The sequence below is a fragment of the Pontibacter deserti genome, from assembly GCF_023630255.1.
Lineage (GTDB): Bacteria > Bacteroidota > Bacteroidia > Cytophagales > Hymenobacteraceae > Pontibacter > Pontibacter deserti.
In genome coordinates this window covers 1-57,671 of sequence record NZ_JALPRS010000005.1, presented here as the reverse complement: position 1 = coordinate 57,671, position 57,671 = coordinate 1, and the positions used below count along the sequence as shown (strand labels likewise).

The window sequence follows — 57,671 nt, the reverse complement described above, 5'->3', positions numbered from 1 at the left end:
TTCGCCCAAGCCGCCCCAATGCCGAAAAGCTGACTACCTACGAATCTGGAGAAGAGCCTATTGGTAACTCATGGGTGCAGTTTAATCCGAGGTTTTATGTGGTGGCGCTAATCTTCATTATTTTCGATGTAGAGCTGGCTTTCCTGTTTCCGTGGGCAACGGTGTTTGGTCGTCGCGATCTGATAGAAGCGACAAATGGGGTATGGGGTTGGTTCTCGCTTATTGAGATGTTTATTTTTATTGGTATACTGGTATTAGGCTTGGCTTATGCCTGGGCAAAGGGCCACCTCGACTGGATAAAGCCTGCCCCGGTTATACCTAAGAGCCGCTCAAAAATACCCATGGAACTATACCAGCGCGTAAACGAGAAGTATAGCGATAAGACAACACAAGAAGGGCAGCAGACAAACGAACTATAGTTTACCCAAGCATTAAACATTACTTATTACTCATTACTGTGGATAAAACCGGAGAAGGTGGCATTGTAATTACCAAGCTGGACGACCTGCTGAACTGGGCACGCTTAACGTCGCTGTTCCCGATGGGTTTCGGCCTGGCTTGCTGCGCTATTGAAATGATGGGTGCCTACGCTTCGGGTTACGACCTGGACCGTTTCGGCATTATTCCGCGGGCTTCTCCAAGGCAGTCTGATGTAATGATCGTGGCTGGTACAGTTACCTTTAAAATGGCCGACCGCGTGCGCCGATTGTATGAACAGATGCCCGAGCCACGTTATGTTATATCGATGGGAAGCTGCTCTAACTGCGGCGGACCTTATTGGGAGCACGGTTACCATGTGGTAAAGGGCGTAGACAGGATTATACCTGTGGATGTGTACGTACCCGGCTGCCCGCCACGCCCCGAAGCCCTGATCGGTGGCTTCCTGAAACTACAGGAGATCATCCGGAAAGAAACCATACGCGCCCCACGAGCCGTGCAGCAGATAATGGCAAAACGTACGCAGCAAGTATAAGTATTCAGTTATTCAAAATTCACTCATTCAAAATTAAAGGATGACCTTCAGGGAATTACAGGATTTTATAGTTGTAAAGTTTGGGGCTGAGGTTATAGTTGCTGAGAAAACTGACAACCTGCAGCCTTACCTGGTGCTGCAAACAGAGCGCCTGGCCGACGTATGCCTGGAACTCCACGACAACGAACAGACTTACTTCGATTTCCTTTCCTGTGTTACAGGTATAGATAATGGTCCTGAAGCCGGTACCATGGAAGTGGCTTATAATTTATACTCCATCCCGTACGACCATCACCTGATGCTGAAGGTACAGGTATCGCGCAACGCAGAAGGCGAACCTATACCTGTTGTACCGACTGTCAGCCACATCTGGCGCACTGCCGACTGGCACGAACGTGAAGTATTTGATTTAGTAGGTATCCTGTTTAAAGATCACCCGGACATGCGCCGTATACTTTGTGCTGCCGATTGGGAAGGCCACCCGCTTCGCAGAGACTATAAACTGCAGGATTACTACCACGGCATAAAAGTACCTTACGACGACCACAACGAGAACAGCGGCTTCCGTGGCGAACCTGTAAAGCTTACACAGCAACCACCCGCTGAACAATTTCCGGATAAGCGGGAGAAACCGGAGTAGGTGTTAAAGCAACTATAAAAGTACTATTGAAATAGGGTGCGACGTTTGCCACTCCTGTATAGTAAGAACCCAATCACCAGGTAAAGTATAACTGCCATTGCAATCGGGGCCTCTTGCTCAGCATACCAGATACTGCTATTCTTAAATAACGGATTGGTAACCATACTAAACAGCAGAAACGAGCCAAAAACCAGGGCAGGGGAAAGTATGATAGCAATAACCCGAAGCAAAGCGCCACGATTTATAGTCAGGTAATACCCTATACCTGTAGAGCCTACCAAAAGTAACACGATACCAATTTTCATGAGCAGTGCCGCAGCACCGGTAGTAATAACCTGCCCATTCGTGGAAATAATAACGGCTAGCTTTATAGCCCAGGCCACAGCACCTCCTATCAGGAGCAAACCTGCTACCTGTACCCATCTTGAAAAAAGTAGTTTCAATTGCATAAATAGTTGGTTATAGTTTCCAGATAAGCGGGAGTAAGCATCAGAAAGAGGGCTACCAATTATACTTTGATAGCCTTCTTTTATACTTTATTATTCGTTACTGCACGTTTTTAAAGAAGGTTGGGGAGTTACCATAAAGCGGTGTGCTGCCATTCCATTTTTCGATAAACTGCTGTTGTATAAGCAACGGTGTAAGCGTGCGTTGGCGCAACTCGTTAGCTTTAGCTTCTGCTTCGGCTTCCACTATCTTTTTACGGGCCTGTGCTTCGGCAACTTTCAATTCATTCTCAACCTGCAGGGCCTGCTGCACGGCACGGTTCTTCAGATTTACGGCTTTCACTATTTCATCCGGGTACTGCAAGCCGCTGGTCATCTGCTCCAGGTCAAAACCTTCTTTACCCAAGGCATCTCCAAGCGCAAGTTGTACCTTATCCTCAAAGCTCTGGCGGTTAGAGATAATGCTGTCGGTGCTATACTTGTTGAATTGAATACGGAAAGCATCGCGGGTATAGTTGTAAAGTGTTGTTTCTGTGATCAGGCCTATCTCTTTGCGGTACTTACTGAAAATACGTGGGCTCTCACCGGGCATTACCCTGAACGAAATGGTAGGATCGACTGTAAAAACAGAACCATCCTTCGCATTTACCGTGAACGGAGCATAATCCACTGTCTGCACAAACGTCGGGAACTGGTATACTTCTTCGGTAAACGGGTTGTACCATACACGCCCTGTTACCAGGCTCACGTCCTGAACACCTTTGTCGGTGCCGTATAGTTTAACCAGTATGCCTTCGTGGCCGGCATCAATGCGGGTGCACGAGGTCATGGCGGTTACAGAGAATACAAGTATAAGCAGGCCTGCAATGGCCCAGGTTAGAATTTGGCGGTTCATTAAGCTTTAAATTTGGAAAGGGTAAAACGGATAACTATAAAATTAACAACTATAAGCACAGCCAGCAGCACCAACCCAACTATAACCGATACATCCGAAGGCTTCCGAATCAGTCCCACTACTTCGGTGTAAGCGAAAATATCAGCGATCAGTAAAAGGGCAAGTATAAGCAGGTATTGGGGTTTCATGGGGAGTATTTTATAAAGACAATATAGAGAAAACATTTTATTATTGCACTTCTTCCAAGTAAATCGTCGGGCAGAAAGTATGGAGATATTGCCGATTATGCACTTGACTTTGAGAACAGGCGAGCTTCTGATAAAAGCCTGAATTTGTCACCCATGTTTAATTGAACCGCTTCGGCGCGAGCTGCTTATGCAATATTCCTTTCAGCTAAATAAGGCCTGTGCGGTCGGAATTTCCCAAAAGGGCATGTACTCTGTCCAGCCGAAGAAGAATGAGAAAAAAATGTGTATGAAAGGCGCCGACAGAAAGCTTAGCAGCAAGTACAAGATCGTTTTATTCTTTTTTAGTTTCAGGACGAACGGCGGCATCAAGACTGTCATCAGCATGGGAATCGGGTAGTAGATGTACCATGGCAAACCCCAGGACGCGCCGTATTTACCAAACAACATCCCCACAACGACCACCCAGATAGAGAGCAGCACAACCGTGTATTTTTTTCGCACAAACTCCTGCCTTGGCAAGACAGCCCTTATCACGAGAAAGAAGACAAGCAAAGAGGTAAAAATCATCACCGGGAAATGCCAATCTGTATTCATACTTTGAGCAGTGTAGTACTATGAAGGATTTATGGATTTTGGTTCGTGCGCTGCTATTTGTTCTGAAGTAGATAAAGTACGAGCACGCACTAGCGAGGCTATAACCGGCTTATTTATAATTTAGTCCTTTTACCTAAATCGTCTACTTTGTATTCAATACCATTTTCAATGAATAACCCCTTGGTTCTGCCACTGTATTTATCACGACCATGTTTTACATCAATTTTGATGACTTTACCCTCGTAATCTGCGGTAATGTCGCTTACAACATTATGACCTACAACCATTTTAGAGGCATCATAGAATTTTAAGATCTGTTCAGCTTCATCTTGTGTTGTTGAGTGGTAAGAAGCATTAAAAGGATCGTGAAAGGCAAAAACTCCTGCAATAAGTATGTTCATGGCGTAGCTTCTGTCCCAGTAGGGGCTGTCGAACGAATTCAATACTAGCCTTTCTTTTTCATCCAATTTCAGTTCTTTAGTCCGAATCCCATAATACTTCCTGGCTATCGTGTTTATTTCCTGGATGGTCAGGTTCTCTTCTATAAGCTTTGATTTAATACCCGCATGCACAAAAATATAATCGCCGATCTTTTCAACTACATTTTTACTTCGCAACCATCTACCTAACTCCGACTCTGCCGAGAATAAGTATTTCCCTGCCTCTTCCCAGTTTTGCTTACCACTCATTTGCTTGGCAGCAGCAACGTATTTAGTATCTGTATCAGAGTTATCGCCATACAGATTCATTACTTCATGGTTGCCAATAATGTAGTGCACTTTTCCACCCGCTTTCTCGGCCTTCTCTTCCAGCATATAAATCAGCCAAAGTACCTGCGTTACCTCACTTCCCCGATCTACAAAATCACCATTAAGCACTAAATGACCTTTCCCAAATGTCCAATTATACTTTTCGTCCATAACTCCATTCTTAACAAGGAAACTATAGAAGGCATTAAAATTACCTTCTATATCTGAAATGGCTATAAGCTTATCTGGCATCTTATAGTTATCCGCTTCTGTATGGTAAGTACCTCTTAAAGAAAAGTGAAAGGCATCGCGGTCTTCGTTATTAACATTTACTTCTACTGGCTGACGCATGTCAAATGCCTTCTTTATTAGCTTATTGTTGGCACTGACAGTAAATGATTCAGAAGTATAAATATAAGGTCCATCTATACCATCTAATTTTACTTCAACAGGTTTATTCAGGGCAAATTCAATTTCTTCATCATTGATGAAAGCATCGATCCCTGACCAGTAAATAGGATACTCATGATCTGTTTCGTCAACATAAGCATGTCCAAATATCAAAGTAGTTAATACCCAATAGCCGCAAAGCGTAATAATGCTCCACCTAAAAACTACTTTAATAACCTTCTTATATATTTTCATGATTTATGAGAGTTGTCAATCTGCTAAGCATTATCTAGAGGTGGGGTAAACAGGTACCAATACTTTACTAATGTACAATATTCATTCAATATTATATAAGCTGAATACTATATATTTTAGATACAACCCTATTGCAACAAACCCCTGCATAATTCCTCCATTTTTCCGAACTTTGGCAATCATTAATTATTTCGCACTTGAGCCAGTCAACCATCTATAAAGAATACCTGCTGCAGTCGGAGCCGAACAAGTTTAGTTTGGATGGCCTGAAGGCGGGCGAGATGATTGTGAACATGGGGCCGCAGCACCCGAGCACGCACGGCGTTTTGCGCCTGGAGGTAATTACAGATGGCGAAGTGATACAGGAAGTGTCGCCGCACGTGGGCTACCTGCACCGCTGCTTCGAGAAGCACGCCGAACACATGGCCTATAACCAGACCATCCCCTACGTAGACCGCATGGATTATCTGGCTGCCATGAACTCGGAGCACGTCTGGTGTATGGGTGTAGAGAAACTGATGGGTATTACCGACCAGATCCCTAAAAGGGTAGAATACATACGCGTGCTGGTAACGGAGCTTAACCGCATTGCGTCGCACTTTGTAGCTATCGGTACTTACGCTATCGATATCGGGGCATTTACACCGTTCCTGTGGCTGCTCCGCGACCGCGAGCACATTCAGCGTTTGCTGGAGTGGGTTTCGGGCGCACGCATGCTGTACAATTACATTTGGGTAGGTGGTTTGTATTACGACCTACCAATCGGTTTTGAGGAGCGCTGCCGCGAGTTCATCAATTACCTGCTGCCAAAACTCGATGAGCTGGATACTATACTTTTAGAGAACAAAATCTTTATAGACCGCACTGCCAACGTAGGTATACTGCCTTTAGATGTAGCTATAAACTATGGCTGCTCCGGCCCAATGCTGCGTAGTTCCGGCTTAAAGTACGACCTGCGCCGCATAGATGGCTATAGCGTTTATCCGGAACTGGAATTTGATATTCCGATAGGCAAAGGCACCGTAGGCACCACCGGCGATTGCTGGGACCGCAACTATGTTCGTGCTTTAGAATGCCGCGAATCAGCCAAAATTATACTTCAGTGCCTCGACCGCCTGACCGGCGACTATAAACGCACCCCCGATTTTGACCCACAGGCTGCCTGCCCTAAAAAGCTGCGCATGACCGGCACACAGGAGCTATACTTCCGTGGCGAAACTCCTCGCGGCGAACTGGGATATTTTTTCCGGACTACCGACAAAAGCGACGTACCTTTCCGTTGCCACGGCCGCTCTCCGTGCTTCTCAAACCTGTCTGTACTTTCTGAAATCTCGCGTGGCTGTATGGTTGCTGACCTTATTGCAATTATGGGTTCAGTAGATATTGTACTAGGCGAGCTGGACAGATAAGAAAAGTTTTAATGCAACAGTGGCGTATTTCTTTCTCGTAAGGGGTTAGAATAAACCAGTTTAACATTAATTATACTAGCTGTGAAATTGCACAAACTTCTCTCGATACACCTGCTCTGGGTTTCCTTGCTGGCTACTCCGGTTGCAGCCCAGGTAAAACAGGCTCCCATACCTGCTGGTCCGGTTAAAACTATATCCGCAGACTCATTATCTACCTTACCTGCCGATACGGTACTGCCGGGTCAGAAGAAACCGTTTACAGAAGCCCAGGTTCGCGAAGGCAGTAACAAACGCTACCTTACACGCGCTGTGTTGCCAGCTGCTGCTTTAATTGGCGCAGGTATTTATACGATACAGGATAATGGCTTTTTCAGTAGCCATGATGCCCGTGATGCCAGGCATGAGTATACACCTAACTTCAGTACCAAAGTAGACGATTACCTGTTCTTCCTGCCGATAGCGTACATGTATGGCTTTAACGCATTCTCGTCTCAGAACCGCCACGACATTCGCCGCCAGACAGGCTTACTGATAGCTGCAGGAGCACTTACCTCGGCTATAGTCTGGCCAACCAAAAAATTGACAGATATTGACCGGCCAAACGGAGACCCGACAGCTTTCCCATCGGGACACACAGCCTATGCATTTACCATTGCCACTATCGTGGATAAGGAATTCCGCCACAAGAGCCCGTGGATAAGTGTGGGAAGTTATACTATTGCAAGTGCTACAGGTGTAATGCGCGTGCTTAATAACGAGCACTGGATGGCCGATGTATTGGCTGGTGCCGGGGTAGGTATACTTTCTGTAAACACCGTTTACTGGCTCCACGATAAGATATTTAAAGATAAAGGCTACAATACCCCTGTTATTTCTCCAACTGTGCTGCCAAACGGTAAGCCAGGTATGGGCATGTCGCTTACATTCTAGGTTTATAGTTTGCTTAAACGTTTAAAGGCGCTTTTTCCGTAGCAGGAGAAGCGCCTTTTGCCTTATCTTTACTGCATGCCACAACTACGCCTGATTCTGCTGTTTATACTTTGCTTTGCTGCGGCTCCTGTCAGGGCACAGGTATATAAAGTATATGGCACTGTGCGCGATGCCGAAACAAAAGAGAAACTACCTTTTGTAAGTATAGCCGCCAACGAAGGAGAGACCGGTACCACCACAAACCTGGAAGGACAATTCCGACTGAGCCATACTAAACCAATCACCAGTCTGCGCTTCAGTTATGTAGGCTACACTCCGCAGCTCATTCAGCCAGACTCTACAGGTTTGGTAAATGTGTACCTGCAACCATCTGCAGCCCGCTTACAGGAAGTTATAGTTCGGGCAGGAGCAAATCCGGCACACCGTATTATAGAACTGGCAACTGCAAACCGGGAACGCAATCGCCCCGAAAATATCCAAGCATATATATACCGCACCTACAATAAATTTATACTTACCGCCACCGATCCGCGCAACCTCGATCTGAGCGATACGGCACAATTAACAGCTCCTAAAGATTCTGCTTTCCTTAAAATGCGGAAGCTACTGGAAAAACAGCACCTGTTCCTGATGGAAAGTGTCACTGATTTTGCCCACCTGAAGCCTAACCGTACCAAAGAAACCATTATTGCCACGCGTGTATCGGGGTTGCAACAGCCAAGCTTTGGCCTGGTAGCCGCCGAAGCCCGCGACTTTTCTGTTTATGCCGATATGCCCATTTTCTTCGGGAAAAACTACCTTAGCCCCTTAAGCCCCGGCAGCATCCGTAAGTATGATTTTATACTTCAGGAGACCGTAGTTGCTGGTGCAGATTCCGTCTTTATTATTTCGTTTGCTCCATTGCGCGGCAAAAATTTCAATAGCCTAAAGGGGCTGCTATACATTAACAGCGATGGCTGGGCAGTACAAAATATAATAGCCGAATCAGCCAGTGACGATAAGCGGGGTATAAAGCTGCAGCAACAATTCAGTAAAGTGCAGGATCATTGGTTCCCGACTGAGCTGGATGTAGAAATAACGATACCCCAGATCGAGATGAAAGGTCATCAGCCCTATGGCCGCATCCGCACTTATATTTCCAACATAAATCTGAGCCCGGACCTGGAGAAAAGTGATTTCGGAGCTATAACCCTGCAGCAGACGCCACTGGCCAATAAACAACCTGAATACATCTGGCAGCAGCACCGCCCCGATACCTTGGATGCGTTTGAGCAGCGCACTTACACGGTAATGGACAGCGTTGGCAGAGAGCAGAAACTTGACCGCACCATCCGGTTTATGGAGTACCTGATCACTAAAAAATTACCTATCGGGCCAATTAGTTTAGATCTTAACCGGCTGCTGCACATCAGTACCTTCGAGGGGTTACGCTTAGGCATCGGCGCACATACAAATGATCAGATACTGGACTGGTTTAGTGTGGGTGGTTACTGGGGGTATGGCTTTAAAGATGAGAAGTATAAGTATGGAGCTGATGCTATACTTACGCTACATAAGTCTAGTAACCTGCAACTGCAAGCCGCTTTCTGGGAAGATGTTACAGAACCCGGAGGCCGGCGTTTGCCTTTCCGGGAGAAGAGTTTGGTAGCTGAGCTGCGCCAACCTTTGCTGCCCTTACTGGATTACACCACACATCAGCATTTGAACCTGACCGGCAGGCTTGGCCGTTTTCTGCAATTAAACACCCAACTACAACAGGAAGAACGCAGGCCAACTTTATTTACTTCAGAGGATCAGCCTCAGCCAGTTTATACTATAACCGAAGCCGCTGCAGGTATACGCTTTGCTTATGGCGAGCAACTGATGCAGCTTTTTAACCAGACAATGGCTACACCAGGCAGGTACCCGGTGCTATGGCTGCAATATACGCGAGGCATTGATGGCCTACTTGACGGTAACTATAGTTACAACAAGTATGATCTGCGCGTGGAAGCAAGCCTGCTGCACCGTACGTTTGGCAAAACAAGCATTACACTTGCCAGCGGATTAGTAAATGGCGATGTACCTTTTGTGAGTCTGTACAATGGTTATGGCAGCTATTCTGATAACTATGAAGTATATGCCGGCGAAGGCTTTGAAACCATGCCACCGTATGAATTCTTTTCAGATAAGTACACGGCGCTTTTTCTTCAGCAGGATTTAGGTAAGCGCCTGCTCCGCACTAAATACTTTAAACCTGATGTGGTGCTGGTTACCAACATTGGCTACGGAAACCTGGAAAAGCCATTATCGGATTTTATACTTCCGCAGGTCAAAACCATGAACAAAGGCTTTTTTGAGTCCGGCCTCATGCTCAACAACATTATCAGTTCTGCTTTCTCAGGAGTTGGTGTAGGTGTTTTTTACCGCTATGGGGCTTACGAATTACCAAAACGAAACGATAATCTGAAGTTTAAGCTTACAGCTACTATAGCATTTTAATGATAAACCCCACAACCACTCAGGTAGAACTGAGTAGTTGCGGGGTTTATAAAAGTACTAACCCAGTTGTTAGTTCAGTACTTTTTCCTGCTCTTCTATTATAACAGATTCCTCTTCTCGTTTTCTACCTTTCACCCATTTATATAAAGCACCGCCACCACTTACAAGTGCAAACGCAATTACTTTCCAGAATTTAAGTATAAGTGCAAAGAAGCCAAGCTTAGTAAGAATCTTTCCTGCAACTAAACTTCCTATAGTCCAGGCGGCCACTTCGTCTACCTCCGGATCAAAGTCAAAATAACTATGGCCTTGCTCAAATGTCACACTGTTAACAACTAAAGGAATATTCTGCTTTACTTCAGGCAAACTACCCATAGCAGCAATAGCATTAAGCATTAAAACTCCTTTACGGCCAAGCACACGCACATTATAGTTTAATGTATTGGTCTCTGCATTACCAAACTTTAGTTCTTTAGCCCAGTGTAGCGTCTTCTTCTCATTGTCATAGTATGGCTTCGATGCCCAGCCTATTAGCTCTATCCCATCATATCCGTTGGCAACTCTTTCTTTGCTTTCTTCCACCATGTCTTCTTTCATGGTAGTTAATAGCTCGTTATAGTCTATTTCAGATGCATCGGTATCTTTTACATATCCCATCGCTTCGTATTCGATATCAAATACCCAGGAGTCATCATCCAAAACACCTTGTCCTTCCGGTACTAACATTCCTAAAGATGTACCTGATGCCGGATTACCCCATAGTTCTGTCAGCACGTACTCGGCCTGTTCTGCATCAAGGTATTTAAATCCTTTAGGTACATTAAGTTTTGCCATACCTTCCCCTAAAGAAATTTCACCGTATTGGTACTTAAGTGATTTCTCTATTTTTTCAATTTCCAGACTTGTAGAATCTGACTGCGCAAAGGAGGAATACCCTAAGAATAGAGAGAATAATAAAATGTAAAATTGTTTCATAAGTATTGGATTAAGTTGTTTTCAGTTAAATTGATAATGCAGAAGTATAAAGATTTAAAAGGTATAATTTCTTTAGCTATAGCAACATCTAATATTTTATAAAGTAAATAAAACAGTTTCAATATTTAATACATCTAATGTTTTAAAGAAAAATTTAACCTGCTGTTCCACATGAAAATTCTTTCCGCAGCCCAGACACATGACGCCGATGCCGCAACCTTACAGTATGAAGAAATAGATTCGCTGGAGCTGATGGAACGGGCAGCCAAGGCTTTTGTATGTTGGTTCGAGAACAAGTTCATGCCACAGCAATACGTGTACATTTTCTGCGGGCCCGGCAACAACGGTGGCGATGGTTTGGCAGTGGCCCGGTTGCTTTCTCAGCGGCAACATCATGTAAAAGTATTTATAGTTGGAGATTCTGCCAATGCGTCTCCTGATCATAAAGTAAACCTGCAGCGCCTTCCCGAGGCAGTAGCACCACATTACATACATTCCTCAGCCGATCTGCCGGCACTTCATACTAAGCATTGTGTGATAGACGCGCTCTTCGGCACAGGCCTTAACCGGCCTGTCAGCGGTTTATTTGCAGAAGTTATACAACACCTGAACAACAGCGGTGCATGCATCACAGCCATCGACATACCTTCAGGGCTTTATACTGATAGCCAGACACCAGAAGAAGGAGCCATAATGCGGGCAAACTATACGATAAGTTTTGAGCTGCCTAAGCTCGCCTTTTTCCTGCCGCAGCATGAGCCTTATGTTGGGGAGTGGCATACGGTACCTATTGGACTGAGCCCAGCCTTTATTGCAGAAGCATCTGCCAACTATTACTGTATCACTTCAGACGATGTAAAGCAACTGCTTAAACCCCGGGCAAAATTCTCGCATAAAGGTTCGTATGGGCATGCACTTTTAATGTGTGGTGGCTATGGAAAAATGGGGGCAGCGGTACTGGCAGCGCGGGCTTGCCTGCGGAGCGGTGTAGGCTTACTTACTATGCATGTACCAACTTCTGGCTACTCTATACTTCAGACGGCCGTACCCGAAGCCATGACCTTAACAGATAAGCATAAACTGTTTATTTCTGAGTTGCCTGAAGACACAGAGAAATATACAGCAATAGGAATGGGGCCGGGAATGGGCAAGGAGAAAGTAACTAAAACAGCAATCGGGCAGTTACTGGCTACGTCAACTCATCCGATGGTTATTGATGCCGATGCCATTAACATTATTGCCAGCAGCGACAGGTTAAAAGCTCAGTTACCAAAAAACAAGGTAATTTTTACACCTCATCCTAAAGAATTTGAGCGGCTGGTTGGCAAGTCCAAAAATCATTATGATCGCCTGGAAGATATGCGCGAATTTTGCCGGGAATATAGTTGCTATATTGCTTTAAAAGGAGCTAACACCGCCATAGGCACCCCGGAAGGTAAGGTATACTTTAATACCACAGGTAATGCAGGCATGGCCACCGGTGGCACCGGCGATGTATTAACAGGTGTGATCTCGGCTTTGGTAGCGCAGGGTTATGCTTTGGAAGAGGCTTGTATACTTGGTGTTTTTGTGCACGGCCTTGCCGGAGATCTTGCATTACAGAAAGTAGGTGCTATCGGAATGGTAGCTTCAGACCTGGTTGATCATCTGCCACAGGCTTTTATGATGCTTGCTACTTCTTAAGTTCTGGCAAAGTATACCAATGCTGCATGTAACAGCATCGCTCCATCAGCCAGTAGTAAAAAATATATCCTCGGTTTTAATTCTGAAGAAAAGATTACGACCAGAGCCGCTGCAGCTGTAGCTAGTAGCAACGCAGTTTCTATACCTCCCCCTTCGGTTATACTTACCACTACAGCATATAACAGCAACAGCCCCAGCGAGAGCAGCTTTGTGTATCTTACCCCAATAAGCCCCGGCACCGTTAATGTATTGGTATGGCGGTCGTAGGTATAATCACGGATATCAAAAAGCAGCGCAAGGGCAAGTATAAACAGGAAACGCCGGAGGAATAACTGCAAAGCGCCCAAGTCCAGCACGTAAATATCGGCATCTATCAACGGAAACAAAGCTGTTACAACTGCCCACACATATGCTATCAGGAATACCTTTAGCAAAGGCACACGACGCAAAGGCTGCACACTTTTCTTGCGGTACATGATCGGGATGGTATACCCTATTGAAATAATTGCCAGATGCAGCACGAACCATATATTTAAACGGAGATCAAAGTAAAAGTATACAGCTACTGCTAAAGCTATACTTACCAGGCCTACTATAGCCAGCTTCTTTTTATGCCGTTGCCACCAAGTAGTGTCCGGCTGTAAGGCAGGTTTCTTTCTCCGCAGTATACTTTGTACACTGCTCAGGTTATAAGTAAACAATGTTGCCAGAAAAACGAAGACTGCCATGGGTATAGATACAGGCAGCCTGGCGAGTTTATAGGTTTCGATAGTAAGAGCGAAGGCACAGAACGAAATAAAGATGCTGCTATAAAGTATGCCTGTCAGCACTTTTAGCAGCAAACTATAAGCTTTCTTATTTTTATAGTTTATCTCCTGATCTATACTTTGTTCCTTCATCTGTTACTGCAAGTTCGAAACTATTACTCTTTTATCAAATCAGGTACGGCTTAAAACAAAAAAGCCTGACACAGGAAACCCCACGCCAGGCTAAACAGGAAAGTAAATTCTTATAGTACGTTCTGCTTTTCTTCAGTAAAGGTTGCATTATACAAGTTAATGCTGTCCTGTATGATCTGGTATGCATGTTCACGACCTAAAAACTGCTCTACTATTACTTCTTTATGCTCCAGCTTCTTATAATCTTCAAAGAAACGACGAACTTCAAGTAATGTATGTGGCGGTAACTCAGAAATATCGTTGATGTGGCGTACAGACATATCATTGTTTGCAACAGCTATGATCTTATCATCTTCTTCGTTGTTATCGATCATCTGCATTACACCGATCACTTTCGCATCGATAAGGCACATTGGCTGCACATCTACAGAACAGATCACCAGGATATCTAACGGGTCTTTATCGTCGCAATAGGTTTTAGGTATAAAGCCATAGTTAGCAGGATAGTGAATTGAAGAGAAAAGTACACGGTCCAGCTTCAGCATTCCGCTTTCTTTGTCCAACTCATACTTCGCCTTCGATCCTTTTGGTATTTCAATGATGGCAGTTACTACACTTGGAGCTTCCTCACCGTAGCTCACGCTATGCCATGGATTGTTTTTGTCTAAATTATTCATAACTCTTAATTATACTTTAGCACTTACTTTCAGTGCTTTATTATTTCATGTATTCCTGTAATGCTTTTCCTGTACTTCCACTTGGCTCCTGTATATGTAGCCATGTAGCCAGCGTTGGTGCTATGTCTGTTATTTCTACTGCAGCAGCGCTTTCTCCTGGTTTAACTTTCCAGCCATACCACAAAAGAGGCACGTGCGTATCGTGGGTAGAGTAAGAGCCGTGTGCTGTTCCTTTCGGCCCATGCTTTTGCCAGTTTGGTTCCAGTTGTACCATAACGTCTCCGGAGCGACGCGCATTATACCCATTCTCTACCTGCCGCATCTGGCCATGGCTCCAACTGGTATTCTGTAAGGTTTCAGCAGTTATCGTTCTGGCTACACCTTCCAGCGTAGTTATATAATTGGCTACATCCTGCTGCACATCTGTTAGCTTCAGCTTCTTTTCAGCTATTAGTTTACGGTTAAGGTATACTTGCTGATTAGTATACTTTTCCATCCATTTACCTTCTCCATAGGTACGCCCCATGTATGCCTTTAAAGAGTCGCCTATCACATTATAGTTTATAGCACCGGCAGTTGCTCTCTCTGAGACCATGTACGCGGTAACATTTGCTATCCCGTGGTCCGCTGTCAGGAATACTAACAGGTTTTCTTTTCCAACTGTTTTCTCCAGCTCTTGTAGCAAAGCAGCTATTTCTCTGTCCAGGCGCAGGTAAGTGTCTTCAACTTCAACAGAATTAGGCCCAAAGTCATGTCCTATGTAGTCTGTAGATGAAAAACTAACCGATAAAAAATCTGTAGCATCTCCTTTACCTAATTGCTCTGCGTGCAAAGCTTTAACAGCAAAGTCTTTAGTTAACGTGTTACCAAAGGGAGTTGTACGTAAAAGTTCGAAATCTTTTCCTCTGATTTCGGCCAGATCATAAGGAAATACAGGTTCTTTTTTTCCATATAATCCTTCTTCGTAAGGCATGTTGTCAGCAGTACTATTGGTATATTGCTCTATTGGGAACAGCGTATTCCAAGTCTGGTTCAGGTACTTTTCAGCCAGTTTTTGTTGGTTAAATTCATTTACCCAATCTGGCAACGCACTTTGGTAAAACGTACTTGTTATAAAATTCCCTGTCTGCGAATCAAACCAATAAGCACCGTCTGCCATATAGCCTCCTGGTATTACAGCACCTCTGTCTTTTAAAGCAACACTAATTACTTTAGCTCTTTTGTTTGTGGCTAACTGCAGTTGATCTGTTATAGTTGTAGAAAGTAAATTTTTAGGAGACATCTCACCGGCTTTTGATGTACTTCCCACTGTTTTTACCGTCTTATCTTCTACACAATACATCGTTTTTCCGGTTTCCCGGTTATACCAGCTATTTGCTATGATGCCATTTACCGCTGGTATACTGCCTGTATAGATACTTGCATGCCCCGGTGCTGTGTAAGTTGGTACGTAATTATAGTTGGTGTTCTTAAAATTGAACCCCTGCCTTACCAGTTTTTTAAAACCATCCTCCCCATACTTGTCCCAGTAGCGGTATAAGAAATCATAACGCATCTGGTCCACTACTATACCTACTACCAGTTTTGGACGGTTAAGTGTAGCTGTAACTTCTTTCTGACTAACTGTTTTTCCAGTATTTGCTGCACATGCTGTAAGCAGGAGCATCCATACAAGAAGTATTTTAGTGGCTATTATTTTCATCTCTCCTTTTAGCGTCTGACCCAAAATTAGAGTAAACACGTTAGTTATGGCATACTTTAATTGCTAAAGCTTAATCTTTAACAATTAATTAACAGCAGATGGTACAGGTATAAAACAACAACGCCCACCTTAGAGATGGGCGCTGCTTTATAGGTATTTCTTTCTTCTTTATTTTGAAGCAAGGGCCTCGGCACCACCCACGATCTCGAGAATCTCTTTCGTGATAGCGGCCTGTCGTGTCCTGTTATAAGTAAGCTTCAGCTCCTTCAGCAGTTCACCGGCATTTTCAGTCGCCTTATCCATGGCAGTCATTCGGGCACCATGCTCTGATGCATTAGATTCTAACACGGCTTTGTATACCTGAATCTTCAATGACTTAGGTATCAGCTCCTGAATAATTTCTTCTTTAGATGGCTCAAAAGTATAATCCGGTACAAGGGTAGCTGCTCTGCTGTCGTCAATCTGCTGCTCTTCTATCGGAAGGAACTGCTCAGTACGTACAATTTGTGTAGCTACGTTCTTAAACTCATTATAGATAAGCTCTACCTGATCAAACTCACCTGACACGAAACCATTCATCGCGCGCTCTGCAGCTGCACGAACCGTATCGAAAGAAAGGTTAGTGAAGATTGTATTGTACTCACCTATAACGTTAAAACCACGCTTACTCAAAGCTTCAAAGCCTTTTTTACCTAATGTTAAAAAGGTAACATTACCGGCTTCTAATTGGCTGCTATACTTTGTAGCAGCTAATGTTGTAACTGCCTTTATAATGTTGGAGTTAAAAGCACCAGCCAGACCACGGTCAGAAGTAACTGCTATAATAAGAACTCTGTTTACTTCTCGTTTTACAGAATACTTATTTTCTATAGACCCTTCAGTAAGCGTAGACAGGTTAGCTAAAATACCGCTTAAGCGTTGCGCATAAGGGCGCATGCGCAGGATATTGTCCTGTGCACGTCTTAGCTTAGCAGCTGCCACCATTTTCATGGCTTTTGTAATCTGCTGTGTCGACGATACCGATGTAATGCGGCTTCTAACCTCTTTTAAACTTGCCATATAGTTTTTGTTATGAGCAAAAGTTAAAGGCTAAGAAGCTTTATACTTCTTAACCCCTAACGCATAACTTAAATATTACTTCTTGTATTTAGCTGAAAGCTCTCTTGCTACCTGACGGATAACTCCTGTTGTCTCGTCATCCAGTTTACCGGCTAACAAAGCATTAAGAGTATCCTGGTGCTGCGCACGCATTGTACGCTGGAAGTCTTTCTCGAAAGTTCTTACTTCTGTTACAGGCACATCATCCAACAGACCGTTTGTAGCGCAGTAGATAATTGCTACCTGCTCAGCAACTGGTACCGGAGAGAACTGTGGCTGCTTCAGGATTTCCAGGTTACGACGACCACGCTCAATTGTAAGCTTAGTAGCAGCATCCAGGTCAGAACCAAATTTAGCAAACGCTTCCAGTTCACGGAACTGCGCCTGATCAAGCTTCAGAGTACCAGACACTTTCTTCATCGCTTTGATCTGAGCGTTACCACCCACACGAGATACCGAGATACCTACGTTGATCGCCGGACGAATACCTGAGTTGAACAAGTTCGTCTCAAGGAAGATCTGACCGTCTGTAATAGAAATTACGTTTGTCGGGATATAAGCAGAAACGTCACCAGCCTGTGTCTCAATGATCGGAAGTGCAGTTAAAGAACCACCACCTTTCACTAAATGACGGATAGACTCTGGTAAGTCGTTCATGTTACGAGCAATCTCATCAGATGCGTTAACTTTTGCAGCACGCTCTAATAAGCGAGAGTGCAGGTAGAATACGTCACCTGGATAAGCTTCACGCCCTGGTGGTCTTCTTAGTAGAAGAGACACTTCACGGTATGCTACCGCCTGCTTAGAAAGGTCATCATAAACAACCAGTGCAGGACGTCCTGTATCACGGAAGAACTCACCGATAGCTGCACCTGTAAATGGTGCAAAGAACTGCATTGGAGCAGGATCAGAAGCAGAAGCCGCAACAACTACTGTATAATCCATTGCACCACCTTCAGTCAGAGCTTTAACAACCTGAGCTACAGTAGATGCTTTCTGACCAACTGCAACATAGATACAGAATACAGGCTGTCCTTTTTCAAAGAACTCACGCTGGTTAAGGATTGTATCGATTGCAACAGCTGATTTACCAGTCTGGCGGTCACCGATGATAAGCTCACGCTGTCCACGGCCGATCGGAATCATTGAGTCGATCGCTTTGATACCAGTCTGCATTGGTTCGTTTACCGGCTGACGGAAAATAACACCTGGTGCTTTACGCTCCAGTGGCATCTCGTATAATTCACCAGCAATTGGTCCACGACCATCTATAGGCTGACCAAGTGTGTTAACCACACGGCCAATAATACCATCACCAACTTTAACAGAGGCAATGCGGTTTGTTCTTCTTACTGTAGCGCCTTCTTTGATTTCGCTGTAGTCGCCAAGCATTACGGCACCTACATTGTCTTCTTCCAGGTTCAGAACAAGCGCCTGTAGTCCGTTCTCAAACTCTAAAAGCTCACCAGACTGTGCTCTGGAAAGGCCATAGATACGAGCGACACCGTCACCCACTTGCAGTACTGTACCTACCTCTTCCAGTTCTGCCTCAGAACGGAAGTTTGATAGCTGCTCTCTTAGTATGGCTGATACTTCGTCAGGTCTTACTTCTGCCATGATTATAGTTTATTAATATAGGAATTGTCTTTAAAATTATTTTTGAGCTTGCGAAGGCTATACTTCACAGAGCTGTCGATCTGCTTATCGCCTACTTTCAGCACAAAGCCGCCAATAAGGTTTGGATCGATCATTTCTTCTAACTGAATGGTTTTACCAGTTTCGTTGGCAAGTCTTTCGCCAAGTTGCTGTCGCAATGCAGGAGAAAGCGGCGTAGCTGATATGACACTTGCACGCTGTATTCCTTTCATTACATTGTATTGCTTATCAAATTCTGTTGCTATAAACTCCAGCAACGACTCACGGTTTTTGCGAGCAACGATGTTAAAGAAGGCCAGTGTCATCTCCTGTACTTTACCTTTAAATACACCATTGATAACCGCCAGCTTTTTATCTGACTTCACAATTGGGTTGCGTAGCAGTAACTGCAGATCTCTGTTACGGGTAACAACATTTGTAAACAGCTTCATATCTTCATGAACCTGTTCCAGCACGCCTTTCTCCGCAGCCAGCTCAATCAGCGACTTCGCATATCTGGAAGCAACTCTAATTTCTGACATATTGCTTTTTATAAAGTATGGCTGCTGCTTTTACAGCGCCATCAGTTTTATTTTTAGTTAAGCGTTACTTCGCGGATGTAATCCTGCGCCAGGGCTTGCTGCGCCTGTGGGTCGTTAAGCTCTCTTCTCAGAATGCGTTCTGCAATGTCAACCGATAAAGCAGCTGCCATATTCTTCACTTCCGTAAGAGCAGCACGTTTTTCGTTCTCTATAGCCTCACGAGCCTGAGCGATCAAACGGGCACCTTCTTCGTTCGCTTTGTTTCTTGCATTCTCAACAAGTGCGTTACCAGCATCTGAAGCTTCCTTCAAAATTTTATCACGCTCCATACGAGCTTCAGCCAATAGTTTCTCGTTCTCAGCTTTTAAGCCTTGCATTTCAAGCTTTGCTTTTTCAGCAGCGCTTAATGCGTTTTCGATAGAAGTTTCACGCTCGCGCAGGGCGTTCATGATTGGCTTCCAAGCGAATTTGGTAAGCAGGAAAAGAACGATTAAGAACGTTACTAACTGCCAGAAAATTAGACCGAAATTGGGGGTTACTAATTCCATTGTTTATGAAAGTTGACTATTAGGTTTTTTATTTGCCTGTTTGCCTTCGCAATACCGGCTCTTTAACTATGCAACTACTTTTGACCTCATCGTCCGGACCATGCGTCCGGACGTGAGATCAACAAAAGCTTTAATTAGCCTTTGAAAGAGATTAGCAGACAAACTACCACACCGAAAAGTGCAACACCTTCGATAAGAGCAGCTGCAATAATCATAGCAGTCTGGATTTTACCACCAGCTTCTGGCTGACGCGCGATAGATTCCATAGCTGAGCCACCGATTCTACCGATACCTAAACCAGCGCCAAGGGCAACCAGACCAGCACCGATACCGGCACCCATGATAGCTAGACCGAAATCAGTTGTCGCTACTGCTTGAAGCAAAATTGCTAATAACATAATTGTAGTTATATATAGTTAAAAAAAGAATTCAGATTAATGATGACCATCGCCATGCCCCATGTCGTCCACGTGATCGTGCTCTTCAACGGCACCACCAAAATACATGGCAGAAAGCAAGGTAAAGATATAAGCCTGTAACAGCGCCACGAACAACTCCAGGAAGTTCATGAAGGTAGCGAACGCTACACTTAATGGACCAACTGCAATGCTCTGGAATATAAAGATCAAGCTGAACAGGGAAAGAATAATAATGTGACCTGCTGTGATGTTAGCAAAAAGTCGGACCATCAGGGAGAATGGCTTCGTAAAGATACCGATCAACTCTACCGGAATCATGATAGGAGCTAACCACTTTGGTACACCCGGAGTCGCGAAGATGTGTCCCCAGTAGCTCTTATTACCGCTAAACACAGTAATCAAAAGCGTCATTGTAGCAAGCACCAATGTAACTGCAATGTTACCAGTTAAGTTAGCACCACCCGGCATTAAGCCCAACAGGTTGTTAAACCAGATAAAAAAGAAGATGGTAAGCAGGTATGGCATGTAGCGCTCATACTTAGGACCAATGTTCGCCTTTGCAATTTCATCACGGATAAAGATGATGATCGGCTCGAAGAACGACTGCATGCCTCTTGGGGCTCTGCCTGCATTCTTTTTATAGCTACCCGCAATAGAGAAGAACACAAAGAACAACAACGCCACACTTACAAACATAGAAGCCACGTTCTTTGTAATCGAAATATCATAAAGGCCTTTATAGCCTTCAATCGGCTCGCCTGCTGCGTTTACCTTGTAGATATGACCATGCTCCATTTTATACCCATTGTAAGGCACAAGCTCATGGTTCTCGTTATAGAAATTACTAGAAGAAAATACTACAGGCTTGCCATTATCGATCAGGATTACCGGCAAATACAACACAGCGCCATCAGCAAAGTGCCAGCTGTAATCGTCTGCGATGTGATGCGTGATCATATCGCCGGGCTTGAACTCCCCACCTTCCGAAGACGCCGCCTGAGCCGTGATCGTTAAGAAGGAAAACAGTAAAATAAATAACTTCTTCATTAAGAGATAGTTAGAAGCAACGTTTGTAAAGTGGTATTTTATACTTCCTTTTGCTTTTTCAATTGCGGTGCGAAGTTAGCCAATAAGCTGTAAATTTCAAACCCGGTAAATAGAAAATATAACACAAAGAAGTTGAGCACGAACTGTAACTCGTTCTCCGAGAACATGAACACATATATAAATATAAGTGCAATGCTCAATATCATCCGGAAGCCCATTGAGCCAAAGTAGTATAGCTGAAAGTTATCTGTATCGTAACTAACTCCTAACTTGGAGACATAAAAGGTTAATGCAGTAACCAGCACCATAAACCCAAACAACCACCATATATGCGTGTGCACCAGTTGGTTACTTGTATAAAATTGCAGCGCCCCGATCAGCAACCCAATTATCAACGAAAACAGCGCAAGTTTTTTAAGAAAATTCACAAGTCTCTATTTTTTATTTAATGAAAGTATAACCAAAACCATAGAAGCCACTACCGCCACTACCAGTAAACCAATCGTAAACCATGGGTTCTGGGTAGCAAAATATTCGTCCAGTTTCATTCCTCCCCAGGCAGCCAGCACCATTACCGCGATCATCTGGAAAGCCAGGCCCGAGTATTTCAGGTATGGCTTTACGCCACCGTCTTTCTTTTCATCTTCAGGAGTTGCTGCCATAGGTATAATTTGCTGCAAAATTACTGCTTTTTTTGATGTAAACTGCTGTAACTGATAAATAAGCATTTGAGTTACCTGTATTTATAGTTCACAGGCCCGGCCTGAAACCAAAAGCTTTTACTGATAGTTGATAAACCGGGGCATGGCAGCTATTCCTTATATTATATAATAATGTATTTTTGTAGGAGCTGCTTTGTTAAAACCAGTTTCAGAAGCGTGCGTAAGCGCCTTTGTTACGTACCCTTTTATACTTTGCAAGCAAACTGTAACGTTATTTTTTATACTTAGCCATCATCACCCTGCATCATAACAAAACTTGAAGCATAACCCGACATACCTTCTTATCCTGCTTGTAGCGCTTTTGCTTGGTGCATGTTCTGTGGAGCGTAATAATCCGCTGAGCAAAACTTATCATAACACCACTGCACGGTATAATGGCTACTTTCTGGCGAGGGAGAAACTACGCGCCATAGAAGAAGCATTGCAGGCACAGATGCAGTACGACTACAACCAGTTTATCCCTATTTACCCAACTATAGACTCTACTACAGCTAAAGCAGCTGCCGCCGACCTGGAAGATGTGGTAAAAAAAGCCTCTTTCCCGATTCAGTATCATAAGAACAGCAAATGGATTGACGACAGCTATATATTAATAGGACGCGCACGCTACTATCAGCTGGACTTTCCGGATGCGGCACGCACTTTTAAGTATACTAATACCATAAGTAAAGATAAGGATGCACGGCACGAGGCGCTGGTATGGCTTATGCGCACCTACCTGCAGATGGGTGAGCTTGATAATGCTAATCAGGTATCTGAATTGCTGCGCCGCGAGCGCCTGAACAAGGACAATGCCCGCGAACTATACCTGGCGCGCGCGCAATACCACCGCTTTCAGGGAGACACTGCTGCCGTAATTGAGAACCTGGCTTTGTCTATTCCGAACTTTGAGGAAAAGGATGCGCAGTCGCGGGTAAGATTTGCGCTGGCCCAACTTTACCAGGCTACTAACCAGGATAAAGAAGCTTATAAACAATATAGCAAAATTCTGCGCCGCAATCCACCTTATGATCTTGGCTTCTTCAGCAGGTTATATATCGGGCAGGTTTCGGAGCTGAGCGATGAGCAAGACCAGGAGCGCATTGCCGGCTTCTATGAGAAGATGCTGAAGGACGAGAAGAACACAGAATACAAGGACAAGATTCTGTATGAGATGGCACAGTTCGAGCTCCGTAAGCAGAACTTCGATAAAGCGCTTAGTTTTCTGCAGCAATCTTTAAAAGAACGAGGTTCGTTGCCAAACCAGAAAGCTTATAGTTATTTGCTGGCCGGTAAAATATACTTCGACCACCTTGGTAAGTATGATATGGCCCAGGCTTATTACGACAGTGCCGTACAGGCATACCCAAAAACTGCTCCCGAATACGAAGCAGTAGCGGAGCGCCGTGATGTACTCACTTCTTTTGCCACGCAGTATAACACCATTCAAACGCAGGATAGCCTGCAACGGATAGCACGCATGAGCGAAGCGGATCGAATGGCTTTTCTGCAACAGTTAGTGCAGCAACAGGAAGAGGAGGCACAAAAACTAGCGTTTGCCCAACAGCAGGCTCAGCTGAAATCTCAGAATGAAAGACGCCGCTCAAGTATAAACCCGGACGATGCAGTAGCTTTTAACCCGACCACCAATTCAGCTGGTGTATGGTATTTTGATAACCCTGCTGCTATGGCAAGTGCAAGAACAGAATTTATACGCCGATGGGGCGACAGACCTTTACAGGATTTCTGGCGCACCAGGAGCCGTGGCGAAAATAATGGAGATCAACAGCAACTGGCGCAGCAGCCCATCATTTTAACTGTACCTGATACTACGCTAAGCGCAGAGGCCCGAGCTGAAGCACAGATCCAGACATATTTGCAGGAAATTCCGCTAACGACCGTAGCCATGCAGAGATCAGAGAAGATGGTTGAAGAAGCTTTGTTTACTTTAGGTAACATCTATAACCAGAACCTGAAAAATGCTGAGAAAGCTACCGAAACGTATGAACAACTGTTGCAGCGCTTCCCTAACACAGAGCATGCCGCTGAAACATATTATGCTTTATACCTGATCTATGGCAAGGCAAATAACGATGCACAAAAGCAGGTATACTATAATAAAATAAAGCAACAGTTCCCGAACTCATCTTTTGCTCAGTTAGTAGACGATGCTGACTTTATGAGTAAAAATGCAGCTGAAAACCTGAAGGCACATGCTCTTTATGATTTGGCTTATACTTATTACCAGGACGGCAACTATAAATTAGCACAGCAGGTAGTAAACCAGTTGGTTAGCCAGTACCCGCATAGCGATATTCAGGATAAAACTGCTTTCCTGGAATTAATGATCACGGCGCGAACTAAAGAGCCCGGAGTATTAAAAGCGCAACTGGAGCAGTTTCGGAAAGATTACCCAACCAGCTCATTACAGGCAAATGCAGGAAAGTTATTAGAGACTTATACTTCGCTGGAACAGAAAAACCTGTTGCGAAAAGAAGCTCCTTCCGAAACAGCGCCTAAACCTAAAGAGGCTACATCTTCGCTCACTCCTGAAGAAAAAGTTAGCACAGTAATTGCTTCTACTGCTCCGGCACAGCCAAGTATAAAAACGCAGTTAGACACAACCCAACCAGCTGTAGCAGATACCACAGTTAAGAAGCCAGCAGTCACCGCACCTGACACTGTAGACTTACCGGACTCTGCAGCAGTGGCAGCCAGTTTACCTGCTCCTGACCCTATGGCTTTTAGTGCTGAACCTGACACTGCGTATTATTTTGTATTGATTTATCCAAGCGGCCACGAGGCTTTTAAGGATATTACAGCCAAGTATGAAAAGTTTAACAAGAGCCAGTTCGGAAGTATAAAACTCGCTATTACCGAAGAACCTATTGCAACGGGTAAAACAATGCTTGTAGTTCGTTCAATAAATGATCTTAAAATAGCCAAGTCTTATAATATTAAACAAAAAGGGCCGCAAGCCCCGGTTGGTAGAATTAGAGGCGTAGAATTCACTACCTTTGTAATATCTTCTGCCAACTATCAGAAATTCATGCAGAAGAAAGATGTAGAAACATACCAGACTTTCTTCAAAAACAATTATTAAAGTACATGACTACGCGTCAAAAAGAGAACATTACCCCACAGAAGGCGGTTTTTCCTAAAGTTGTAACTACGCTATGGCTGCTATTCGCTGGCGGCTTTGTAGCTTTTATACTTTATGTATATGCAGTTAGTGCCAACTTCCTGAATTTGTTTGGTGAGTTGCCTAACCTGCGCACCCTCGAAAACCCTAAAAGCGAACTGGCATCTGAGTTATACTCTGCAGATAATAAACTGCTGGGTAAATATTTCCGGGAGAACCGCTCCCCTGTAGATTATGAAGATCTGCCGGAGAACCTTGTGCAGGCACTTACCGCAACAGAAGATATCCGCTTTGAAGACCACTCTGGTATTGACCCGCAAGCTATGATGCGTGTAGCGACAGGTATAATAACCGGTAACCTGAAAGGTGGAGGAAGTACCCTGACACAACAGGTAGCGAAAAACCTATTCAATACCCGCAGTGAGGAGTTGAATAACGGATTGCTGAACGATGTGCCCGGCCTGCGCATGCTCATCCTGAAAACAAAGGAGTGGATCATGGCCATCAAGCTGGAGCGCAACTATACTAAACGAGAGATCATGACCATGTACCTGAACACGGTAGACTTTGGCTCAAACGCATTTGGTATTAAAGTAGCGGCTAAAACATTCTTTAATAAAGCGCCTCAGGACCTGAAACTGGAAGAGTCTGCCGTATTGGTTGGTTTATTGAAAGCTCCTACGGCTTTCAGCCCTAAATTTAACCCTGAGCGCTCCAAGCAACGCCGTAATGTGGTGCTGTCGCAGATGGTAAAGTATGAATTCCTGACAGAAGCAGAATTCAACCAACTAAAGGAAAAAGATATTAAGCTTGACTACCGTGTAGAGAACCAGAACATTGGTTTGGCGCCATATTTCCGTACCGAAGCCAGCAAGTTCTTACTGGAATGGTGCCGCGAAAATGGCTATGACCTGTATGCCGATGGCCTGAAGATCTATACAACCATAGATTCGCGGATGCAGGAGTATGCAGAGCAGGCCATGGAAAAGCACATGGAAGCGCAGCAGAAACTATTCTTCAACCACTGGAAGAACCGTAACCCCTGGACAGATAGAAACGGGCAGGAAATCAAAGGCTTTGCTGAGCAGGCCATTAAACGTACTCCTCGTTACCAGAAGCTTTATGAACGTTTTGACGGAGATGAAGACTCTATCAATTACTACCTGAATAAGAAGGTGCCTATGACCATCTTTACCTGGAACGGCGAGAAACAGGTTGAGATGAGCCCAATGGATTCTCTTAAATACTATAAGCACTTCCTGCAGACTGGCTTTATGGCTATGGAACCACAAACTGGTCATATTAAAGCGTGGGTAGGCGGCATCAACTATAAGCACTTTAAATACGACCATGTAAAGCAGGGTGCACGTCAGCCTGGGTCAACGTTTAAGCCGTTTCTGTATACTGCTGCTATCGAAAATGGCTACTATCCTTGCTACGAAGTAATTGACACAAAAGTATGTATTCCGCTTCCGGATGGTAATATGTGGTGCCCTAATAACTCTGACAATAAGTTCTCTGGTCAGAAGTATACTTTACGTAAGGCACTGGCAGAATCCGTTAATACTATCTCAGCTTTCCTGGTAAATAAATTAGGTGCTGAAACACTGGTTAAAACTGCTAAGCGAATGGGAATCTCCACACCACTGGATCCTAATCCTTCACTGGCTTTAGGAGTGAGTGATGTTACCCTATATGATATGGTAGGCGCTTATGGTGCATTCGTGAATGGCGGAACCTGGGTTGAACCAAACTATATTACCCGCATAGAAGACAAGCATGGCAATGTGCTGAAAGTGTTTGCTCCTAAAACGGTAGAAGCTCTTAGCGAAGAAACAGCCTATATGATGGTGCATATGTTGAAAGCTGCTGCAGAACCTGGTGGTACAGCCTATTATGGTTTGCGTCACCGTAACGGGCTTAAGAATGAGATTGGCGGTAAAACAGGTACTACGCAGAATTACTCTGATGCCTGGTTTATGGGTATTACTCCTGACCTTGTTTGCGGTACCTGGGTAGGCGGCGAAGATCGCTCCATCCACTTCAGAAGTATAGCTCTGGGCCAGGGTAACAAACTGGCGATGCCGATCTATGGCGCTTTTATGCAGAAAGTATACTCAGATCCGTCACTTGATGTATCTAAAGAGCCTTTCCCTAAACCTTTAGCGCCTTTATCTGTAGAATTAGACTGCGCCAAGTATAACAGCAGTGCCGGCATGCCGATCGATTCGGCCCAACAGGATGAGTTCCTGCAATTGCCTGCTGAAATCGATTTGGATGCTGAGATCTAATATGCACTACAAATGCCTGCTAACGAAAAGCTGAAAGACAAAATATCGCACCTGCCGCACAAGCCCGGCATTTATAAGTTTTTTGACGATAACGGCATTATCTATGTTGGTAAAGCGGTTGATATAAGAAAGCGTGTAAGCTCTTATTTCAACCGCTCTACGCAGCATAATAAGAAAACGCTTAAGCTTGTTTCCCAAATAAAAAACATTGAGTTTACTATAGTTGATACAGAGGCTGATGCTTTCCTCTTGGAAAATAACCTGATCAAACAGTATCAGCCAAAGTATAATATCCTCCTCAAAGATGGAAAGACTTATCCTTACATCTGCATTGTAAATGAGCGCTTTCCGCGCGTCATCAGTACCCGCAATAAGATCAATGACGGCTCCCGTTACTTTGGTCCTTACCCAAGTGTAACTACCATGAACGTGGTACTGGACCTGATCCGGACATTATATCCGCTTCGCACCTGTACCTATAACTTATCTCCCGAGAATATTGCTGCAGGTAAATTTAAAGTTTGCTTAGAGTATCATATTGGCAACTGCAAAGGGCCATGCGAAGCGCTGGTGGATGAAACAGAATATAACTACTATATCAGCCAGATCAGAAGTATACTTTCCGGTAACTTAAGTATAGCTAAGAATTACTTTAAAGAGCATATGGCAGCGGCCGCTGCAGAGTTCCAGTTTGAGCTGGCACATCAGTACAAGACGAAGCTGGATATGCTGGAAGATTTCCAGACGAAGTCTACTGTAGTAAGCAATACACTTACTAACATCGATGTCTTTACGATCACCTCTAATGAGCAGTGCGCGTTCCTGAACTACCTTAAGGTAATGAATGGCTCTATTATACTTACGCAGTCGCTGGAGATACACAAAAAGCTTGACGAGGCAGACGAAGATATACTTGCCTCCGTTATTGTGCAGCTGCGCCAGGAGTTTGAAAGTACTTCACGGGAGGTGATTACTAATATTGAGGTTTCCCTGCCTTTAGATAATATTACCGTTACTTATCCACAGATAGGAGATAAGCGCAAATTGCTTAACCTGTCGTTGAAGAACGCCATGTATCTGCGCAAAGAACGTGAAGGAAGGCAAGAGAAAAACCGTGAGTTAAGTGACCAGCGTGAAATCCGGGTGCTGGAAACTATGAAGAAGGATTTACGCCTTACAGAGTTGCCCCGGCATATTGAGTGTTTTGATAACTCTAACTTCCAGGGAGACAACCCGGTGGCATCTATGGTATGTTTTAAGAATGGCAGGCCAAGTAAGAAGGATTACAGGCACTTCAATATTAAAACGGTTGTCGGCCCTAACGATTTCGAATCGATGTACGAGATTGTTACCCGCCGCTACAGAAGACTTTTAGACGAAAATCAACCATTACCACAGCTTATTATTATCGATGGCGGTAAAGGTCAGTTAAGCTTTGCAGTGCAGGCTCTTAAAGATCTTAATATATGGGGCAAAGTTGCCATTGTAGGTATAGCTAAACGTTTAGAGGAAATATTTTATCCTGGCGATAATCTGCCTTTATACATTGATAAAAAATCAGAATCGCTAAGGCTGATACAGCGTATTCGTGACGAAGCGCACCGTTTTGCTATTACTTTTCATCGTAGCAAGCGCGATGCCGGAACTCTTAAAACTGAACTTACCGATATCAAAGGTATAGGCCCTGTTATTTCAGATCAGTTGCTCAACAAGTATAGGTCTGTTAAAAAGCTTAGAGAATTAACCTTAGCAGAACTTACAACCGAGATCGGAAAATCAAAAGCAGCTATACTTTATACTTACCTGCACCCAATCGAATAGTCTAAAACAAAAAAGGAGGCTCTTTCGAACCTCCTTTTTTGTTTCTTCTTTTCAAAGCTTAGTAGCTCCAAAGGCTATACTCATACTCTATAAGTGCTTCTGCAGCATCCTGCGCGGCTAATAAACCTTTCTGTCCACCACCGTAGATGTCAGATAAAGCTCTGTCGCCAGGGTTAGAGATTTTAGTGATATAAGAGCTGAACAGCCACAGATCAAATGCGTCTGCCAGGTTCTTATGCTGCGCATCATTCTGAGCGTTATACCATACGGCCACTTCCGGGTTTGCACGGAAAACGCGTACTAGATCGCTCATCTTAAATGATGCTACTGTATTCTCAATACCCATTTCATTGGTGGTTGCAGGCACCTTCAGTGTAATTGTCTGGATATCATGATACATACGAGAGCGTTTTTTATCGAAAACAATGTTTTCTTTTAGCTCAAGTAAGTATAGTTCCTTAGGAAAAAACTCGTTGCTTATAGGACCTGTAGTAGATTTACCAGCATCGTCACCAAGTGCAGCGCCCCAGGCATCATCATCTTCAGCCTCCTGGCCAAAACCTGCTGCCTTTTCTTCTTCACTAAGCTCCTCGGTATTGTCTTTCTTAGTCATGTTACCAACAAACTCTTCACGTGTCAGTGGCTTGTTCACAGAATCATTCGCATAGGCAGTCAGCTCTCCGCTTTTCACCGCATCCATTATAATTCTGGTGATCTCTCTGTTTTCAGAAAACATTGGCTTGTTCTGCTTTTCACGCAGGTCTATTTTACGCCATACGGTTTTCTTGAACAGAATATCATGTTCTGGTATTGGCCTTGCAGAAGAACTGCTGGTTGCAGTGGTAGAAACCTGCTGCGCCATAGCACTCATGCTCATCAAAATACCAGCTGCTATACCTAATGCTTTAACTACTTTCATACTCCTTGTAAGCTTCTAATTTTTAGTTTAATGGGATGTTCCAGAATGTATCACCACTGGTTTTAGCATCTACAACACTTCCCTTATAATTCAGGCGCTTCACATCTAAAACCTCAATTACAACTCTGTCGCCTTTGCTTGCTTTAGCTGCAAAACGAGACAGGTTTTCTGATGGTCCGGATACATCTACCTGATCGATTGGGTTTGTACCTCTTACTAAGTACGCTTTCCAACGTGTTACTCTATAACGTGCTTCTTTAGGTAATAATTGTCTAAAACCTTCTTCAGCTAACGCTTCTATAGTTACTTGTCTAAATGATTGAGCTTGTACACCACGCTTTACATCCAACGGACGACCATTAACCATTAGCGCTAATGTTGGCTTAGGTATAGGGCGCACTTTAAATGTTTCAGAACCGATAGCGTTACCACCACTACTAACATTTAGTTTTACCTGTGTTGCGCTTGGGATAATGGTTACCAGACCTTTTTTAGCACCTTTAATAGCAGTACCACCTGATGCGCTGAAGCTTGGGTCATACACAGCACCTAAAGCAGGTACCTGTACGTTAAGCTCGTTAGCACACTGGAAATATAACGCCTGAACTGAAGCAGACTGTACTTGGATAACAGGCTTAGCTACTACATATTCTTCTGTTACATTAAATGTGGTATCACGGCCATTCTGGTTGATTGTTACCTTACCACTCCACTTTTGTTTTGAATTTCCATCAGCATCATAGTTAGAAGCAGCAGCAGTAAATTCAACTATACCTTTACCATCAACAACTTTAACTGGTCTACCCTGGTAGCTCATTGTTGGAGTGATCGCATCAGAAGAAGCAGCAATAAACATTTCTGCTTTATACTTTGTACCGGCAGCTACAGTCTTAGACTCAGCACGCGCCATAGCAAAGATTTTCTCAAACTTGATGATATCAGCACCAACCTGCGTAGCTAATTTCTGTAATGCATCAGCTTCATACTTCAGTACTTCATTCTCTTTCTGAGAAAGAACTGCTAAAGCCGCAACTAGTGGTGTTTCACCAAAGTTTAACTCTGCAAAGTCTTTTCTGCGCTGCGATTTATCATTCTTCGCCACAGGATCGTCTTTACCATCGTTTGCCAGTTGAGCCGGCGTGTTCGGGTTGTACTGCTTTAGGAATTTAGCGTATGCATTAAGTTTGTCTTTCAACTCATATGCTGCACCATTCTTCTTGTTAGCTGCACCAATCATCGCAATAGCTACTTTATCTTCAGCGCTTGGGTTAGCATACTGATTAGCTATCTCCTCATTCATACCGCCTGTTTCCTTCACCAGTCTTTCGCGCAGGCTACGGATATAACCTACCATCTCTGAGGTTTGCTTGCGGATCTCTTCTGCACTTTTTAATACACGTGCATCTGAAGATCTGTTACCACCTTCGTTAACGGCAGATTTAATGTTACTTAAAACTCCAGCATTATCATTCACTGTCTTGCCATTCACTTCCATCAAACTTTCGTCCAGGAACTGAAACTTTAACAGGATAGCTGAGTTCACTTGTAGGGCCAGAAGTGCGGTAAGTACCAGGTACATCATACCGATCATCTTCTGCCGGGGTGTCTCTTTTCCTCCAGCCATGTTATACTATATTTTTAACTGTTGTTTTCGTTTGAAATAGAACAAAAAATCAAGGATTAACCTTTCATTGCTGTAAGCATGTTACCATACACTGTGTTCAGAGAGTGTAGGTTCTGCGTAAGCTTAGAAACTTCCTGCTTGAATTGCTCTGTATCTTTGCTGGCATCAGTTAAGTTTTCCATAGCCATGCTCAGGTTGCCATAGAATTTATTCATGGCTTTCAGGTGGTTATTTGCATCCTGAAGTTCCATCTCGTACACTGCGTTAAGTGCACCAAGATTTCTGGTCATGCTCTGGATCTGCTGGTGGTATTCTTTTGCATCTACAGTAGAGCCTGCCATCTGCGCTAAGGCTTCAGCAGTAGTAGCATAGGCTGCATTCATTTTATCTAATGAACCAGATGCTTCTCTTACTCTTAGTGTATACTCGTTAGTAGCTGTAGTAGCCTGGCTTAAATCTGCCATCTGTGCAGCAGTTTCGCTCAGTCTGTTCAGCCCTAAACCTAATGAGTTAATAGTTTCAGGGGTGATGTTCGCATCAAGCAGCATGTCATCCAGTTTGCGGGTTAATCCGTTACCACCTGAAGTAGTAGCAGTAGCTGGCATAAGTGCTTCGCCTGTGTAATCATCAGCAAGTTGCGGATAAACTCTAGCCCAATCCGGATCATGCGGCTGTGGCTGGAATGCACTCAGGAAGAAGATTACGGCCTCTGTACTAAGACCTACGATCAGCATAAGGTCTGCACCTGGCCAGTGCTGAATTTTAAATAGCGCACCAACGATTACGACTGCGGCACCAATACCGTAGATTTTTGGCATCAGTACGTCGTACAAAAAACTGCGTCCTTTAGCGTTGCTCATTTTGTTTTCGAATTAAATTGTGAACGATTGTGTTTTGGGTTTTAGTAATATGTATTAGGGAATTGGGATGTTTCTTATCTGAATTCTCTTCCTGATGATCTTCCTAAGTATACCATCGCATTACGGAAGCCAATATATGAACGAGCTGAATCCTGGAATTCGAAGTTACGCGTACCTGTTTCTAGGAAGTAAGCAATATCTTTCCATGAACCACCTCTAACAACTTTACGAGGCTCGTTATCATCATTATAAACAGGGTTCAGGTCCCAGGTGATAGGTACATATGCATCAGCATAGGCATCTTCGCACCATTCTGCTACGTTACCGGCCATATCATATAAGCCGTAATCGTTCGGAAAGAACTGAGCTACAGGAGCTGTATAAGAGAAACCATCGCTATAATAGTCACCGCGGCCCGGCTTAAAGTTAGCCAGTAAACAGCCTTTTGCGTTACGCAGGTAAGGACCACCCCATGGATACACCGTCATGTCGCGGCCACCACGTGATGCATATTCCCACTCAGCCTCTGATGGCAATCTGAAGCTTGGCATAGGAGCCATGCCGTTATCAGCATTTGCCTGATTTTTGAAATTTGAACGCCATTTAGAGAAATACTTTGCTGCAAACCAGTCAACACCTACCACAGGGTAGTCGTCAAAAGCAGGGTGCGTATAGTAATACTCCATTAATGGATCGCCCATGTGATAGGTAAAGTCTTTTACCCAAACAGTAGTATCCGGATAAAGCTCAGCCATTACCCAGTCCTCACCCAGTACTTCCATTGAGTCCTGCATGATGACATCCATAAACTGGCGGTATTCATTATTTGTAATCTCGGTTTCGTCCATATAAAAGGCACCAATAGTTACCTGCTTGTTCAGGTTAGCCATTGTTGCAGCAATATCCTGGTCTGCCTGTCCCATATGGAAAGTTCCGCCCGGGCACGCCACCATACCGTAAGGGATTTGCTGCGCATTATACTCAGGACGATCATCTGACCCAACCAGGTCACCCTGTGGTCTGTTTCTCAATCCGCAACCTGCAAGCAGCAACACCGCCAAAGCGAAGGAAGACAGCTTAAATAGTTTGTTCATGATGACTCTTAAAAAAGGTAAAATTTTTAGCAATGTATTCTTAGCACATTTTTACTGGTGTAGCAAATATATAAGGTTTTGTATCAAATAAACAAACATTTACTTGCTACACGTATTTATTATTTTTCAACGGTTAAATCAGGGGATTATTTTACAGATAAATCACAATTTTTTTCTGTATTATTTTTAGAATTGGACTTTGCCTCTATATCGGCTTTTTACTGTATTTACTTATTACTTCGTGAAGTTATACCTTGGTGTTCTTACTGGTGGCTTGAAACGCACGGCAGGCTCTGGAAGCCTGTAAGAAAGCATCACTTCGTGTGATGTTGGTGCCTTGGCAACTCTGTCAAATATTGTAAAATCAAATGCGTATCCTACTCTTAATGAATTATCTGTAAATAAACCTAACCCAATTAGCGCTCCAACAGCTTCTTTATGTCGGTAGTTCACTCCTGCCCAATATTTTTCTTCGTATGTTACTTTTGCTCCGGCATCAAACGAAAATGTTTCAGTATCATGCTTTACGAGTGCCATTGGCGTAAGTATAAACATGTTAGCAACAGGCAGGTGATATCCGGCAGTAGCATAAATATGATTTTCGCTGAAAAAGGTTCCCTTGACATCGTCTTCTACATTGTCTTGGATATTCGAAAACTCATACTCTGCTTTTAATAGATTTGTTACACCCCCACCGGCATAAAATGTACTGGATTCATACCAAATGCCCGCCCCCAGATCATACTTGGTATCAGAGCTGTTAAGTGGCACAAAGGGATCGTCCGGCTGGTTTGGCCTATATTCCCCTTTCTTTATTTTATTATAATTACCCTGTACACCCAACCCTAGTTTTGCTTCGCCTATTGGTATATGAAATGAATACGACAACGCCACTCCGCTCTGGGTAGTGTTTGCAATTTTATCACGCATTAAGGTTATACCTACACCACCGTTTAATAAACGTACGGGTGTATGCGCAGTAAGCAGGAGTGTTTGCGGAGACCCGCCATCATCAAAAGAAGCATCATACCCCAACCACTGATATCTGAATATCGACAATACCTCAGGGCGGTTTGTAATACCAGCATATGCAGGGCTTAGTTGCATGCCATTAAAGCTATAATGAGTAAACTGTGGCTGTTGTTGCGCCATAAGTTTCTGACTATAAAGCAGGAACAACAAGAATACAGGTAAAAGCTTTTTCATAGGTTACTGCAACAAAGCAAGAAACAGTATAACTGTAGTAAGGAAAGTATAGAGATATAAATATACTACTTAAACGGTAAAACGCAAAAACAAGATAGCTTTACACCATCTTATCTTTGCGTTTTATAGTATGTATTTCAGAAATAAAGGTTGCGGCTACTGCTGCTTTTTTACTTCTGTTTATGATTTTGTATGTACACCTCTATAGCACCTGTCATTGAAGGAGCGTTTGGCATTGGTGCCTCAATATCCAGTTCAAGGCCGGCATCACGAACTGCCTTAGCTGTAGTAGGGCCAAAAGCAGCAATTCTTGTATTGTTTTGTTTGAAATCCGGGAAGTTAATAAACAGGGAAGTTATACCAGACGGACTAAAGAAAGCCAGGCAGTCATAAGTAACATCATCCAGGTCAGACAAGTCAGCAGCAACGGTTTTGTAAATGATCGCTTCTGTACACTTGATCTTATTGGCTGCCATAAATTCCGGAATATCATCTTTGCGAATGTTTGAGCACGGGAAAAGGAATTTTTCATTCTTGTGCTTTTTAATCACTTCGAATAAATCTTTTGCAGTTTTTTCGCCAACAAATAATTTGCGCTTACGCAGCACGATATACTTTTGCAGGTAATAAGCCGTTTGATCTGAAATGCAGAAGTACTTCATATCAGCCGGCATCTCTATTTTACTTTCCTGGCAGATTCTGAAGAAATGATCAACAGCATTACGGCTGGTAAAAATAACAGCTGTATGCGCTAGAATATCAACCTTGTCCTTTCTGAACTCTTTGTAAGGAACAGGCTCCACTTCAATAAACGCCCTGAAATCAACTTTAATACCGTATTTCTCGGCTATAGTTACATAAGGTGAGTTATCTGTTGTAGGCTGCGGCTGCGTTACCAGTATACTTTTGATAGGAATTTTGTGTCTTTCAGGATTGGCACTTCCTTTTGCTTTGCTCTCAACCATATAATGTGGTTATTAAATTAACACCTTCTGCTACGGCAATTATACTTAATTGTGTTTTTAGAAGTTAAAAACGATCAGTTTCAGTATAATCGCCAACGGAATCACTTCTGTGGCGCAAAGGTATGAAAATAAATGCAGATTTAATACAGATGCTTTAGTATTTACTGTAGCAAATACGCGCACAATTGTGACTATCAACACAAATGCAACCGCCAGATTAGATGCCAGCAATATAACCTGCGGCATACTGGCATTAAAAGCCATATAAAATAAAACTATAACAGGTAGAAAAATACCAAGGAAAAGTATGGTTCTTAAAAACTCACGATACTGTAAATGAACAACCTGCTCTAATCCAAAAATGAATGCCATCATTTTAAGGAAAAGGTATTTTATCAGGATAAACAAAAAGATAAGAACAGTATAAAAAATAACCTTGGTGCTTATACCTGCTGCAGAAACCGGGAAGAACTGATTTAACAACTGAATGTGCTGCACCTCAGTATGTATTGCCGCTATAAGCAGAGCCAGCGAAAGCGAGAAAACTATTATAAAAAGTATACTTGACCAGGAGCTTACCGGTTTTGAAAGGAAGCCTTCTTGTAACGCATTTGTTCTAAAGAAAGAGTTAATGCTATATAAGCTGCTAAAATCAGCTGGATAGTTACTTTTTAAAGCACCATATAATAGCCCTATCAAAAGTATAAAAATGATAAACGCATTCAGATTCACGTATTCCCGTACACGCACTGCCAAAACTGACTGCCCCTGTCCCTGCACAGCACCCTGTTGTATTGCTTCAGCATTTTTAAAAGAACTCACTACCGGCTGCTGCTCCGGGTGCCAGACTGAAAGCAGATACTTGCCTTGTTTTGCTTTAAGATCTTGAGCGTAAGGCACCAGGTTCAGCTTAAAAGCTGCGGTTGAATCAGCTATAAAGATAAGTTGGTTGTTCAGGAACAGGCATGTGCCTTTGGTTGCAGCAAAAGAAATTAGAAAGGCATTGGCTGGAGTAATTTGCACCCACTGATGCACTGCATTATTACTGGCACCTGCGCCAGCCACATAAGGTATAAGTTCCTTTGTATTGCTTTTATATACTAACCAATCTGCTGTAATAGTGTTCTCCTGCTCCAGAGGAAGCACCTGCGCATTTATTGTGCCCGTAACTACAATGCATAACAGCAGTGCGTATATAAGCTTTACTCCAAAATTAAACTTTAGAAACACGCTGGGCACTTTTGGTTCTGTATATTCCAAGAACAACACTAAACATTACTGAGAAAGTTACTAAAGAGAGCAACAGGTATAAATTTCCCCATTTGCCAAAACTAACCACATACATAATGATAAGCATGTTGATTATGGCAAGGGTCAGGACTGTGCTGATCTGGTTTAGACCCATGGCCAGCAGGCGATGATGCACGTGATTTTTATCTGGTATAAAAGGTGATCTTCCATTAAATATCCGGATTGAAAATACCCTTATCGTATCAAAAACCGGTACAAACAAAATACCAATTGCTACAGAAGGCGCAGCAGACACCTGGCGCATTTCAATGAATTGTATGGCCATAACAGAGATAATAAAGCCACAGAGCAACGAACCTGTATCGCCCATAAATATAGTAGCTTTATGAAAATTATAGCGTAGAAAACCGAGTATACCACCCGCCAAACAAAAAGCTACAGCAGCATAATTACTATAGTTAGGGCCTCCAAACAGGTAGAAATAGACTCCAAAAGTTACACAGGCGATCAATGCCAGTGTACCTGCCAAACCATCCAGACCATCTATCAGATTCAATGAATTTGTAATTCCTATAATTACCAGGAAAGTAAATCCATAACTGATACCAATCTCTAACTCACCTACACCAAATATACCCTGAAAGCTGGTGATGCGGATATCAGCAATAAACATTACTATACCTGTAGCCAACAGCTGTACGGCAAATTTCTTCATGGCAGAGATCGAGATCAGATCATCTTTTAACCCAATAAAGAAAAGTATAACGCAGCCAGCCAAAAGCTGCTGCACCCCATTATTCAGATCAGCGAAAATGGTAAGCGCCGACATGAATCCGGCAAACATAGCCAGGCCACCTAAACGAGGTGTTAGCTCTGCGTGTACTGTCCGGAAGTTAGGCTGATCCAGGATATTTTTGAGGTGAGCTACCCGAATAATAGACGGAACAGCGAATATAGCTATCAGGAAAGCCCATAAAAAAGACAACACCAGATGTATAATTCTCTGCTCCATAGATGTGGTATACAGGTTAATGTACTTGTGCCGCAGCAGCCATTAGCTTACCGGTGCATTTGCTCATTACATAAAGGTAAAGTATAAAACTTATTGTATGCAACTGTAAATTCAGGTATGCAGCACACCCTGCATATTCAGAATACTGATATCGATCAGGTTTTCCTGTGTGATAGAATCAGGTACAAAGATGTATTTCTTATCATAGATCTGGCGGCCAATATAATAGCTCACCCAATACTCGTTGTTGATATGAAAAATAGCCGGATCTATAGGTTCTATCTGCACAAAGCTTTTTGCATCTATGAGCTCAAACATGTGGCGCAGCATCGATGTTTTTACTTCTTCACCATCTAACATGCCGTATCCTTTTGATGACACCAGCACATTTTCTATCGGGAAAGGGTTATTGTTTATTAGATAGACGTTCCAGGCGTCCACACCCGATTCGTTAGGTGTAGTTGCTACAGCCACCGAAACCCCCTCAACCGTTCCGAAATCAATGTCTTTTTTCATGTGTTGCAGTAATAATAGTGGCTTCGAACAGGTTAGCAATGTGTTTACGAAGTTTTTCTTCTACTTCAGCTAAAGGCACTTCATACCCAAGTTCCTGCGCCAGCGAGGTTACTTTTTTATCGCTGATACCACAAGGCACAATATTACTAAAATAATTCAGGTCTGTATTTATATTAAAAGCAAAACCGTGCATAGTTACCCAACGGCTGCACTTTACACCCATGGCACATATCTTACGCGGATTTACCTGTGCTTCATGATCCAACCAAACACCGGTTAAGCCAGGTATACGGCCAGTTGTAATTCCATACTCCTCCAATGTAAGTATAACTGCTTCTTCCAGAAGGCGAAGGTATTTGTGAATATCGGTAAAGAAATTATCCAGGTCAAGTATAGGATAACCTACAATTTGCCCCGGCCCATGGTAAGTAATATCTCCACCACGGTTTATCTTATAGAAGGTAGCTCCCTTTGCTTTCAGACCTTCTTCATCTATAAGTAAATTTTCTTCGTGGCCACTTTTACCCAGTGTATACACATGCGGGTGCGAGCAGAACAGCAGATAGTTGGGCGTTTGCACCTGTGCATCTTCCGGAGCTTTACGGTTCTGGCTCTTTAGCTCCAATATCTCGTTAAAAAGCTTTTCCTGGTATTCCCAGGCTTCTTTATAATCGATCAGGCCAAGCTGCTCAAATTGTATTTCTTTATTTTGTAACACAGCATTTATACTTTAAAAGTTTGCCCAACGGCGGGTTTATACTTGGCGCCAGCTGTTAAACACACCTCTGCAATTAACCTTTCGCAACCTTGCAACCTCTATATTAGTTTGGATATCAATACGTGATGCAAAATACGAGTTTTAGATGGCTTCACCAATTAACAACCACATCCATACTGGTCAGACAGGTGAACGTATGGCGCAACTATACTTGCAGGAGCAGGGCTATACGATACTTGAAAAAAACTACAGGTATAAACGTGCTGAGATTGACATAATTGCCCGCAAAGATGCGCTGCTGGTATTTGTAGAAGTGAAAACCCGAGCGTCCGATACCTTTGGGTTTCCGGAAGCAGCCGTGAACAGCAGGAAAGAAAAATTAGTAGTAGATGCCGCCGAAGAATTTATACTTGCGAATGGTTGGGAGCAGGAAATCCGGTTCGATATTATATCAGTAACATTAACAACGCCGCCGGCCATACTTCATTTCGAAGATGCTTTTCACTGACGTTGCGCCGACCGTTTGTCAATCTTCCCTTTTTCAAATACAAGCGTACCATGCCGATCGTATTCTTTAACTAATACCGGTTCTGTCTGTGGCTCGTAAGCTGTTTCCGGGTATTGAAATTCATAATGGCGGCGGTTTTTAAAGCTATAATGCTTGATCCAGGTGCCTACTTTGCGACCTTTATCGTAGTTACCAACCCATTCTACCTGACCGTTCTCATAAAACTTGTAGTACGTACCCTGCACTTCACCATAAGCATAAGGTATGATTTCCTTTATTTTGTCTTTGTTGCCACCATAGTACGTAATTACTGCATCGCGCAGAAAGCCTTTGTCATAATGTGCTTTGTCGGCCAGGGTGCCATCACGTTTATACTTTTCCCAGCGCAGGTGTTTTGTACCGATGTAAAAGAAACCTTCTTCAATTACCACATCGCCGTACGTTTTCTTGTAAGGGCCATGCAACAGTTTGTAGCGATCCGGGTCTACATCACCACGTACTTTGCCTATTTTTTTACGCTTTGTATCATACACATATTTTTCCTGGGCATAAGCGTTGGGTTCTTTGTGCTCCGGCAGGTAGCTAAACAGCTCTAATGTTTCGCGCTCGTCGCGGCCGGTACGGGTAAAGCCACGCTGCACTTTTTCTCCCAGAAAATAACGGCTTCGTTTCTTTTGCTTCTTCTTCTCTTTCTTCTCAACATCATTCACCAGCGAAGATGCTGTAATGTCAGGCTTGGTAGTATCGGCAGAGGCTAGTGCGGCAGAATCAGCAGCTTTGGGATTTTGCTTTAGCTGTGCCTGATTCAGGTTGTAATCGCTGTTCCATTTAGGCTCACCACAGCCACCCAGCGTCAGTAAAAACAGACCTGTTACCAAAGTATAAACCAGCCGAAGAGAGTGACTTGTCATTAATTAATGAGCGAATGAGTGAATTACTTTAATCTTACTGACCAGCAAAGTATAGCCTATACTTTAAATCAACCAATTAGTAATTTAACTTTTAAGTGTAACGTAAATATGGGGATAAATCATATATCAGCCAACTTGGCCTATAACTGTAGCTGCGGCCTCTAAGTTTCATGAAATGCAAAAAGGCGGCACCATGTGGCACCGCCCTTAAACTGTAGGTATAATACTAATCGTTCACTATTCTTTATCAATAAGCTCAAAGCTGCGCTTCACGAAGCTCGTAAGTGCCGCCCCCGAAAGCATGTTCTGAGACAATAACGCAAGATCGAAAGCCTGTCGTGCAATACGTGCTTTGTTATCTTCCTTTGTATTCAGGATGCGCTGGTTAAGCGTGTGGTTAGCGTTTATAGTAACGTTATAAGTATCCGGCATATCACCCATAAACATCATACCGCCACCACCTGCACGACTCATGTCTTTCATGCGGCGCATAAACTCAGGCAATGTAATTACAACTGGCGCATCGTCCGGCGACATAGCAGCTACCTCTACATGCATATTTTTGTTATCAATAGCCGTTTCATAAATGCCTTTCAGCGTTTCTTTTTCCTTATCGTTCAGTACGCTTTCTTTGGCTTCGTCCTTCTCGATTAGTTTCTCTATTGTTTCAGAGTCAACGCGCTTCAGGGTAGTTTTTTCTAGTTTCTGCTCCAGCATACCTATAAAGTGGCTGTCGATCAGTGAATCCAGTTTAACTACATCGTAGCTACGGTTCTGAGCGGCCTCTATAAAGGCATGTTGCTTGTCTGCATCTGTTGTATAAAGCAGTACCAGGTTACCATTTTTATCTGTCTGGTTAGCCTGCGTAAGTGCTTTATACTCTTCTATAGTATAGTATTTGTTATCGATGCTCTGCAGCAGCACAAAGTCTTTGGCTTTCTCATAGAACTTGTCGTCGCTTAGCATGCCATACTTTACAAACACGTTAATGTCATCCCAGTTCTTCTCAAACGTTTCGCGGTCTTTCTTAAATATCTCTGCCAGTTTATCAGCTACCTTTTTAGTGATGTAAGTATTGATCTTCTTCACGCTGGAGTCGGCCTGCAGGAATGAGCGGCTTACGTTCAGCGGAATGTCCGGCGAATCGATAACACCGTGCAGCAGCATCAGGAACTCAGGCACCACGTCTTTTACTTCATCAGTAATAAACACCTGGCGCGAGTAAAGTTGAATTTTGTTGCGCTGCAGCTCAAAGTCATTCTTGATCTTAGGGAAGTATAGAATACCAGTCAGGTTAAACGGATAGTCCACGTTCAGGTGAATCCAGAATAGCGGCGCTTCTGAGAACGGGTAAAGCTCCTTGTAGAAATTCTTATAGTCCTCGTCAGTAAGTTCGCTTGGCTGCTTTGTCCAGATCGGGTTCGGGTTGTTAATCACCTCGCCTTCGAACTCAACAGGCACCGGCAAGAACTTGCAATATTTGGTAAGTATAGTTCTGATGCGGGCAGGCTCTAAAAACTCTTCCGAATCTGAGGCTACGTTAAGTATCACATTGGTACCTCTGTTTTCTTTATGAGCTTCTTTAATGGCAAATTCAGTACTGCCATCGCAAGACCAATGTGCTGACTCAGCGCCTTCCTGATAAGATTTTGTAACGATCTCTACGCGGTCGGCCACCATAAATGCAGAATAGAACCCAAGACCGAACTGCCCGATGATCTGGCTTCTGTCTCCGGCTTCTTTGTAACGCTCCACAAACTCCTCTGCACCCGAAAACGCAATCTGGTTGATATATTTTTTGATCTCTTCGGCTGTCATACCGATACCCTGGTCAGCAATGGTAATGGTACGGGCATCTTTATCCACGCTTACCTTAACGGTCAGGTCGCCAAGGTCGCCTTTGTACTCGCCGATAGCAGCCAGTCGCTTTACTTTTTGCGTTGCATCTACGGCATTACTTACCAGCTCTCTCAGGAAAATCTCATGATCAGAGTATAAAAACTTCTTGATGATCGGGAAAATGTTCTCGGTATGAATCGAGATACTGCCTCTTTCTTCCATGTTTGTAGGTTATAGTTATGCTATATCGTTATAAGATTTGCTTCTGCTCAGCCACTTTCAAATCGTGTTCCAGTAATAGCTATACCTCCGATACTGCGACAAGTTGTCAGCGATTAAGTATTTCAAGTATAAAATCAGGTTATTCTTGTGTTATTTCTGACAGATTAAACCTTTCGGATGTAACACAGTCAAAATCGTATACGTGAAAGCAACAATGTGACAGATATTGTTATATTTGTAGAAGTACCTGTTTAAAATGTATCGATTTACCAACTATATCGCCATCCTGTTGCTCCTGCTCTTTACCAGAGCCATGGTGCCAGACGCGCTTATACTTGAACTGCATCCGCATACCCACACCATACATGCCGACCATACTGATGCCCATAAAGCGCAGATCGGTCAGAAACATAAACATTGTACTGTAGAAGATATCTTCAATGTCCCTTTTCAGGGAACGATAACAAGTATAAATGTAGCATCAGCGGTTTCAGAGACTGCTTATTTCAACTATTACCATACTAGGTGGCATAGCACCAGCCACACCTTTTCTTATCTCCGCGGCCCGCCAATCGTGTAACCTCCCCTCATCTGCCGGATACCTATAGCTTGTACTTAGCCAGCATATTTCGGCAGAACTGTTGGTCTTGCAGATATACAGACCTTCGCAACTTTAACCTAGTTATAGTTGCTTTTATATGCAAAGGCACTCTTGCAGCTGCCGTTACTTTAATTTTTATCTTATTGTGTATATAAATAGAAATCTGCAGAAACTGCTGTTTTTGCTGCCATTGTTTATGGCTGCACTGCCACTGGCTGCCCAGGATATGCTGCCACATGTTGGTGCTACAGGCGCTGTGCAGGATTGTGGCCTAACCATATCTGGTAAGGTGCTGGATCATGATACCCGGGCTCCTTTACCAGGCGCTACCATCTATATTCCGCAACTAGACCGCGCTGCGATTGCTGATGCTTATGGTAATTATCATTTTCATCATGTGTGCCAGGGTACTTATACTTTTAAAGTAAGCTTTATTGGCTATACTACAGAGGCATATTCTTACAGAATCACCACATCTTCGGTAAGAGATCTGCAATTGCACTCTGATGCTGCCATGCTGCGCTCGGTGGAAGTAGTAAGTACAAAAGTTATAACTGAAGCACAGGCTACGGAAGTATTAGCTGGCAGGCAACTGCAGCAGACAGAAGGCATGGCTTTAGGGAAAGCACTGGAGAAGCTGCCAGGCGTAAGCTCCTTACAAACTGGGCCAAACGTATCGAAGCCTGTTATACATGGCATGAGTGGCAGCCGCGTACTTATACTTAACAATGGGGTGCGGCACGAGGCACAACAATGGGGCGACGAACATGCTCCGGAAATTGACCCGCTCGCTGCCACAGAACTTAAAGTGGTAAAAGGCGCTGCCGGTGTTCGCTACGGTTCTGATGCTATTGCCGGAACTATACTTGTAAACCCAAGCCCAATGCCCGATACAGCAGGTATAAGCGGTAATATTGGCCTGATAGGTGGCACTAATGGCCGGATGGGTTCAGTTTCTGGTTTGCTGCAGGGCCGATTACAGAAACAACCTATCAGTTGGCGACTACATACTTCTCTTAAAAAAGCCGGTGATTCTCATACGCCGGAGTATAACCTGAAGAATACAGGCTTTGAAGAGCAGAACTTGGCGGCAACGCTTGGCTACAACCGTGAAAAATTCGGGACAGAAGCCTATTATAGTTTGTTTCATTCTAAAGTTGGGTTGCTCACATCGGCGCACATTAACAGCACCACAGATATGCTGAATGCCATTGCCCGCGGCAGGCCTGAAGAAACAGGTGAATTCAGTTATACTATCGCCCGGCCATACCAGGACATCAACCACCATCTCCTGAAGCTGAAGAGTTACTATACTACCGGAGACATTGGTAAGCTGTTGTTTACGTATGCTTTTCAGAAAAACGTGCGGGAAGAGTTTGATAAAGATGAGCCGGAAGATGACCCTAACCGCCCTGACCTGCACCTGGATTTGCTAACGCATACTACTGAATTGGTGTGGGAGCATGAATTACCTTCCGAAATCTCGGGCAGTATGGGCGTTAGCACACTCTGGCAGGACAACACATACCTGTGGCGTAAGTTCGTACCATTTTACAGGAGTTTTACAGCAGGTGTTTTTGCTGAAGAGAAATGGCGTAAAGGCAACCTACAACTCGAAGGCGGTATACGCTACGACTATAAGAACATGGATGTAAAAGCACTGGATAGAGACAATAACCTCAACAAGCCAACTTATACTTTTCATAACCTGTCGGGTAGTGCTGGAGCGTTGCTGGATGTTGGGTATCACTTTACGTTCGGTGGAAATGTGAGCTATGCATCCAGGTCGCCTCATGCTAACGAGCTTTTTGCCGATGGCATACACCACGGAACAGCATCCTATGAAGTGGGAGATCCGAATATGGTATCAGAGCATGCCATAAACACAAGTGCAACTATAAACTACCACAGCAATGCCCGCCTGAACGGAGGTATAAGTATATTCAATAACACTATCTACAATTACATCTACCTGCAACCAGATGCTGAGCCGGTGTTAACAGTTTTTGGGTCTTACCTATCGTATCATTACAAACAGGCCGACGCACGTTTTTACGGAGCAGATCTTAACTTGTCTTATGCCCTTCTCCTGAACAAGCTTGTTCTCGATGCAAAGGCAAGTATAGTTCGGGCTTATAACACCCAGGAAGATCAGTATTTACCAGGCATACCTGCCGACAGGATAAATGCCGACTTGGAATATGAGCTGGGAGATTTGGCCAAGACTAATTTCACAAATAGCTTTGTTTCGGTGGGAGGGTTAATGGTTGCGCGGCAAAACCGATCTGATAAGCAGACAGACCCATGGATGGATGCACCAGAAGGTTACTTTTTGCTGCAGGCAGAAGCAGGAACTACTTTAAAGTTTGGCCGTCAACCTGTTGAGGTAAGTGTGTCCGGAAACAATCTGCTAAACTCGGTTTATAGAGATTATCAGAACCGATTACGTTTTTTTGCCAGCGAAACTGCACGAATGTTACTGATTCGTATTAAATTACCGCTATATTTAAAACAGAATACAAAAATTTAAGTATCACCTTATTTCAATAATCGTATTTGTTATCATCATTTTATAAAATATTACTTATGAAGAAGCTTTTGAGACCGTACCTGGCCTTTTTATTAATGGGTTCTCTTATTGTTACTACCAGTTGCGGCGACGACGATGATCCAGATCCAACTTCAGACCGTGAGCTAATAACAACAGTTGAGCTTAATATGGATTCTGAAAAAGGCCAGTTAGCATCTGCAAAATATACAGACCTGGATGGTGTAGGCGGTGACGCACCTGTAAAAACCACGCTTACGCTTAAAGCGAACACTACTTACACTGCAAGCCTGTCTCTGCTAAACGAAAACGAATCTCCTGCTATCGAGATCCACGATGAAGTGCTGGAAGAAGCAGATGAGCACCAGGTATTTTATACGCCAAGCAGCGGCCTTAACCTTGAAGTTGAAGCAATTGACACAGATTCAGAAAACCGCCCATTAGGCCTGGCAACTACTTTTACTACCGGCGCTGCCAGCACAGGTACACTAAAAGTAGTATTAAAGCACCAGCCTGGCACCAAAGCACCTGCCCCTGGCGATGCTACCAAAGGCGAGACTGATGTTGAAGTTGAATTTAACGTAACTATTCAGCAATAGTATACTGCTTAAGTATAAAACAGAAAAGGCGCTCTTATACAGGCGCCTTTTCTGTTTTAAGTATAGCTGTTTTACAGATGCCTATGCCTGCAGCTTTTCCACAATTTTGCTTATGCGGCTCTGGCGTGTTTCAGCACGCTTCGCTTCCAGAACTGCTATTACATGTTCCTTTCTGTTAGTAAAAGATAACTTTTCAAAACGCTCCTGCACCTTCGCCTGCTGTAAAGCCTCCTGCAGATCGGCAGGTATAGTTACAGTGCGGTTCACTCTGTCGATACCAGGATAGTCTGCGCCCATTTTAGAGGGCTCCTTTCGTTCGGATTGATGCTTGAATCGCAACGATGACCAGGTATCATCAATAGCTATTTGTCGCACACCTTCATATCCCAGTTCTTTTATAGTTACCCAGCCATGGTCGCGGGTAAGGTCCGATTTTATACCTGATGTTTTTTTAGGATAAGCTATCCAGAGTATACCTCCCGGCTTCAGCGCTGAAATAGCCTGCGGCCCCAGTATATCTAATTCTTCCTTGTTTGCAACAAACAGCTGCACTACGTCATAAGCATTCTGAGTTGTAGTAGTGGCTGCTTCGGTTACTTCACCGCCTTCCTGTTCAAATTCATTTTTTAGTCCAGCAGGGGCATTCAGGAGCAATAAATTATAAGGGGCTTTTAGCTGAAGTTTCTGGCAGATAGCAGGCATGTATACTTTATAGTTTATTTATACTTTGTTCAGGGTTCTAAGCTAAAGCTAATTCTTCAAAATCCATACTTGTGGGCGTATAAACTCTTGTGCTACCTTATTGGCCTACTTTATAAGTGGCAGCTATTGCACTACTCTCCGGAAAAGAATATATTTAAAACTCTCTATACTATTAGAACTATGGCTGTTACGTCTCCTGCTACTACCAAGCATTACCTTTTAAACGCATCTGTTATAGTTGCAGCATTAGGGTACTTTGTTGATATCTACGACCTTGTGCTTTTCAGTATTGTGCGCATCCCAAGTCTTCAGGATCTGGGAATAACCGACCAGGCGCAGTTGCTGGAGAACGGCGTGCTGCTACTAAACATGCAGATGGCCGGTATGCTGCTGGGTGGTGTAGCCTGGGGTATTCTGGGAGATAAGCGTGGCAGGCTTTCCGTTTTGTTTGGGTCTATCTTTCTTTATTCAATTGCTAATATTCTGAATGGTTTTGTGACGGATATACCCACTTATGCCATACTAAGGTTTATAGCAGGTGTGGGACTTGCCGGGGAGTTGGGAGCAGGAATAACACTGGTATCAGAGGTTCTGCCCAAAGAGAAGCGGGGCTATGGAACCATGGTGGTAGCAACTATAGGTATATCGGGAGCTATACTTGCCGGTATAATTGGCGAATATTTTGGCTGGCGCACTGCTTATTTTATTGGCGGTGGCTTAGGTTTGCTGCTTTTATTCCTAAGGGTAGGAGTTTATGAGTCCGGGATGTTTAAGAACCTGAAAGAGACGCATGTTACACGTGGAAATTTCCTGAGCTTGTTTACAAATTCGAAACGCTTCTGGAAATATCTAAAATGTATACTGATAGGCGTACCGATCTGGTATATGGTGGGCATCCTGATCACGTTCTCTCCGGAATTTGGAGTAGCGCTAGGAGTAGAGGGTACTGTATCAGCTGCTAAAGCAATATCATTCTCTTATTTAGGCCTGGTGTTCGGAGACTTTGCCAGTGGTTACCTGAGCCAGCGATTTAAGAACCGCCGAACAATTGTGCTGATATTCCTGCTCCTGCTAAGTATAAGTATTGGCTTGTACCTTTTCAGCAGTAACCTGTCGCTTAACAGCTTCTATATACTTTGTGTAGCGCTGGGGTTTGCCAGCGGGTATTGGGCTGTATTTGTAACGATAGCTGCCGAACAGTTTGGCACCAACATAAGAGCTACGGTTACAACCACGGTACCTAATTTTGTGCGAGGAGCAGTGGTGCCACTTACGTTTGCTTTCACAAGTCTTAAAGATGGAGTAGGTCTGGTTCCGGGAGCGTTGCTGTTGGCTGTTATATCCATGGTCATTGCCGTATTTTCTATCCTTACATTGGACGAAACTTACGGCAAAGATCTGAATTACATGGAACCACTATAGGTAAAATGCAACTGCAGCCTGCAAAATAGGACAACAAAAATACCGCCTTTAAAACAGTTGATACTTAACGCGTTACAGCATTAGCTTTATTGTTTAAAACAGGTATACAGTACAACTAAATCAGAAAACTGCAAGTATAAAATTATAGCACCGCTTATAACTTTTACTTGCTTATGAAGATACCGTTTACATCAAGAATTGCGGACATATCTTCGTTGCTCCTGCTCGCGGTGGTGCTGTATACTTCTCAGCCCGAAAAAAAGCAGGAACCTACAAGTATAGCTCCGCCTAAAGCGCAACCACCTGTTACTGTGGCAGCCCTTACCGTGCCCACCAACGAAGCATACTTCGACCTGATAATGGAAACCTCAGAATGTTTGGGTGAGAACCTCTGGATAGGCGGAAAAGTGGAATGTGTGCCGGCCAGAGGTATAAACACAACAAACCAGACGCTTAACCAACGTAAATTCGCATTAAAAGAACTAACAGCTACTGGTCTCAGCACCTATAACAGCTATAAACTGCGAAATACAAACGGCACCTTAAAAGCAATTGGAGATAAGAACGGGAAAGTGTTTCTGCAACTACAGGAAGGCCAGATGCAGCTGCAACCAACATCAGGTGAGGCTCCTATTATAGTGGCTTACCAGCGCACCCTGCCTGAAGCCGTTTACCGCGACGACAGTGTCGGCAACTGGATCTGCGAGTAACTCCCTGAAAACTACACTTAAAACCGGAATTGCTCTAAAAGAAAAGCTGTGCCCATACAAGCGGCTTAAATTTCCGTACTTTTGAATATGATTTTATACAATGTAACTGTAAGTATAGACAACACTGTGGCCGACGAATGGCTGCAATGGATGAAAGAAGTACATATTCCGGAAGTAATGGGGACAGGCTATTTCCTGGCAAACCAGATTTGCAGGGTAATGGGAGATGATGAAGCCTCAGGTGGAACTACCTATGCCGTGCAGTATACCTGCCGAAGCGTAGAAGACCTGCAGGAGTACCAGCGTGAGCACTCACCGGCCCTGCAGCAAAAAGTAAACGAACGCTATGCAGGCCGTTATGCTTCTTTCCGGACAATGCTGGAAGTGGTTGGTGTAAATGTGGAGCGTAAAGAGCAGGAATAAGTAACCTGAAGTATAAATTAAAGGCCTGACTATACTTGATTGTAAGTATAGCCAGGCCTTTTTTATGAAGTATAAGCTTAGCCTTTGTACTCCTGTATCTGCTGTTCGGTCATGGTGCAGTTCATCCATTCTCCATCCAGCTCGGCACCAATCTTTTTATAAAACGCAATTGCCGGCTCGTTCCAGTCCAGCACCTGCCACCTGAAACGTTTTGCTCCTAAACGTTTTGCTTCTTCGGCAACAGCATCAAACAGCTTTTTACCTATTCCGCTACGGCGCAAACGTTCAGTTACCACCAGGTCTTCCAGGTAAATGGTGCGGCCTTTCCAGGTAGAGTAAGCTGTATAGTATAACGATATCCCTACAATGCCTTCTGCTTCAGATTCTGCCACAAAGAATTCAAATATCGGGCGTTCGCCAAAACCATCCCGACGCATATCTTCCAGAGTATTTGTTACTTCGTTGGGTGCCTTTTCGTACTCTGCCAGCTCCTGTATCAGTTGCAACACCTGCGGCAGGTCATCTATAGTACCTTTTCTAATTTGTATCACGTTGTTGTGTATCGTATTTCGTTTTTTGTATTTCGATTTCTCAACTTTCTAACTTCCTAAACTCTCTAACTCAATACTTCCCAAAGCGTCCTGGCTTGCACCAGTTCTTTGCCGGTTTCTTGGCTGGTAAGTTTGTGCAAAAGTATAGTTTCTGTTTCACCTGTGCCAGCTTCTGATAAAACTGTATCACCAAGTATACTTTCAGCTTTATAAATGATGTCTACTTCACGCAGTTGCTTTTCCAGGATATCAGTTGGCAGCGTATCCAGTATCCATTGCAGGTAACGGGTGTTAGTTACGTGGCGGTTCAGGTCTATATCGTGCCAGCGCACGGGCATTTGCTGTGAGTACTGTACTTCCTGTAGCTGCGACAGTTTTCCCTTGGCAAATGGCAGCGGATCTTGGTTGGGCACTACCTCCACCTCCATAATAAAATCAGGCACCGATACCATCTGGCGTTTTACCACGTCCATTACCAGCCACACACTGGTTGCTTGGCCCAGCAGCTCGTTATCTGAAGTATAAATCCTGAAATCGCGGTGCAGGAAAACACGTTCACGCCCCGATGCCCAGGTTTCTACAGTTATACTTTCGCCATGCTTAGGGTACCGGAACATCTCCACGCGCATGCGCTGCAACACCCACGTCAGTCCACGCTCCAGCAAGTCGTACATCGAGATTCCTAAGTCACGGGTGTTCTCCCAGGCGGCTTCCTGCATGTAACTTACCAGCGCTGGTATGGTAGCCTTACCACGGTAATCTATCTCGCTGGATCGAACTATAAACTGGCTTTTGCCGGGGTATGATTTCATAGCTGTAGGTTTGGGTTTATAGTTGCTAAGGTACGGAAGATGACCTGTGGTAGCTAAATAAAAAAGCATTCTTCCTTCGCTCGCGTCCCGCGAGTGTGAGCTACCAGCGGACTCCGGCCGCGTTAAGCTTTCCTTTCGTATTCTATGCTAAAAAATTAAAGAAGCTATGAGCGAATATCGCAAGACAGCTACAGGTGAGCTATACTTTGTAACACTTACTGTCGCAGGTTGGGTTGATGTCTTTTCCAGAAAAGAGTATAAAGATATTCTGATTGAGAATTTGAAATACTGTCAGGAAAAATTTAATCTGGAAATCTTCTCTTATGTTATTATGACCAATCACCTGCACCTTATTAGCAGAAGACAGGATGGAGAATTAACCGAATTACTTGGCAGGTTTAAAAGCTATACAGCCAAAAAGATCATCGAAGAAATTGAAAACAATCCGCAGGAAAGTAGAAAAGATTGGCTGTTAAATGTTTTTGAACATTTTGCTAAGAGCAACAAGCAGTATAGCCGCTATCATTTTTGGAATTATATAAATCATCCTGTTACTCTTCATTCTGCCAGAGTGATCGATCAGAAAGTAGATTATATACATCAGAATCCTGTGCGAGCTGGTATAGTTAGTGAGCCAGAATATTACATGTATAGTAGTGCTTGTGCAGATAGTCCGCTGAAGGTTTCTGAGCTATAAAGATTAACGCGGCCGGAGTCCGCTGGTAGCTCACACTCGCGGGACGCGAGCGAGGGCAAAATAGATGAGAGCACAAAAAAGCCGCGCTACCTGAGGCAGGCAGCGCGGCTGAAGTATAAATGGCAGATCTATACTTATTGTTATTTGTTCTGAGCTTCGCCTTCGTACGGGTTCACGCCCATGTTCTTGTAAATGAACGCATAAGTATCTGCATACTCCTGGATAACCAGCGAAGTTGGTTTACCGGCACCGTGGCCTGCACGCACATCTACTCTGATTAAGTATGGATTACCCGGCGCGCCTTTTGCCTGTAGTTCGGAGATAAACTTAAACGAGTGCGCAGGAACTACGCGGTCATCATGATCAGCGGTTTTAACTAAAGTTGCAGGGTATTTAACGCCTTCTTTAATGTTGTGCAACGGCGAGAATTTATACAGGTTCTCGAATTGGGCAGCGTCGTCTGAAGAGCCATACTCTGGTACCCACGCCCAACCAATCGTAAACTTATGGAAGCGCAGCATGTCCATTACACCTACCGCAGGCAGAGCAACTTTAGCCAGCTCAGGGCGTTGCGTCATAAAGGCGCCAACCAGCAAACCACCGTTAGAGCCACCAGCCACAGCCAGTCTTTCTGATGAAGTATATTTCTGGTTGATCAGATACTCGGCAGCTCCGATAAAGTCATCGAATACGTTTTGTTTATTTGGCGTCATGCCGGCTTTGTGCCAGTCTTCGCCGTACTCGCCACCGCCACGCAGGTTAGGCATCGCATAAACTCCACCGTTCTCTAGCCACAGCATGTTCGCAATACTAAAGCTTGGCGTCATCGAGATATTAAAGCCACCGTAAGCGTACAGGTAAGTCGGGTTGGTGCCATCCAGTTTCAGGCCTTTTTTATGCACGATAAACATTGGAACTTTGGTACCGTCTTTTGAAGTATAAAATACCTGCTTCGTTTCAAAAGCTTCGGTATCTACATTCACTTCGGTTTTGCGGAACAGGCTTACTTTATTGTTTGGTACATCGTAACGATAAATGGTTGGCGGGTACGTGAATGACGTGAACGTGAAGAATGTCTCTTTGTCTTTCTGGTCACCACCAAAGCCGCTCACAGTACCTAAAGTTGGCAGTTCCACCGTATTCAGCTGCTTACCGTTCTGGTCGTACACCACAACCTGGCTGGTAGCATCTTTCATGTAACTCGCAATAATACGGCCACCTACCGTAGACACGCTCTGCATAACATTAGCCGATTCCGGAACTATAACTTTCCAGTTGGCTTCCTGTGGTTTCTTCGGATCGATCATCACCAGGCGATAGCGCGGCGCATTCTTGTTCGTCATCACCAGCAGTTTATCACCGAAGTTATCAACCACATTATATTCGCTCTCGAAGTTATCTACAATCGGTTTTATAGTTGATTTCGGATCAGTCAGGTCTTTATAGTATAAAGCGTTGGCTCCGCTGGCACCTTCCGAAGCATTTAGAATCAGGAAGCGCTCATCGTCTGTGGTCTGGCCGTAGAAGTTGCGCAACGCATGTGCTTTGTCTTCGTGAATCAGCTTGTCCTGGCTCTGTGGCGTACCAATTTTGTGGTAATATACTTTGTGGTACTCGTTTTTATTGGCCAGCTTGTTGCCTTCTGTTGGGGCATCGTAACGGCTATAGAAGAAACCATCCTTATACCAGCTTGGGCCAGAGAATTTAACCCACTCCAGTTTATCATTCAGCATTTTGCCGGTAGCCACATCCATTACCTGGTAGGTGTTCCAGTCAGAACCGCCGCTTGATGTGCCTACGGCAACATGTTTAGCATCCTTAGAAAAGCTGAAAGCTGTTAAAGCCACTGTTCCGTCAGAAGATAGTTTGTTCGGGTCGAAGAATACTTTTGGCTCAGATTCCAGGGTTTCCTGCACATATAGCACGCTCTGGTTCTGCAAGCCATCATTCTTATAGAAATAATATTTGCCGCCTTCTTTAAATGGAGCACCATACTTCGGGTAATTCCAGATCTCGGTCAGGCGTGCTTTGATGTTATCTCTGAAGTCGATATCGCCCAGGTATTCCTGCGTTACTTCGTTCTGCGCTTTTATCCACTGGTCTACTTCGTCGTTATGCGTTTCGAGCCAACGATACGGGTCAGGAATCTGCTTGCCGTGGTAGTTCTCAACGTGGTCTACTTTTTTGGTATTCGGGTAAGTTAATTCGGTTTCAGCCGTTGCAACTGCGGCTTCAGTAGTGGTTTTGGTATTCATGCCGGTGGCAGTAGTTTCGGTTTGGGTGGATTTACATGCCGACATGGCTGTAATGCCACCAGCCAGCAGTAAAACAGTAGATTTCTTCATATTAGTTTTGTCTGGGTTTAGGTTGTGATACGGGAAAAGCTAAGATAAGTAATTATCCTGAAAAGGGCTATAGTTGACCGCACGAACAAACCCCAACTAATAACTGAAGACTTAAACAGGAAAGGCTATACTTTGTTGCCAGCTTGCTACTGCCCGAAGTTAATCTCAGTACTATCGCCGATGTTGAGGCTGTGACTGAACCCTTTAAAACTGGCATCAGATCCGATAATAGAATCATGCATTACAGCATTGCGCAGTTCCGAAAAAGACCCAATTATAGAATTGCTAAGTATAGAACTGGTAATGGTTGTGTCGTCGCCGATAGCAACATTTGGCCCGATAACTGAATTGGTAATGGTACAACCTGTGCCTATAGTTACCGGCGGGATGATAATGCTGCCCGGAAATTGCTGGCTATAGTTAATGTGGCGCAGGTGCGGACGATTCAGTAAAGTGGCATTTGCTTCGAGTAAAGTATCCTTCTGACCACAGTCAAACCATTGGTCTACATTCCATTTTACCATTTGCTCCCCGTTCCGGATCATGTGCATTAGTGCATCGGTGAGGTGGTATTCGCCTAAAGTGCGCTGGTCTTCATCAATAATATGCTGCAACGATTCGATCAGCTTTTGTGGGTTGGCAATTTTATAAAGCCCTACCAGCGCAAAATTCGATTTCGGGATTCTAGGTTTCTCTACCAACTTTACCACAAACTCATCGGTGCCTACTTCAGTAACCCCGAACATAGATGGCTTCGACACTTTTTTAACACCCAGCACTGAATAGGGCGCATCAAGTATAGGCTGCAGATCAGTGTCTACTATAGCATCGCCCAGCATGATAAGTATACTTTGTTCGTGCTCAAAAGTATGGCGGGCTATCCAGAGGGCATGACCAAGGCCTTCGCGGGGTTCCTGCACCACAAACTCGGCATTTAGCTGAGGATACTTCTCCTTCACATAGCGTTCTATCTTCTCGCCCAGGTACCCGATTATAAACACGAAATCCTGGATTCCGGCCTCCAGAAGGCGATCTACGATATGGCCAAGTATAGTATTGTCTGCCACCGGCAACAGCGATTTGGGCTGCGTATGCGTGTGCGGACGGAGCCTTGAACCTATACCTGCCACCGGAATTACTGCTTTCATCAACTATACTTTTTTGCTAATATATTAAATTAAAGCTATAACCTAAAGTATAAACTGTAGCTTAACAGCATCTTAATATTGGCTTTTCTTAATATAAAAAGGCTAACTTTAAACGATGGTGCCGTAATTTCGTACTGATAACGCCTTACGGGCCCAACTATTAACGTATACTTACTACCTAACATAAACTTATGAAAAGACTATTATTTTACCTGATCGGATTTGTAGTGCTGGCTTCGCAGTCGTCGTGCGGTTATAACGAAATGGTGGCTAAAGATGAGAACGTAGAAGCTGCCTGGGCTAACGTACAGAATGCTTACCAGCGCCGTGCCGACCTGATTCCAAACCTGGTAAATACCGTTAAGGGAGCTGCTAACTTTGAGCAGGAAACCCTGACCCGTGTAATAGAAGCGCGTGCAAAAGCAACCAGCGTAAACATCAGCCCAGATAACCTGACCCCAGAAAACATCCAGCGTTTCCAGCAGGCTCAGGGCGAGTTATCAGGTGCGTTAAGCCGCTTACTGGTTACCGTGGAGCAATACCCTGACCTGAAAGCCAACCGTAACTTCCTGGAGTTACAGGCACAGCTCGAAGGCACCGAAAACCGCATATCAGTAGAGCGCCGCAAGTTTAACGAAACCGTGCAGGACTATAACTCTTACATCCGTTCGTTTCCGCGCAACATCATAGCCGGCATGTTCGACTTTGAAAAGAAAGGCTACTTTGAAGCTGAAGCCGGAGCACAAAAAGCCCCTACGGTACAATTTTAATTGTTGATTGTTAATTGCTGATTACCTTTTCCAGATCAACAATCCAACAATCAACCACCAACAATTAAACCATGCCCAAAGATACCATAACCCCTGAAGACGAGCAGCTTATACTGGCTGCCATACGGGAAGCGGAGCAGAATACATCCGGGGAGATACGTGTGCACATAGAGAATCATTGCGAAGGCGATGTACTGGACCGTGCCACCGAAGTTTTTGCAGAACTGCACATGCACCTGACCAAACTGCGCAACGGTGTGCTTTTTTATATTGCTATTAAAGATCATCAGTTTGCCGTGCTCGGCGATGCAGGCATAAATGCCATTGTACCCGACCATTTCTGGGAAGATATCACCGAAGAAGTGATCAGACATTTTAAGCAAAAACATTACGCTACCGGGCTCGCTAATGGCATACGTATGGCTGGCGAACAACTAAAAGCGCATTTCCCTTATAACAAAGAAGGAGACATCAACGAATTACGCGACGACATCTCTTTCGGACAATAACACACTATGCTTAAACACGCTATACTTTTTCTGTGCTTTTGCTGCCTAAGCCTGCTGGTTTTTGCCCAGGATAAAGATTTTCCGCCGCGCCCTAACCCGCCACGCCTGGTTAACGACATGGCCGACATCCTGAGCCAGGAAGAAGAAGCGGCGCTGGAGCAGAAACTGGTAAATTATAACGATACCACCTCTACCCAGATAGCTATAGTTACGCTTACATCCATCGGCGATTACGAAGTGGCCGACTATGCAGACAGACTGGGGGAACAATGGGGAATAGGTGGTAAGAAAAATGATAACGGCATACTGTTATTAATTGCCAAAAACGAGCGCAAAATTACACTACGCACAGGCTATGGCATGGAACATTTAGTGCCAGATGCCAAAGCCAAGGAAATTACCGAGTTCGTTATCAAGCCTAATTTTCAGCAGGGCGAATTTTACAAAGGCTTAAACGAGGCCACAGATATCATCATTACAAGAGCTGCCGGTGCCTACCAGGCCGACCCAACAGCCAGTTACGAAGATGAAGGAGGCCCATCGCTTCTGTTTATCATTATCATAGCGCTGCTATTGCTTTTTATACTTTCCAGGTTTGGCAGAGGCGGTGGTGGAGGCCGTGGTGGCAGAGGTTATTCGCGCACGCTAGGTGGACCTATTTTTATTCCTGGAGGTTTCGGTACTTTCCGTTCCGGTGGCGGTATATTCGGAGGCGGAGGTGGTGGCTTCGGAGGAGGCGGAGGAGGTTTTGGCGGCTTCGGTGGAGGTTCCTTCGGCGGTGGCGGTGCCAGCAGCAGTTGGTAATGCACGCCCTTCGGGCAATTATGAATTCGAAATTATGAATTATGAATGAGGGAGATGAGGTTTATACTTTGTCTCCTTTATTTTTGTTTTAATCAGGATTTGCAGGGTTAATAGATTGATGGAATTTTAAATAAAGTTCTGCTGGCGTGAGTCTCTAGACTCGCGACTAACGATGGTGTTGCATCTCCTGGTGCAACTGGCCCGGCAGGGACAGGCATGGCAAACGCGCTAGCTACAGTTTTATAGTGGTCCAAC

55 protein-coding genes (1 of these 55 running past the window's edge) are annotated in these 57,671 nt (G+C 44.0%); 21 read left to right on the top strand and 34 right to left on the bottom strand.

Annotation, left to right across the window (positions count from 1 at the left end; genetic code table 11):
• The 3 genes in view from MJ612_RS17840 to MJ612_RS17830 are tightly spaced (at most 40 nt apart) and all read left to right on the top strand, a layout consistent with a single transcriptional unit that may run on beyond the window.
• A protein-coding gene (locus MJ612_RS17840; RefSeq protein ID WP_187033913.1) for an NADH-quinone oxidoreductase subunit A crosses the window boundary here: on the top strand, positions 1 to 419 show its 3' portion. Its footprint begins 97 nt before the window's first position; 419 of the gene's 516 nt are visible here — the last part of the coding sequence; its start codon lies beyond the left edge, outside the window; the stop codon is at positions 417 to 419.
• 32 nt (positions 420 to 451) lie between these two features.
• Positions 452 to 973 (top strand): NADH-quinone oxidoreductase subunit NuoB, encoded by a 522-nt coding sequence (gene nuoB, locus MJ612_RS17835; protein ID WP_187033953.1) that lies wholly within the window; start codon positions 452 to 454, stop codon positions 971 to 973.
• 40 nt (positions 974 to 1,013) lie between these two features.
• On the top strand, positions 1,014 to 1,613 hold the full coding sequence (locus tag MJ612_RS17830; RefSeq protein WP_187033912.1) for an NADH-quinone oxidoreductase subunit C: 600 nt from the start codon (positions 1,014 to 1,016) through the stop codon (positions 1,611 to 1,613).
• A gap of 23 nt (positions 1,614 to 1,636) precedes the next feature.
• On the opposite strand, the gene MJ612_RS17825 is transcribed toward MJ612_RS17830, so the two are convergent.
• The 5 genes from MJ612_RS17825 to MJ612_RS17805 form a co-directional block, all read right to left on the bottom strand.
• Positions 1,637 to 2,062, bottom strand: coding sequence for a hypothetical protein (locus MJ612_RS17825; protein WP_187033911.1), 426 nt, complete (start codon positions 2,060 to 2,062; stop codon positions 1,637 to 1,639).
• A 97-nt stretch (positions 2,063 to 2,159) separates the two neighbouring features.
• A complete protein-coding gene (locus tag MJ612_RS17820) occupies positions 2,160 to 2,954 on the bottom strand; it encodes an SPFH domain-containing protein (RefSeq protein WP_187033910.1) in 795 nt (264 codons plus the stop codon).
• Positions 2,954 to 3,142 (bottom strand): hypothetical protein, encoded by a 189-nt coding sequence (locus tag MJ612_RS17815; protein ID WP_187033909.1) that lies wholly within the window; start codon positions 3,140 to 3,142, stop codon positions 2,954 to 2,956. The genes MJ612_RS17820 and MJ612_RS17815 overlap by 1 nt, the downstream gene beginning before the upstream one ends.
• A gap of 201 nt (positions 3,143 to 3,343) precedes the next feature.
• Positions 3,344 to 3,736: a hypothetical protein gene (locus MJ612_RS17810; RefSeq protein ID WP_187033908.1), complete on the bottom strand. Its 393-nt coding sequence runs from the start codon at positions 3,734 to 3,736 to the stop codon at positions 3,344 to 3,346.
• A gap of 113 nt (positions 3,737 to 3,849) precedes the next feature.
• Positions 3,850 to 5,130: a metallophosphoesterase gene (locus MJ612_RS17805; protein ID WP_187033907.1), complete on the bottom strand. Its 1,281-nt coding sequence runs from the start codon at positions 5,128 to 5,130 to the stop codon at positions 3,850 to 3,852.
• Positions 5,131 to 5,327: 197 nt separating this feature from the next.
• Between MJ612_RS17805 and MJ612_RS17800 the strand changes: the two genes are divergently transcribed.
• The 3 genes from MJ612_RS17800 to MJ612_RS17790 all read left to right on the top strand — a co-directional run bounded on the left by MJ612_RS17800 (position 5,328) and on the right by MJ612_RS17790 (position 9,950).
• Positions 5,328 to 6,539 carry an NADH-quinone oxidoreductase subunit D gene (locus MJ612_RS17800; RefSeq protein WP_187033906.1) on the top strand — a complete coding sequence of 404 codons (1,212 nt, stop codon included), beginning with the start codon at positions 5,328 to 5,330 and terminating at the stop codon, positions 6,537 to 6,539.
• An 81-nt stretch (positions 6,540 to 6,620) separates the two neighbouring features.
• Positions 6,621 to 7,469: a phosphatase PAP2 family protein gene (locus tag MJ612_RS17795; RefSeq protein WP_187033905.1), complete on the top strand. Its 849-nt coding sequence runs from the start codon at positions 6,621 to 6,623 to the stop codon at positions 7,467 to 7,469.
• A gap of 75 nt (positions 7,470 to 7,544) precedes the next feature.
• On the top strand, positions 7,545 to 9,950 hold the full coding sequence (locus MJ612_RS17790; protein ID WP_187033904.1) for a DUF5686 and carboxypeptidase-like regulatory domain-containing protein: 2,406 nt from the start codon (positions 7,545 to 7,547) through the stop codon (positions 9,948 to 9,950).
• Between the two features lie 69 nt (positions 9,951 to 10,019).
• Here MJ612_RS17790 and MJ612_RS17785 read toward each other — a convergent pair whose 3' ends face one another.
• Positions 10,020 to 10,925 (bottom strand): DUF2167 domain-containing protein, encoded by a 906-nt coding sequence (locus MJ612_RS17785; RefSeq protein ID WP_187033903.1) that lies wholly within the window; start codon positions 10,923 to 10,925, stop codon positions 10,020 to 10,022.
• A 171-nt stretch (positions 10,926 to 11,096) separates the two neighbouring features.
• Between MJ612_RS17785 and MJ612_RS17780 the strand changes: the two genes are divergently transcribed.
• Complete coding sequence (locus MJ612_RS17780; protein WP_187033902.1) at positions 11,097 to 12,608, top strand: NAD(P)H-hydrate dehydratase; 1,512 nt, start codon at positions 11,097 to 11,099, stop codon at positions 12,606 to 12,608.
• Here the strand turns inward: MJ612_RS17780 and MJ612_RS17775 are convergent.
• The 11 genes from MJ612_RS17775 to MJ612_RS17725 form a co-directional block, all read right to left on the bottom strand.
• Entirely contained in the window at positions 12,605 to 13,507 is a 903-nt protein-coding gene (locus MJ612_RS17775; RefSeq protein WP_187033901.1) for a UbiA prenyltransferase family protein, read from the bottom strand. The two genes, MJ612_RS17780 and MJ612_RS17775, sit on opposite strands and share 4 nt — an antisense overlap.
• A gap of 110 nt (positions 13,508 to 13,617) precedes the next feature.
• Complete coding sequence (locus tag MJ612_RS17770; protein ID WP_187033900.1) at positions 13,618 to 14,184, bottom strand: inorganic diphosphatase; 567 nt, start codon at positions 14,182 to 14,184, stop codon at positions 13,618 to 13,620.
• A 40-nt stretch (positions 14,185 to 14,224) separates the two neighbouring features.
• Positions 14,225 to 15,925, bottom strand: a complete 1,701-nt coding sequence (pafA, locus tag MJ612_RS17765; RefSeq protein WP_250419236.1) for an alkaline phosphatase PafA — start codon at positions 15,923 to 15,925, stop codon at positions 14,225 to 14,227.
• A 129-nt stretch (positions 15,926 to 16,054) separates the two neighbouring features.
• On the bottom strand, positions 16,055 to 16,945 hold the full coding sequence (gene atpG, locus MJ612_RS17760) for an ATP synthase F1 subunit gamma (protein ID WP_187033899.1): 891 nt from the start codon (positions 16,943 to 16,945) through the stop codon (positions 16,055 to 16,057).
• A 75-nt stretch (positions 16,946 to 17,020) separates the two neighbouring features.
• Positions 17,021 to 18,601 (bottom strand): F0F1 ATP synthase subunit alpha, encoded by a 1,581-nt coding sequence (gene atpA, locus MJ612_RS17755; RefSeq protein WP_187033898.1) that lies wholly within the window; start codon positions 18,599 to 18,601, stop codon positions 17,021 to 17,023.
• A gap of 2 nt (positions 18,602 to 18,603) precedes the next feature.
• Positions 18,604 to 19,161, bottom strand: coding sequence for an ATP synthase F1 subunit delta (gene atpH, locus MJ612_RS17750; RefSeq protein ID WP_187033897.1), 558 nt, complete (start codon positions 19,159 to 19,161; stop codon positions 18,604 to 18,606).
• Positions 19,162 to 19,214: 53 nt separating this feature from the next.
• On the bottom strand, positions 19,215 to 19,709 hold the full coding sequence (locus MJ612_RS17745) for a F0F1 ATP synthase subunit B (RefSeq protein WP_187033896.1): 495 nt from the start codon (positions 19,707 to 19,709) through the stop codon (positions 19,215 to 19,217).
• A gap of 134 nt (positions 19,710 to 19,843) precedes the next feature.
• On the bottom strand, positions 19,844 to 20,107 hold the full coding sequence (gene atpE / locus MJ612_RS17740) for an ATP synthase F0 subunit C (protein WP_187033895.1): 264 nt from the start codon (positions 20,105 to 20,107) through the stop codon (positions 19,844 to 19,846).
• 36 nt (positions 20,108 to 20,143) lie between these two features.
• A complete protein-coding gene (gene atpB / locus MJ612_RS17735; RefSeq protein WP_187033894.1) occupies positions 20,144 to 21,175 on the bottom strand; it encodes a F0F1 ATP synthase subunit A in 1,032 nt (343 codons plus the stop codon).
• Between the two features lie 38 nt (positions 21,176 to 21,213).
• Positions 21,214 to 21,603 carry a hypothetical protein gene (locus MJ612_RS17730; protein WP_187033893.1) on the bottom strand — a complete coding sequence of 130 codons (390 nt, stop codon included), beginning with the start codon at positions 21,601 to 21,603 and terminating at the stop codon, positions 21,214 to 21,216.
• Between the two features lie 6 nt (positions 21,604 to 21,609).
• Positions 21,610 to 21,837 (bottom strand): AtpZ/AtpI family protein, encoded by a 228-nt coding sequence (locus MJ612_RS17725; RefSeq protein ID WP_187033892.1) that lies wholly within the window; start codon positions 21,835 to 21,837, stop codon positions 21,610 to 21,612.
• A 316-nt stretch (positions 21,838 to 22,153) separates the two neighbouring features.
• Here MJ612_RS17725 and porW point away from each other — a divergent pair, with 316 nt between their 5' ends.
• The 3 genes from porW to uvrC are packed head-to-tail and all read left to right on the top strand — an operon-like array spanning position 22,154 to position 29,130.
• Positions 22,154 to 24,979, top strand: a complete 2,826-nt coding sequence (gene porW / locus MJ612_RS17720) for a type IX secretion system periplasmic lipoprotein PorW/SprE (RefSeq protein WP_187033891.1) — start codon at positions 22,154 to 22,156, stop codon at positions 24,977 to 24,979.
• 5 nt (positions 24,980 to 24,984) lie between these two features.
• Positions 24,985 to 27,309 carry a penicillin-binding protein 1A gene (locus tag MJ612_RS17715; protein ID WP_187033890.1) on the top strand — a complete coding sequence of 775 codons (2,325 nt, stop codon included), beginning with the start codon at positions 24,985 to 24,987 and terminating at the stop codon, positions 27,307 to 27,309.
• 12 nt (positions 27,310 to 27,321) lie between these two features.
• Positions 27,322 to 29,130: an excinuclease ABC subunit UvrC gene (gene uvrC, locus MJ612_RS17710; RefSeq protein WP_187033889.1), complete on the top strand. Its 1,809-nt coding sequence runs from the start codon at positions 27,322 to 27,324 to the stop codon at positions 29,128 to 29,130.
• 58 nt (positions 29,131 to 29,188) lie between these two features.
• On the opposite strand, the gene porN is transcribed toward uvrC, so the two are convergent.
• From porN to lipB, 10 genes are all read right to left on the bottom strand, one after another.
• On the bottom strand, positions 29,189 to 30,049 hold the full coding sequence (porN, locus tag MJ612_RS17705; protein ID WP_187033888.1) for a type IX secretion system ring subunit PorN/GldN: 861 nt from the start codon (positions 30,047 to 30,049) through the stop codon (positions 29,189 to 29,191).
• A gap of 22 nt (positions 30,050 to 30,071) precedes the next feature.
• On the bottom strand, positions 30,072 to 31,673 hold the full coding sequence (gene porM / locus MJ612_RS17700; RefSeq protein WP_187033887.1) for a type IX secretion system motor protein PorM/GldM: 1,602 nt from the start codon (positions 31,671 to 31,673) through the stop codon (positions 30,072 to 30,074).
• Between the two features lie 56 nt (positions 31,674 to 31,729).
• On the bottom strand, positions 31,730 to 32,533 hold the full coding sequence (porL, locus tag MJ612_RS17695; protein ID WP_187033886.1) for a type IX secretion system motor protein PorL/GldL: 804 nt from the start codon (positions 32,531 to 32,533) through the stop codon (positions 31,730 to 31,732).
• A gap of 74 nt (positions 32,534 to 32,607) precedes the next feature.
• Positions 32,608 to 33,627 carry a T9SS ring complex lipoprotein PorK/GldK gene (gene porK, locus MJ612_RS17690; RefSeq protein ID WP_187033885.1) on the bottom strand — a complete coding sequence of 340 codons (1,020 nt, stop codon included), beginning with the start codon at positions 33,625 to 33,627 and terminating at the stop codon, positions 32,608 to 32,610.
• Between the two features lie 234 nt (positions 33,628 to 33,861).
• Positions 33,862 to 34,833 (bottom strand): PorP/SprF family type IX secretion system membrane protein, encoded by a 972-nt coding sequence (locus MJ612_RS17685; RefSeq protein ID WP_187033884.1) that lies wholly within the window; start codon positions 34,831 to 34,833, stop codon positions 33,862 to 33,864.
• Between the two features lie 170 nt (positions 34,834 to 35,003).
• Positions 35,004 to 35,798, bottom strand: a complete 795-nt coding sequence (locus tag MJ612_RS17680; RefSeq protein ID WP_187033883.1) for a uroporphyrinogen-III synthase — start codon at positions 35,796 to 35,798, stop codon at positions 35,004 to 35,006.
• 57 nt (positions 35,799 to 35,855) lie between these two features.
• Positions 35,856 to 37,028, bottom strand: a complete 1,173-nt coding sequence (locus MJ612_RS17675) for a DUF4271 domain-containing protein (RefSeq protein WP_250419235.1) — start codon at positions 37,026 to 37,028, stop codon at positions 35,856 to 35,858.
• Positions 37,012 to 38,061 carry an MraY family glycosyltransferase gene (locus MJ612_RS17670; protein WP_222619813.1) on the bottom strand — a complete coding sequence of 350 codons (1,050 nt, stop codon included), beginning with the start codon at positions 38,059 to 38,061 and terminating at the stop codon, positions 37,012 to 37,014. The genes MJ612_RS17675 and MJ612_RS17670 overlap by 17 nt, the downstream gene beginning before the upstream one ends.
• Positions 38,062 to 38,172: 111 nt before the next feature.
• Positions 38,173 to 38,577 carry a hypothetical protein gene (locus MJ612_RS17665; RefSeq protein ID WP_187033882.1) on the bottom strand — a complete coding sequence of 135 codons (405 nt, stop codon included), beginning with the start codon at positions 38,575 to 38,577 and terminating at the stop codon, positions 38,173 to 38,175.
• Positions 38,561 to 39,295 carry a lipoyl(octanoyl) transferase LipB gene (lipB, locus tag MJ612_RS17660; RefSeq protein WP_394802027.1) on the bottom strand — a complete coding sequence of 245 codons (735 nt, stop codon included), beginning with the start codon at positions 39,293 to 39,295 and terminating at the stop codon, positions 38,561 to 38,563. The genes MJ612_RS17665 and lipB overlap by 17 nt, the downstream gene beginning before the upstream one ends.
• 145 nt (positions 39,296 to 39,440) lie before the next feature.
• Between lipB and MJ612_RS17655 the strand changes: the two genes are divergently transcribed.
• A complete protein-coding gene (locus tag MJ612_RS17655) occupies positions 39,441 to 39,803 on the top strand; it encodes a YraN family protein (protein WP_187033881.1) in 363 nt (120 codons plus the stop codon).
• Here MJ612_RS17655 and MJ612_RS17650 read toward each other — a convergent pair.
• A complete protein-coding gene (locus MJ612_RS17650) occupies positions 39,797 to 40,714 on the bottom strand; it encodes a toxin-antitoxin system YwqK family antitoxin (protein ID WP_187033880.1) in 918 nt (305 codons plus the stop codon). The two genes, MJ612_RS17655 and MJ612_RS17650, sit on opposite strands and share 7 nt — an antisense overlap.
• A gap of 237 nt (positions 40,715 to 40,951) precedes the next feature.
• Positions 40,952 to 42,775 carry a molecular chaperone HtpG gene (gene htpG, locus MJ612_RS17645; protein ID WP_187033879.1) on the bottom strand — a complete coding sequence of 608 codons (1,824 nt, stop codon included), beginning with the start codon at positions 42,773 to 42,775 and terminating at the stop codon, positions 40,952 to 40,954.
• A gap of 256 nt (positions 42,776 to 43,031) precedes the next feature.
• Between htpG and MJ612_RS17640 the strand changes: the two genes are divergently transcribed.
• From MJ612_RS17640 to MJ612_RS17630, 3 genes are all read left to right on the top strand, one after another.
• The gene (locus MJ612_RS17640; RefSeq protein WP_187033878.1) at positions 43,032 to 43,355 is read left to right on the top strand and encodes a hypothetical protein; all 324 of its coding nucleotides are present in this window, start codon (positions 43,032 to 43,034) and stop codon (positions 43,353 to 43,355) included.
• Positions 43,356 to 43,572: 217 nt separating this feature from the next.
• Complete coding sequence (locus MJ612_RS17635; protein ID WP_187033877.1) at positions 43,573 to 45,906, top strand: TonB-dependent receptor; 2,334 nt, start codon at positions 43,573 to 43,575, stop codon at positions 45,904 to 45,906.
• Positions 45,907 to 45,962: 56 nt separating this feature from the next.
• Positions 45,963 to 46,523, top strand: a complete 561-nt coding sequence (locus MJ612_RS17630) for a hypothetical protein (RefSeq protein ID WP_187033876.1) — start codon at positions 45,963 to 45,965, stop codon at positions 46,521 to 46,523.
• Between the two features lie 81 nt (positions 46,524 to 46,604).
• Here the strand turns inward: MJ612_RS17630 and MJ612_RS17625 are convergent, their stop codons facing one another.
• A complete protein-coding gene (locus MJ612_RS17625) occupies positions 46,605 to 47,225 on the bottom strand; it encodes a YdeI/OmpD-associated family protein (RefSeq protein WP_187033875.1) in 621 nt (206 codons plus the stop codon).
• A gap of 180 nt (positions 47,226 to 47,405) precedes the next feature.
• Here MJ612_RS17625 and MJ612_RS17620 point away from each other — a divergent pair, with 180 nt between their 5' ends.
• The 3 genes from MJ612_RS17620 (at position 47,406) to MJ612_RS17610 (ending at position 49,780) form a co-directional block, all read left to right on the top strand.
• Positions 47,406 to 48,647, top strand: a complete 1,242-nt coding sequence (locus tag MJ612_RS17620) for an MFS transporter (RefSeq protein ID WP_187033874.1) — start codon at positions 47,406 to 47,408, stop codon at positions 48,645 to 48,647.
• A 173-nt stretch (positions 48,648 to 48,820) separates the two neighbouring features.
• Positions 48,821 to 49,357 carry a hypothetical protein gene (locus MJ612_RS17615; RefSeq protein WP_187033873.1) on the top strand — a complete coding sequence of 179 codons (537 nt, stop codon included), beginning with the start codon at positions 48,821 to 48,823 and terminating at the stop codon, positions 49,355 to 49,357.
• An 87-nt stretch (positions 49,358 to 49,444) separates the two neighbouring features.
• Positions 49,445 to 49,780, top strand: coding sequence for a DUF4286 family protein (locus MJ612_RS17610; protein WP_187033872.1), 336 nt, complete (start codon positions 49,445 to 49,447; stop codon positions 49,778 to 49,780).
• 77 nt (positions 49,781 to 49,857) lie between these two features.
• Here the strand turns inward: MJ612_RS17610 and MJ612_RS17605 are convergent, their stop codons facing one another.
• A complete protein-coding gene (locus MJ612_RS17605) occupies positions 49,858 to 50,331 on the bottom strand; it encodes a GNAT family N-acetyltransferase (RefSeq protein ID WP_187033871.1) in 474 nt (157 codons plus the stop codon).
• Between the two features lie 65 nt (positions 50,332 to 50,396).
• The gene (locus MJ612_RS17600; RefSeq protein WP_187033870.1) at positions 50,397 to 51,143 is read right to left on the bottom strand and encodes an acyl-[acyl-carrier-protein] thioesterase; all 747 of its coding nucleotides are present in this window, start codon (positions 51,141 to 51,143) and stop codon (positions 50,397 to 50,399) included.
• Positions 51,144 to 51,309: 166 nt separating this feature from the next.
• Between MJ612_RS17600 and MJ612_RS17595 the strand changes: the two genes are divergently transcribed.
• Positions 51,310 to 51,840: an REP-associated tyrosine transposase gene (locus tag MJ612_RS17595; protein ID WP_187033869.1), complete on the top strand. Its 531-nt coding sequence runs from the start codon at positions 51,310 to 51,312 to the stop codon at positions 51,838 to 51,840.
• 140 nt (positions 51,841 to 51,980) lie between these two features.
• On the opposite strand, the gene MJ612_RS17590 is transcribed toward MJ612_RS17595, so the two are convergent.
• Both MJ612_RS17590 and MJ612_RS17585 read right to left on the bottom strand, forming a co-directional pair.
• Positions 51,981 to 54,185 carry a prolyl oligopeptidase family serine peptidase gene (locus MJ612_RS17590; RefSeq protein WP_187033868.1) on the bottom strand — a complete coding sequence of 735 codons (2,205 nt, stop codon included), beginning with the start codon at positions 54,183 to 54,185 and terminating at the stop codon, positions 51,981 to 51,983.
• 146 nt (positions 54,186 to 54,331) lie between these two features.
• Positions 54,332 to 55,333, bottom strand: coding sequence for a sugar phosphate nucleotidyltransferase (locus tag MJ612_RS17585; protein ID WP_187033867.1), 1,002 nt, complete (start codon positions 55,331 to 55,333; stop codon positions 54,332 to 54,334).
• Positions 55,334 to 55,524: 191 nt separating this feature from the next.
• On the opposite strand from MJ612_RS17585, the gene MJ612_RS17580 reads away from it, so the two are divergent.
• The 3 genes from MJ612_RS17580 to MJ612_RS17570 all read left to right on the top strand — a co-directional run bounded on the left by MJ612_RS17580 (position 55,525) and on the right by MJ612_RS17570 (position 57,416).
• Entirely contained in the window at positions 55,525 to 56,103 is a 579-nt protein-coding gene (locus tag MJ612_RS17580; protein ID WP_187033866.1) for a LemA family protein, read from the top strand.
• Positions 56,104 to 56,174: 71 nt separating this feature from the next.
• A complete protein-coding gene (locus MJ612_RS17575; RefSeq protein WP_187033865.1) occupies positions 56,175 to 56,612 on the top strand; it encodes a TPM domain-containing protein in 438 nt (145 codons plus the stop codon).
• A gap of 6 nt (positions 56,613 to 56,618) precedes the next feature.
• Positions 56,619 to 57,416 (top strand): TPM domain-containing protein, encoded by a 798-nt coding sequence (locus tag MJ612_RS17570; RefSeq protein ID WP_187033864.1) that lies wholly within the window; start codon positions 56,619 to 56,621, stop codon positions 57,414 to 57,416.
• Positions 57,417 to 57,671: the final 255 nt, after the last annotated feature.

Bases quoted from the DNA above. Each gene is read 5' to 3' on its own strand.
- MJ612_RS17830 (WP_187033912.1), top strand. From the start codon at position 1,014: ATGACCTTCAGGGAATTACAGGATTTTATAGTTGTAAAGTTTGGGGCT.
- MJ612_RS17825 (WP_187033911.1), bottom strand. From the start codon at position 2,062: ATGCAATTGAAACTACTTTTTTCAAGATGGGTACAGGTAGCAGGTTTG.
- MJ612_RS17820 (WP_187033910.1), bottom strand. From the start codon at position 2,954: ATGAACCGCCAAATTCTAACCTGGGCCATTGCAGGCCTGCTTATACTT.
- MJ612_RS17815 (WP_187033909.1), bottom strand. From the start codon at position 3,142: ATGAAACCCCAATACCTGCTTATACTTGCCCTTTTACTGATCGCTGAT.
- MJ612_RS17810 (WP_187033908.1), bottom strand. From the start codon at position 3,736: ATGAATACAGATTGGCATTTCCCGGTGATGATTTTTACCTCTTTGCTT.
- MJ612_RS17805 (WP_187033907.1), bottom strand. From the start codon at position 5,130: ATGAAAATATATAAGAAGGTTATTAAAGTAGTTTTTAGGTGGAGCATT.
- MJ612_RS17790 (WP_187033904.1), top strand. From the start codon at position 7,545: ATGCCACAACTACGCCTGATTCTGCTGTTTATACTTTGCTTTGCTGCG.
- MJ612_RS17785 (WP_187033903.1), bottom strand. From the start codon at position 10,925: ATGAAACAATTTTACATTTTATTATTCTCTCTATTCTTAGGGTATTCC.
- MJ612_RS17780 (WP_187033902.1), top strand. From the start codon at position 11,097: ATGAAAATTCTTTCCGCAGCCCAGACACATGACGCCGATGCCGCAACC.
- MJ612_RS17775 (WP_187033901.1), bottom strand. From the start codon at position 13,507: ATGAAGGAACAAAGTATAGATCAGGAGATAAACTATAAAAATAAGAAA.
- MJ612_RS17770 (WP_187033900.1), bottom strand. From the start codon at position 14,184: ATGAATAATTTAGACAAAAACAATCCATGGCATAGCGTGAGCTACGGT.
- atpG (WP_187033899.1), bottom strand. From the start codon at position 16,945: ATGGCAAGTTTAAAAGAGGTTAGAAGCCGCATTACATCGGTATCGTCG.
- atpA (WP_187033898.1), bottom strand. From the start codon at position 18,601: ATGGCAGAAGTAAGACCTGACGAAGTATCAGCCATACTAAGAGAGCAG.
- atpH (WP_187033897.1), bottom strand. From the start codon at position 19,161: ATGTCAGAAATTAGAGTTGCTTCCAGATATGCGAAGTCGCTGATTGAG.
- MJ612_RS17745 (WP_187033896.1), bottom strand. From the start codon at position 19,709: ATGGAATTAGTAACCCCCAATTTCGGTCTAATTTTCTGGCAGTTAGTA.
- atpE (WP_187033895.1), bottom strand. From the start codon at position 20,107: ATGTTATTAGCAATTTTGCTTCAAGCAGTAGCGACAACTGATTTCGGT.
- atpB (WP_187033894.1), bottom strand. From the start codon at position 21,175: ATGAAGAAGTTATTTATTTTACTGTTTTCCTTCTTAACGATCACGGCT.
- MJ612_RS17725 (WP_187033892.1), bottom strand. From the start codon at position 21,837: ATGGCAGCAACTCCTGAAGATGAAAAGAAAGACGGTGGCGTAAAGCCA.
- MJ612_RS17715 (WP_187033890.1), top strand. From the start codon at position 24,985: ATGACTACGCGTCAAAAAGAGAACATTACCCCACAGAAGGCGGTTTTT.
- uvrC (WP_187033889.1), top strand. From the start codon at position 27,322: ATGCCTGCTAACGAAAAGCTGAAAGACAAAATATCGCACCTGCCGCAC.
- porN (WP_187033888.1), bottom strand. From the start codon at position 30,049: ATGAAAGTAGTTAAAGCATTAGGTATAGCAGCTGGTATTTTGATGAGC.
- porM (WP_187033887.1), bottom strand. From the start codon at position 31,673: ATGGCTGGAGGAAAAGAGACACCCCGGCAGAAGATGATCGGTATGATG.
- porL (WP_187033886.1), bottom strand. From the start codon at position 32,533: ATGAGCAACGCTAAAGGACGCAGTTTTTTGTACGACGTACTGATGCCA.
- porK (WP_187033885.1), bottom strand. From the start codon at position 33,627: ATGAACAAACTATTTAAGCTGTCTTCCTTCGCTTTGGCGGTGTTGCTG.
- MJ612_RS17685 (WP_187033884.1), bottom strand. From the start codon at position 34,833: ATGAAAAAGCTTTTACCTGTATTCTTGTTGTTCCTGCTTTATAGTCAG.
- MJ612_RS17680 (WP_187033883.1), bottom strand. From the start codon at position 35,798: ATGGTTGAGAGCAAAGCAAAAGGAAGTGCCAATCCTGAAAGACACAAA.
- MJ612_RS17670 (WP_222619813.1), bottom strand. From the start codon at position 38,061: ATGGAGCAGAGAATTATACATCTGGTGTTGTCTTTTTTATGGGCTTTC.
- MJ612_RS17665 (WP_187033882.1), bottom strand. From the start codon at position 38,577: ATGAAAAAAGACATTGATTTCGGAACGGTTGAGGGGGTTTCGGTGGCT.
- MJ612_RS17655 (WP_187033881.1), top strand. From the start codon at position 39,441: ATGGCTTCACCAATTAACAACCACATCCATACTGGTCAGACAGGTGAA.
- MJ612_RS17650 (WP_187033880.1), bottom strand. From the start codon at position 40,714: ATGACAAGTCACTCTCTTCGGCTGGTTTATACTTTGGTAACAGGTCTG.
- htpG (WP_187033879.1), bottom strand. From the start codon at position 42,775: ATGGAAGAAAGAGGCAGTATCTCGATTCATACCGAGAACATTTTCCCG.
- MJ612_RS17640 (WP_187033878.1), top strand. From the start codon at position 43,032: ATGTATCGATTTACCAACTATATCGCCATCCTGTTGCTCCTGCTCTTT.
- MJ612_RS17635 (WP_187033877.1), top strand. From the start codon at position 43,573: ATGGCTGCACTGCCACTGGCTGCCCAGGATATGCTGCCACATGTTGGT.
- MJ612_RS17630 (WP_187033876.1), top strand. From the start codon at position 45,963: ATGAAGAAGCTTTTGAGACCGTACCTGGCCTTTTTATTAATGGGTTCT.
- MJ612_RS17625 (WP_187033875.1), bottom strand. From the start codon at position 47,225: ATGCCTGCTATCTGCCAGAAACTTCAGCTAAAAGCCCCTTATAATTTA.
- MJ612_RS17620 (WP_187033874.1), top strand. From the start codon at position 47,406: ATGGCTGTTACGTCTCCTGCTACTACCAAGCATTACCTTTTAAACGCA.
- MJ612_RS17615 (WP_187033873.1), top strand. From the start codon at position 48,821: ATGAAGATACCGTTTACATCAAGAATTGCGGACATATCTTCGTTGCTC.
- MJ612_RS17610 (WP_187033872.1), top strand. From the start codon at position 49,445: ATGATTTTATACAATGTAACTGTAAGTATAGACAACACTGTGGCCGAC.
- MJ612_RS17600 (WP_187033870.1), bottom strand. From the start codon at position 51,143: ATGAAATCATACCCCGGCAAAAGCCAGTTTATAGTTCGATCCAGCGAG.
- MJ612_RS17595 (WP_187033869.1), top strand. From the start codon at position 51,310: ATGAGCGAATATCGCAAGACAGCTACAGGTGAGCTATACTTTGTAACA.
- MJ612_RS17590 (WP_187033868.1), bottom strand. From the start codon at position 54,185: ATGAAGAAATCTACTGTTTTACTGCTGGCTGGTGGCATTACAGCCATG.
- MJ612_RS17585 (WP_187033867.1), bottom strand. From the start codon at position 55,333: ATGAAAGCAGTAATTCCGGTGGCAGGTATAGGTTCAAGGCTCCGTCCG.
- MJ612_RS17580 (WP_187033866.1), top strand. From the start codon at position 55,525: ATGAAAAGACTATTATTTTACCTGATCGGATTTGTAGTGCTGGCTTCG.
- MJ612_RS17575 (WP_187033865.1), top strand. From the start codon at position 56,175: ATGCCCAAAGATACCATAACCCCTGAAGACGAGCAGCTTATACTGGCT.
- MJ612_RS17570 (WP_187033864.1), top strand. From the start codon at position 56,619: ATGCTTAAACACGCTATACTTTTTCTGTGCTTTTGCTGCCTAAGCCTG.